Genomic DNA, 55,554 nt, shown 5'->3' with positions numbered 1-55,554 from the left:
ACGACACCCGGATCGCCCTCGACGTAGTGGTCGATCTGGTGAACACCGCCCCGGAGAGCGAGCCGGAAGGGGGCGCGGCCGGCGACGGGCTCGCCGACATCGGGGCGCTCCACGCCTTCGCCGCCCGCCATCGGGTGAGCGGGGTCGGCGCGCTCGACGAGAAGGACCTGCGGGCCGTGCACCGGGTGCGGGCCCGGTTCGCCGAGGTCTTCGCGGCCGGGGACGCGCGGACCGCCGCCGGACTGGTCAACGCCCTGGTGGCGGCGGCCGGCACCACGCCGCAGCTCACCGCCCACGACGGCTACGACTGGCATGTGCACTACTTCTCGCCGGACGCCTCGCTGGCCGACCACCTGGCGGCCGACTGCGGCATGGCCCTCGCCTTCATCATCGTGGCGGGCGAGACGGAGCGGCTGCGGCGGTGCGAGGCGCCGGACTGCCGGCACGCCTTCGTCGATCTGTCCCGCAACCGCTCCCGCCGCTACTGCTCCAGCCGCACCTGCGGTAATCGCCTGCATGTGGCCGCGTACCGGGCACGCCGCAGGGAAGCGGCCGGCTGACCGCTCACAGCATGAAGAGATCGTGCACCGCGGCCATCAGCAGCAGGGTGCCGATGACCGAGAGGAAGATCATCAGAGGGGGCTGGGAGAGCGCGTAGAGACAGCCGCGCGGCTCTTCGCCGGGGGGTGCGGGGGCGTCGCCCCGAGAGGTGTCCACCATTTCGGGACGATCATGACGCAGTCCGAGGTGTGCTGATGACCAACCTGCCTCTTCACGACGGGAGTTCACCCGTCACGGGGGCATTCTTAATCGCTCCGGTGTCCGATCGCCCAGTACGTTTTCGGACCGGCTCCCCCGCATCCCGCTCCCCCGCGCCCTGTTCCCGCGCCCTGTTCCCGCGCTCCTTTCCCCGCCCCCCTCGGCGGGCCGCCCGGCTCAGCGCAGTTCGCGCAGCTTCCGCAGCTGGGCCGCGCGGTGCACTCCGGTGCCGCCTTCGTGGCCGTTCCAGGGGTAGACCTCGATCTCCTTGGGCCCCGCCCAGTGGTTGTAGGCGGCGAAGACCGTGGACGGCGGGCAGATGGCGTCCATCAGGGCGACCGAGTAGAGCGCCGGCACGGTTCCCCGCGCGGCGAAGCTGACGCCGTCGAAGTACGCCAGGGTGCGGAACACCCGCTCCTGCGCGTCGTGCCGGGTGGCCAGGAATCTGACGATCTCCTGGTACGGGTCCTCGTCGGTGATCTCGACGGCCCGCCGGAAGTGCGTCAGGAACGGTACGTCGATGAACGCGGCCTTCACGTGCGGGCTGAGGGCCGCCACCGCCTGGGCGATGCCGCCGCCCTGGCTGGCCCCGTTCACCACGATGCGGTCGGGGTCGACGGACGGGTGGCTGCGGGCGACCTCGACGGCGCGCACCGCGTCGGTGAAGACCCGGCGGTAGTAGTACGTCTCCGGGTCCAGGATGCCGTTGGTCATGAACCCCGGCGCCTGCGGGTTGGCCGCGCCGTGCGGGTCCGGCGTCCCGCCCGCCGAGTGGTGGTTGACGGCGCCCTGGCCCCGGGTGTCCATGACCAGGGCGGCCCAGCCGGCGGCGGGCCACACCAGGTGGTCGAGCGGCAGCCCGCGCCCGCCGCCGTAGCCGAGGTAGTGCACGACGGTGGGCAGCGGGCCCTCGGCGCCCGCGGGCACCAGCAGCCAGGCGCGTATCCGGTGGCCGCCCCAGCCCGCGAACGACACGTCGTACGAGTCGACCGTGCTCAGCGCGGCGTCGTAGGGGTCGAACACGGCGTCCAGCGGGTGGGCGGCGGCCTCGTCGAGGGAGCGCTCCCAAAACGCGTCGAAGTCCGCCGGCTCGTCGAGCTCCGGGCGGTAGCCGCGCAGTTGGTCCAGGGGCAGGTCGAACAGGGCCATGGGTTCTCCGTTTCGGGCGGGCGGTTCCGGCCCCGTGACACGAGGGCCTGGGCGCGTGGCGCAGCGGGACGCTATGCGGCCGCGCGAGGCAGGGTCAAGGGCCCCCGACCGAACGATTCACCTGGTGAGACGGCATGAGCCCGCCGCGCGGACGCGGCGGGCTCGGGGCTCGGGGCTCTGGGCTCTGGGCTCTGGGCTCTGGGCTCTGGGCTCGGCGGAGCCTTCGGTCCCCGGTCTCAGATGCCGTGCTTCTTGAGAATGGCCTCGATGTCGCTGAAGTCGTCGCCGGCGCCGGCCGACTGCTTCTGCGGCTTGCTCTTCGTCCTGCCGCCCGCGGCCGGGGCACCGGCGCCCAGCGAGGGGGCCGAGGCCGCCGGGGCCACGGCTTCGGCGCGCGCGGCCCGTGCGGCCGCCCGGCGCTCCTTGCGGGTGCCGGCCCCCCGGCGCTCGACCGCGCGCGTGATCATGAACAGCAGCCAGGCGGCGCCCAGCAGGCCGAAGCCCAGCCAGACGCTCGGCTTGAAGGCGATGTCCCACACCCATTCCACGGCCCCGACCAGCACCAGCCCGATCGGCACCAGCGAGTAGGCGGCGATCCTCGTCGCCGCGAGGAACCGCTTGCGGTAGGCGGTGACGGCCGCGATGCCCAGGCCCGCCGCGGACACCGCGGAACAGATGGTCTCGGCAAGCATCGGTGCCTCCTGGCGCAGGGGATACGTCCCTTCCATCCTGCACCGGGCACCGGCCGGGCGGCCATGCCCGGGGCCCGTATCAGGGACATCTCAGGGGCCGGGCTCCTCCCCAGGTGCCGTACGGGCGGTGCCACCGGGAGGAGGCGGGGCAGAGGGAACGGGGGCCGTCCGTCCTGCGAGACTGGGCCCATGAGCGATTCCTCCCCCTCGGCACCGGTCGTCCTCGACTTCTGGTGCGAGCTCCAGTGCCCCGACTGCCACCACGCCCTCACCGATGTGGCCGCCCTGCGCGCCCGCTACGGAGACCGGATCGAGGTGCGGCTGCGCCACTTCCCGCTGGAGAAGCACAAGCACGCGTACGCCGCCGCGCAGGCCGCCGAGGAGGCGATGGCGCAGGGCGACTTCTGGCCCTACGTCGAGGCGGTCCTCGCGCGCACCGGCGACCTCGCGGCGCGCGGCGAGAAGCTGCTGGTCGAGGTGGCCGGTGAACTGGGGCTGGACGCCGAGGAGTTCGACACCGCGCTGATCGACGGCCGGCACATGCTGATCGTGGACGCGGACCAGGCCGAGGGCAAGGCGATCGGGGTGACCGGCACGCCGACGTATGTGATCGGCGGGGAGCGTCTGGACGGCGGCAAGAGCCAGGAGGGGCTGCGCGAGCGCATCGAGGAGATCGCCGACCGGCTCCTGGCCGGTTAGGCCCGAAGGGGCCGGGCCCCTAGAGCTCCTTGGAGAAGTTGTACTGGGTCGGCTCGTAGCCGAGGGACTCGTACAGCCTCAGCGCCGGGGTGTTGGAGGTGATGACGTGCAGCCCGATCCTCGTCTCGCCGGCCGCCAGCGCCATCCGCTCGGCCTGGAGCATCAGGGCCCGCCCGTAGCCCCTCCCCCGGTGCTCCGGCGCCACCTCCACGTTGAAGACGTAGCCGATCACCAGGCCGGGGTGCATCTCGAAGGTCGACTCCCAGATGTCACCGACCGATTCGCCGCCTTCCGCGCGGAACAGCAGGTCGAACCGTGCCCCCGCGGTGGCGAGGCCGTCCGGGAGATGGCGGGCGTGGGAGGCGCGGGCCGCGTCGTGGGCCACCTCGCGCGGGATGCCGCGGCTCACCAGGCTGCCCGCGTACATCCCGATCGCCTTCTCCGACCAGACGGTGAACTGCGCGGGAGTCATCGGGCGGGCTACGAGGCCGTCCGGCAGGGCCGGGGGTTCGGCGGGCAGCGTCTTGAGCATGTTGCGGCTGCGTTCGGTGTAGCCGAGGGCGGTGGCCATCCGCAGGCCCACGGTGTCGTCCGCGGGCACCTCCGCGCACACCAGGGCGCAGCCCCAGCCGCGCAGGATCTCCTCGGCGGCCAGCACCGCGATGGTGCCCCGGCCGCGTCTGCGGACGGCCTCGTCGACGCGCAGTTCCGTTATCAGGCCGGTCGAGCCGCCCGCTCCCGCTTCGACGGCGAGCGCGAGGAAGCCGACGGGGCGGCCGTTGTCGCAGATGTCGTACGCGCGTCGCTGTGCGCCGTCGGCGCCTGACTGGATCGGCCCGGTCGGCCGCAGTGTCGTCGTCATCAGTAGGTTTCTATCCCCCGTTCGGGGGTCCGTCACCCGTTTTTACGGCTTCATGGGGCAGAGGCCAGGGCCAGCAGTACGGACGCCTTCAGTTCGGTCTCCGCCCACTCCCGTTCCGGGTCGGAGCCCCAGGTGATGCCCGCCCCGGTGCCGAAGCGCAGAACCGGGGCGGGTCCGGTGCGGTCGGTCCAGAAGGTGCGGATGCCCACGGCGAGCGAGGCGGTGGAGCGGTCGGCGTCCACCCAGCCGATGCCGCCGCAGTACGGGCCGCGCGGGGCGGTCTCCAGTTCGCCGATGATCCGCAGCGCGCTCGACTTGGGGGCGCCGGTGACCGAGCCGGGCGGGAACGCGGCGGCCAGGATCTCCGGCCAGCCGGCGTCGTCGGCGAGCCGGCCGCGCACGGTGGAGACGAGGTGGACGAGGCCGGGGTGCTTCTCGACGGCGCACAGGTCGGGGACGGTGACCGATCCGGTGGCGCAGACCCGGCCCAGGTCGTTGCGGACCAGGTCCACGATCATCACGTTCTCGGCGTAGTCCTTCTCCAGCAGGTCGTCCTCGGTGCGCCCGGTGCCCTTGATCGGCCCGGACTCGACGGTACAGCCGTCCCGGCGCAGGAAGAGTTCCGGCGATGCGGTGGCGATCTCGACGCCGTGCGCGGGCAGCCGAATCGTTCCTGCGTACGGGGCGGGGTTGCCGCGCGCCAGCAGCGCGGTGAGGGCGTCCACGTCCGCGTGCTCCCGGCCGGGCAGCGGGGCGCTCAGCACCCGGCAGAGGTTCGCCTGGTACACCTCGCCGGCCGCGATGTACGTACGGATGCGGCGCACGCCCTCGGTGTACGCGTCCCGGTCGAGCGAGGAGGTCCAGTCACCGGCGGCGGGGCCGCGCCAGGCGCCCGGGACCGGGGCGGGCACGGCGGCGGGGCGCACGGTGTCGAAGCGGGCGCAGAGCAGGGAGCCCTCGAAACCCGCGCAGACGGCCCAGAAGCCGGACGAGTCGAGGGCGGCGGGATCGGTCGTCACGTCCCGCAGACCGGAGGCGACGAGGCCGCCGAAGCGGGCCATGGGAGCGAGGTCGTGCACGTCCGCGAGTGTAGGACGGCACGGGGTGACCCGCGCCGGGGGCGGGCGGCCTCAGCACGCTGCGCAAACGCGTTTTTGTACTGGCCCCGGAATCCGCTAGAGTTCAACACGTCACCGGGACGCGCAAGCGAACCGGGAATGACAAGCGGACGTAGCTCAGTTGGTAGAGCGCAACCTTGCCAAGGTTGAGGTCGCCAGTTCGAACCTGGTCGTCCGCTCGCAGAAGGTGGGGGATCTTCCCGGACTCCTCACCCCTGGTGGAGTGGCCGAGAGGCGAGGCAACGGCCTGCAAAGCCGTCTACACGGGTTCAAATCCCGTCTCCACCTCCAAGGACGATTAGCTCAGCGGGAGAGCGCTTCCCTGACACGGAAGAGGTCACTGGTTCAATCCCAGTATCGTCCACTGGTCCGCGAGGACCGTTGGTCCTGATGGATCGCCCGCGCGATTAGCTCAGCGGGAGAGCGCTTCCCTGACACGGAAGAGGTCACTGGTTCAATCCCAGTATCGCGCACGCAGTACACGCAGGTTCGCCTGCGCGATTAGCTCAGCGGGAGAGCGCTTCCCTGACACGGAAGAGGTCACTGGTTCAATCCCAGTATCGCGCACTGTCACGAAGCCCCGGTCGTCTCGGCGACCGGGGCTTCGTCGTGCTCGCGTACGCGTGCGGAACGCGGGGCGGGCCGCCGGCTCGGGAGCCGGGGCCCGCCGGTCGCACTCAGGAGGAGAAGAGCATGCGGCCGAAGCTCTTCTGCCGGTAGTGGCCGTGGTGGCCGCCGTGGTGCGGGGCGCCCCAGGCCGGGGCGGGGGCGGCGGGGTACGCCTGCGGCGGGGCGGGCGGCGGCGGGGCCTGCTGCGACCACTGCGCTTCGAGGCGGGTCAGCGTCTCCAGCTCGCCGTAGTCGAGGAATATCCCCCGGCAGCCGCTGCACTGCTCGATCTGGACGCCGTTGCGGTTGTACGTGTGCATCTGCGCGTGGCACTTGGGACACTGCATGTGCGGGCTCACTCTCCTCGCCGTCGGTTCGCCGCCGCCGGAATGCGTGCCCGGCGGTGGTCGGTTCACCCTACGACGTGTATTCGCCCGCCAACTCGGGCGGGAGCGCGGCAATTCGGGCACATGCGTCGATCATGATCTGTTCCACCTCATCCGGAGCCCGGCCCTCCGCCGCCGACTTCGCCCGGGCGAGCGCGGCGGTCTGTACGGTCAGCGCGCGGGCGGGCACGTCCAGGGCGGGCCAGGGGTCACCGTCCGGCGGTACGGCGGGGCCGCCGCCGCTCCGGTAGGCGTCCAGGAACCGCAGCCAGACCTCCGGGGGCAGCAGTCCGGCCGCGTACCAGGCGGCGGGCCGGGCGAGGTCCCACGCGGGGTCGCCGAAGCCGGTGTCGTCCACGTCGATGAGGAGCCAGGGGCCGTCCGGAGCGGGATGGCGGACGAGCTGGCCGAGGTGCAGGTCGCCGTGGCAGAGGAAGCCGCCCCGGTCCGCCGGAGGGGCCGCCTCGCCCCGCGCCCAGCCGGGCAGCCCGCGCCAGGCGGCGAGCACGGGCGCAACGGCCGGGTCGGCCGGGTCGCCGGGGTGGGCGGCGCGCATCCGGGCCACGGCGAGCGCCGCCTTGAGGGGGCCACGCATGGCGGGCAGCCGGGGCCTGTGCGCGCCGGGCTCGTGCGCCTCGGGCGGGGGTGCGTCTGCCGGGGGCGGTGCGGTGCGGTGCAGTCGGGCCAGGAGGGCGCCGGCCTCGTCCCAGGGCGCCGCGTCCGGGTCGGCCGGATCGACGGGCTCGCCGTGCGGCCACAGGGTGACGGGGCGGCCGTGCAGTTCGGTGAGAGGGACGCCGTGGGCCGCCGGGGCGGCGCCGGGCGGGGCGGGCAGCGGCAGGGGGGTCAGCAGGACACCCTCCAGTGCCGGGTCGGCGGCGAGGCGCAGGCGGGCGGCCAGGGCGGCGGTGTCGGTCCCGGCGGCGTGCGCCTTGGCGACGACGGGCCCGCTGCGGACGACGGTGCCGTCGGCCCGGTCGGCGAGCACGGCGGGCGCCGGGCAGGAGCAGCCGTCCCCGGTGTCGGGGTGGACGGCCCGGTGCGCGAGATCGCCGAGCGCGCGTACGAGTGCGGTGTTCACGGTCTCCCCCGATGAGACGGGCGTCCTCCGGGCGACGGAGACGTCCTTCCGGCGGGCGGCCCGAAGCGGCGGCCGCGCCCCGCGCAGAGCGTACGCGGCGGGCGGGGCGGGAAGGGAGCCGGCCCGCTCGCGGGTTCCGGGCAGCGCGATGTCCGGCCAGCTCCCCAGCTGACCGGACAAACGCTGCCGTCCGCCGCACCCCCGTCCCCACGGGGTTGTTGGCCGGATGTCCCGGTCCGGACCGCTCTTCCGGACCCGGGGCGCCGCTCAGCGCCCCAGCATCACGCCCACGGACGACGCCTGTGTGACCACCGCTTCCCAGCCGCCGAAGACGACTGCGAGCAGGGCCGCCAGGGGAAGGACCATGGCCGTCGCCACCAAGGGGTGACGTCGGCCGGACGACGGGCGGCTGCCGAACGCGGCGTACGCCCTGCGTCCCCGCGTGCGGACGATCGTCCGCGCTGCCGTGTCCGCCATGGTTCCTCTCCTGGTCCGATGTGGGGCGGCGGGCGTGTGACCTCGGGGGACGAGTGCAACGCCCGCCGCTTGGACTCAACATTAGGGATTCGGGGGGCGGGCGACGTCATGCCCGCGTACCGAATCCCGGGCCTCCCGGAGGATGAGCCGTGCACGCTTCACGTACTCCCCTGGGTGGAGACGGGACTACGCGGTGTTGGGGTCTTCCCGGAGGGGACGCTCGGAGACGTCCTCCCGGCTCGGGTACAATTTGCGCAGTACGTAGCGAGAACCAAGCGCGTACGCCGTGCTGATCGAGAACCAAGACAGCACATGCACGTTGAAGCTGTGTCACGCGAACCCGGGCTGGTCTCAACCCGGCTGGCGCTGATCGTGGAAGACCTGCCGGATTGCTGGTCCGCAGGCAGCGTGAGTCAGAAATCCCCCTGTTTCGGCCGGGGGAGGATGTCAATGACCCAATCCCCCTTCAGTGATAGGCCTTTGAGGTCTCGGACGGGTCAGGGCGCCTCTGTGGCGTCCTGACCACTTCTCAAGTTTCCCACCCGGCACTGACAATCGAATCTCCCGCGAGGGCGCGGCCTCTGAGCGCCCCGGGCGACGGGTACGTAAGCTGTGCCTCGGCAGGCGTACCAGGCAGCGGGGATGGGCAGACATGGCGATGATGCGGCTCCGGCGCGAGGACCCGCGTGTCGTCGGCTCGTTCAGGCTGCACCGGCGGCTGGGGGCCGGCGGTATGGGCGTCGTCTATCTGGGTTCGGACCGGCGCGGCCAGCGGGTCGCGCTCAAGGTGATCCGCCCGGACCTGGCGGAGGATCAGGAGTTCCGTTCGCGGTTCGCGCGCGAGGTGTCCGCCGCCCGGCGCATCCGGGGCGGGTGCACGGCCCGGCTGGTGGCGGCGGACCTGGAGGCGGACCGTCCCTGGTTCGCCACGCAGTACGTGCCGGGCCCGTCGCTGCACGACAAGGTGGCCGAGGAGGGCCCGCTGTCGGCGGCCGAGGTCGCCTCGATCGGGGCGGCGCTCTCCGAGGGCCTGGTCGCGGTGCACGAGGCGGGGGTGGTCCACCGGGACCTGAAGCCGTCGAACATCCTGCTCTCCCCCAAGGGCCCGCGGATCATCGACTTCGGCATCGCCTGGGCGACCGGCGCGTCCACGCTGACGCACGTGGGCACGGCGGTGGGCTCGCCCGGCTTCCTCGCGCCCGAGCAGGTGCGGGGCGCGGCGGTGACTCCGGCGACGGACGTGTTCTCGCTCGGCGCGACGCTGGCGTACGCGGCGATGGCGGACTCCCCGTTCGGGCACGGCAGTTCCGAGGTCATGCTCTACCGGGTGGTGCACGAGGAGCCGCAGCTGTTCGATGTGCACGACGCGCTGGCGCCGCTGGTGAGCGCCTGCCTGGCGAAGGACCCGGAGGAGCGCCCGAGCACGCTGCAGCTGTCGATGCGGCTCAAGGAGATCGCGGCGCGCGAGGCCAAGGGGCTGCACGAGAGCCGGCCGCCGCTCCAGCGTTCGCCCCACGAGGCGGACCGGCCGACCGGCCGGCTGGACGGTCCGTACACGGAGCAGCAGACGCGCCGCGCGGCCGGTCCCGCGCCGGGTGCCCGCCCGCAGAACCGTCCCTCCGGGGCCCGTCCCGCCCCCGTCCGTACGGGCGGCGGGCGCCCGGCGCAGCAGCCGCCGCGCGGGACCCGTCCGAACCGCCGTCCCCAGGGCACCAACGGGACGAACGGCAGGCCGGGCACCCGTCCCGGTACCAGGACCACGTCGACGGGCCGTCGTCCCGCCAATCCGAAGCTGCTGCGCCAGCGCCTCGTCGTCTTCGTGGTGGTCACGCTGCTGGTGGCGCTCGGCATCGCGGCGGCCCAGGGCTGCCAGGGACCGGCCCGGGGGCTGGGTGTGGACCTCGGCCACGCGCAGGGGCAGAGCAGCCAGGACCGGGCTCCGCGCTAGGCGGCTCCGGTCCGGCCCGTACGGTCGCGTCAGGCGGTTCGGGGGCGGGTGGCGTAGAAGGCCACCGCCGAGGCCGCTGCCACGTTGAGGGAGTCGACTCCCGCGTCCATCGGGATGCGGACGTGTTCGTCGGCCGCGGCGAGGGTGGCGGGGGCGAGGCCGTCGCCTTCCGTGCCGAAGACGAGGGCGAGCTTTTCGTCGTCGCGGGCGGCGAGTTCGTCGAGGGTGATGGCGCGGTCGCTGAGGCAGAGCGCGGCGAGCGTGAATCCGGCGGCGCGCAGGACTTCGATGTCCTGCGGCCAGTCGGTGAGCCGGGTCCACGGCACCTGGAAGACGGCGCCCATCGAGACCTTGACGGACCTGCGGTAGAAGGCGTCGGCGCAGCGCGGGGTGAGCAGGACCGCGTCCACGCCGAGTGCGGCGGCGTTCCTGAAGGCCGCGCCCAGGTTGGCGTGGTCCACGATGTCCTCGAACACGGCGACGCGCCGGATCGCGTCGTCGCGCGTGAGGAGGTCGGCGGGGGCCGGGAGGGGCTTGCGCCGCATGGAGGCGAGGGCGCCCCGGTGCACGTGGTAGCCGGTGACGCGTTGGGCGAGTTCCGGGCTGACCGCGTAGACGGGGGCTTCGGCGTCCTCGATGACGTCGCTCATGACGTCGAGCCACTTCGCGGAGAGCAGCATGGAGCGCATGGCGTACCCGGCCTGGAGGGCGCGGCGGATGACCTTCTCGCCCTCGGCGATGAAGAGGCCCTCGGCGGGTTCCTTCCTGCGCCGGAGTTCGACGTCGGTGAGGTCGGTGTAGTCGCTCAGCCGGGGGTCGTCGGGGTCCTCGACGGTGATGGGTTCTGCCACGGTTCGCTGCTGCCTTGTCGGTGGGTGGTGCCGGTGGTCCGGGGGTGCGGTGCCGTCGGCTACGCGGCGCCCGGTGCGGTGGGGCCGACCTCGACCACGTCGCCGATGACGATGACGGCGGGCGGGCGGACCTCTTCGGCGACCACGCGTTCGGCCACCGTCGCGAGGGTCGCGTCGACGCGGCGCTGGGCGGCGGTGGTGCCTTCCTGGACGAGGGCGACCGGGGTCTCGGGCGACCGGCCGTGTTCGACGAGCGTACGGGCGATGGCGCCGATCTTGTCGACGGCCATCAGGAGCACCAGGGTGCCGCGCAGCCGGGCCAGCGCGGCCCAGTCGACCAGCGAGCGCTCGTCGTCGGGGGCGACGTGGCCGCTGACCACGGTGAACTCGTGGGCGACGCCCCGGTGGGTGACGGGGATTCCGGCGGCGCCGGGGACCGAGATGGAGCTGGAGATGCCGGGCACGACGGTGCACGGGATGCCTTCGGCGGCGAGCGCCCGGGCCTCCTCCATGCCCCGGCCGAAGACGAACGGGTCGCCGCCCTTGAGCCGGACGACGGCCTTGCCGGCCTTGGCGTGCTCGATCAGCGCGTTGTTGATGGCCTCCTGGGCCATGTAGCGGCCGTACGGGATCTTCGCGGCGTCGATCACCTCGACGTGCGGCGGGAGTTCGTCGAGCAGGTCGCGCGGGCCGAGCCGGTCGGCGATGACGACGTCCGCCTCGGCGAGGAGGCGGCGGCCGCGGACGGTGATGAGGTCCGGGTCGCCGGGGCCGCCGCCGACGAGGGAGACGCCCGCGGTCCGGGTGCGGTGGTGCGGGGCGGCGATGCTGCCGGTGCGCAGGCCCTCGACGATCGCGTCGCGGACGGCGGCGGAGTGGCGCGGGTCGCGGCCCTGGGCGCCGGCCGTGAGCACGGCCACGGTGACGCCGGCGCTGCGGCCGGTGGCCGGGGTCCAGGCGGTGGCCGCCTCGGCGTCGTCGCTGCGGACGCACCATGTGCGGGTGCGTTCCGCTTCGGCGGACGCGGCGTCGTTGGCCGCCGGGTCGTCGGTCGCGATCAGCGCGTACCAGGTGTCGGCCAGGTCCCCGTCGGCGTACCGGCGGCGCTCCCAGCGGATCTCGCCGGTGTCCGCCATCGCCTCGACGGAGGCGGTGACGGAGGGCGATACGAGGGTGATGTCGGCGCCGGCCGCGATGAGGGCGGGGAGGCGGCGCTGCGCCACCTGGCCGCCGCCCACGACGACTACGCGGCGCCCGCTGAGGCGCAGTCCGACGGGGTAGGCGGGGCGATCGGCGTGGTCGGCCATGGTGGTGCGGGCTCCTCGTGCGGTGCGGGGTGCGCGGCCGCTGCGGCGGTGGAGCGGCTGGGGTGGGTGGGGTTCACGATACCGGGGTGGCCTTGCGGCCGCGGGGTTCGGTGGGCGGGGCGGGAGGGGGGCGGGGTGCGCCTGCGGCGGGCCTTGTCCCCTCCCCGCCCCTTCCCGAACCGGGGCTCCGCCCCGGACCCCGCGCCTCAAACGCCGGCGGGGCTGGCAGGGGTCTCCGGGGCGGGGCGACAGGTCCGGAGGCAACGCCTCCGGACCTTGGGCGGACTACTTCTCCGTCACGCCCGCCGAGTCGAAGGTGGCCACCTCGTGCATCGCGCGGGCGGCGCTCTGCACGATCGGGAGTGCCAGGAGTGCGCCCGTGCCCTCGCCGAGGCGGAGGTCGAGGTCGACCAGCGGGCGCAGGCCCAGCTTGTTGAGCGCGGCGACGTGGCCGGGCTCGGCGCTGCGGTGGCCGGCGATGCAGGCCGCCAGGGCCTCCGGGGCGATCGCGCGGGCCACCAGGGCGGCCGCCCCCGCGCTCACTCCGTCCAGGATCACCGGCGTACGGAGCGATGCCCCGCCCAGCAGGAAGCCGGCCATCGCCGCGTGTTCCAGGCCGCCCACGGCCGCCAGGACGCCGATCGGGTCGGCCGGGTCCGGCTGGTGGAGTTCGAGGGCCCGGCGTACCACGTCGATCTTGCGGGCGTGCATCTCGTCGTTGATGCCGGTGCCCCGGCCCGTCACCTCGGCCGGGTCCATCCCCGTGTACACGCAGATCAGGGCGGCCGACGCCGTGGTGTTGGCGATGCCCATCTCGCCCGTCAGCAGGCCCTTGTTGCCCGCCGCCACCAGGTCGCGAGCCGTCTCGATGCCCACCTCGATGGCCGCGTGGACCTCGTCGCGGGTGAGCGCGGGGCCGGTCGTGAAGTCCCCCGTGCCCGCCCGTACCTTCCGGGGCAACAGGCCCGGCGTCGCGGGCAGTTCCGCGACCGCGCCGACGTCGACCACGCACACCTCGGCGCCCACCTGCGAGGCGAACGCGTTGCAGACCGCGCCGCCGCTCAGCATGTTGGCGATCATCTGGCCCGTGACCTCCTGCGGCCACGCCGTGACGCCCTGCGCGTGCACCCCGTGGTCGCCGGCGAAGACCGCGACCGCCGCGGGCTCCGGGATCGGCGGCGGGCACATCCGGGACAGCCCGGACAGCTGCGCCGAGATGATCTCCAGCATGCCCAGCGCACCGGCGGGCTTCGTCATCCGCTTCTGGCGTTCCCACGCCTCGCCGAGCGCCTTGGCGTCCAGCGGGCGGATGTTGGAGATCGTCTCCTGGAGCAGGTCGTGCGGCGCCTCGCCGGGCAGGGCGCGGCGGCCGTACGTCTCCTCGTGGACGACCCAGGACAGCGGACGGCGCTTCGACCAGCCCGCCTGCATCAGCTCCGGGTCCTCCGGGAACTCGTCCACGTACCCGACGCACAGGTACGCCACGATCTCCAGGTGCTCCGGCAGCCCCAGCGCGCGTACCATCTCGCGCTCGTCGAAGAAGCTGACCCAGCCCACGCCGAGGCCCTCCGCGCGGGCCGCCAGCCACAGGTTCTCCACGGCCAGCGCCGAGGAGTAGGGGGCCATCTGCGGCTGCGTGTGCCGGCCGAGCGTGTGGCGGCCGCCGCGCGTCGGGTCGGCCGTCACCACGATGTTGACCGGCGTGTCGAGGATCGCCTCGATCTTCAGTTCCTTGAACTGCTTCGCCCGTGCCTTCGGCAGCGACTTGGCGTACGCCTCGCGCTGCTGCTGCGCCAGCTCGTGCATCGAGCGGCGCGTCTCGGCGGACCGGATGACCACGAAGTCCCACGGCTGCGAGTGCCCGACGCTGGGCGCCGTGTGCGCGGCCTCCAGGACGCGGAGCAGCACCTCGTGCGGGATGGGGTCGCTGCGGAAGCCGTTGCGGATGTCGCGGCGCTCCCGCATCACCCGCAGGACCGCCTCCCGCTCGGCGTCGTCGTAGCCGGGCGCGGGGGCCGTCTCGTCGCCCGGGTCCGGGGTCTCGATGACCTCGGGTCCGGCCTCGGGCTGTATCGACCGACCGGGGTCGGGAGCCGCCTCGGCGGCGGGGGCGCCGGGGGCGGCCTGCGCCGCCGGTACGGGCTCGGCCTGTCCGGGCTCGGCCTCGGCGGCCGGGGCCTCAACGGCCGGGGTGGCCTCGGCGGCCTCCTCCGCTGCGGCGGGCTCGGCGGCCTGGGCGGCGGGGTCGGGCTGCGCGGTCTCCGCCGCCGGGGCCGCCTCGGCGGCGGGGTCGGCGTCGGCCGGTACGGGCTCCGCCACGGCCGGCTCCGGTTCGGCGGCCGGGGGCACGTCTGTGGCCTCGGCGGCAGGAGCGGCGGAAGTCGCAGCGGCCTCCGGGGCCTGGGCGGGCTCCCCCGCCACGGCAGGCTCGGCCTCGGCGGCCTCGGCAGCTTCAGCGACCGGGGCGGGCTCCTCGGCCGCGGGGGGCTCGGTGGGCTCAGCGGCCGGGACAGCGGCTTCTGCGGCGGGGTCCGCGACCTGGGCCGCCTCCGGTGCCGGAGTCGCCTCTGTCACCGGGGTCGCCTCTGCCGCCTGGGCGGGGTCGGCAACCGGAGCAGGTTCCTCCGTCACGGCGGGCTGCGCCTCGACGGCCTGGGCGGGCTCGGCGACGGGCGCGGGGGCGGTGGCCTCGGCGGGGTCCGTCGCCTGAACGGGGTCCGTCACCTGGACGGGGTCCGTCGCCTGCGAGGCGTCGGCGGCCGGGGCGGCCTCCGGGGCCGGGGTGGTCTCGGCGGCCTCTGCGGCCGGCGCGGGCTCCTCCGCCGCGACGACCTCGACGGCCTCGACGGCTTCCGCGACCTCGACGGTCTCTACGGCCTCGGCAACCGGCGCGGCCTCAGCGGCCTGGGCGGGCTCGGCGGCCGGAACGGGCTCTGCGGGTGCGGCCGGGGCCGCCTCCGGTGCGGTGGCCGGGGTGACGGCCGGGGCCTGGGACGCCTCGGCGGCCGGCGTCGGCTCCGCCGCCACGGCAGCGTCCGCATCCGGTACGGGCTCGACCACGGCCGCCTGGGCGGCCTCCTCCGCCACCGCGGCGGTCTCGACGACCGGCGCGGGCTCCACGGCCGCGACCGCCTCGGGGGCGACCACGGCGGGGGCGGGCTCCACGGCGGCGGACGGCTCCGCCGGTGCCACGGGCTCCACGACAGCGGCGGCGACAGCCGCCACCGGCTCCACGGCCGGGGCCGGCTGCGCGACCGGCTCGGCCACCACGGCCGGCTCCGACGCCGCCTCGGGCGCGGCCGGGGTCACCGGCGCTGCCGGAGCGACCGTTTCTGCTGCCGGCGGCGGGGTCGGCGCCGGGGCCGTCCACGCGTGGGCGTTCTGGGGCGGGATCGCGCCGAGCTGCGGTCCCGGAAGCGGCTCGGGCTGCGGCTCGAAGTACTCCGGTTCCGCGGGCGGCGGGCCCGCGTGGCGGGCGGTCGTCTGGGTCCGGGCCGGGCCGCGGTCGGCCAGCGAGCGGACCACGCCGGCCCCCGACGTACCGCCGTAGGTCGGCTCGGGCGAGGCCGGGCCGCGGTGCAGCGGGCGGCGCGCGGTGGCCTGGGGCTGCGGGGCGGGCGAGGGGATGCGGACGGCCCCGACGTCCACGGCGCCGGAATCGCGGCCTCCGGACTCGTGGCTGCCGGGCAGCGGCTCGGCGTGCTGCGCCGCGTACGCCGGAGGCTGCTCCTGGAGCTGGACGGGACCCTGGGCGTGCGCCGGGTCCGCCGGCTGGTACGCGCCGTGCGCGCCGGTGCTGTCGGTGTAGTGGTGAGGGGCCTGGACCGGCTGGGGTTCGCCCCAGGCGCCCTGTGCGCTCGGCATCAGCAGGAGATCGTCGTCCTCGGGGGTGTAGGAGTCCGGCGCGGGGACACCCGGCTGCTCCACCGTGCCCCCGTTCTCCGGCAGTCCCTCGGCCGGGATCTGGCCGGTGTCACTCATGCGTTCCCCTCGCCCATCGTCAGTGCTCCTTCGGCCCGTCGCCCTGGCACGCCCGGACACGGCACGCGGTGCTCGTCCGGTGGAACGAGCGGGCGCGCCGCGCGGCACGAATCGGTCGCGGACATCCTGCATTCTCGCGGTCGTTCGCCGCCGCGGCAGGTCATTTCGCCACGGCTCGCTGTGGACTGCGCCACGTTGCGCTTTCCAGGGTGTTGCCGTACCACAGCCAGGGCCAAAACGGTCCCCTTTTCCGGACATTGACGAACGAAGCGACGAACGTCCGGGAGCGGTGCGACGATCGGCCAGCCTACCTCGCACCGCGTGCGGACGGGTCAGGGGGCAAGGTCCGAACGCAGTGCGGAAAGGAGAAAGACGACCGTGCGTTCGCGCTCCGACCAGGCGGTCGTGTCGAGTTCGACGGACTGGAGGAGCGAGCAGGCGACCGTGTAGCCGTTGCCGGCCAGGGCGGCGCCCAGCGCCTCCGCCTCGTCGCGGGTGGAGGCGTGGGTGACGATGCGTTCCGGGCGGCGGTCGGCGACGGCGGTGACGACGGGGACGCCGCCGCCCCCGATCCGTACGACGTCGGGTTCGGGCAGGCGTTCCAGTACGTGCGGGGCGCGGCCCTCGACGACCTGGAGCTGGACGCCGAAGGCGCGGGCGGCGGCCGCGGTGCGGGCGCAGGCGGCCGGGTCGCTGTCCACGGCGAGGACCGCCGCGCCGAAGCGGGCCGCCTCCGCGGCGAGCGCGCCGCCGCCGGAGCCGATGTCCCAGACGAGGTCGCCGGTGCGGGGGCCGAGGTGGGCGAGTTGGGCGGCGCGCAGCACGGGGCCCTCGCCCTCGCCGCTGTCGCCGGAGGGGCGGGCGCCGGGGTCGGGGTAGGCGCCGGCGGGCAGGGCCCAGCCGCGTACGCCCTGGGGCTGGGCGGGGTGGCGGCCCGCGATCCAGGCGGCCTCCTGCCGTTCGGGGCCGCCGCCGATGACGATGACGACGTTGGGGTCGCGCCAGACGTGGTCGGCCGCGGTGTCGGAGGTGACCACGGTGACCTGTTCGCGGTCGGTGCCCAGTTCCTCGCAGATAACGAAGGTGCGGTGGACGCCTTCGAGGAGCAGGGCGAGTTCGGCGGGGCCCGCGCCGGGCGAGGTGAGGACGGCGACCTTGTGGTGGGCGCGGCAGACGTTGACGGCGCGGCGCAGGGTGCGGGGGTGGGCGACGACGGTCTGGGCGTCCTCCCAGGGCATGCCGGCGCGGGCGAAGGCGGTGGCGACGGAGGAGACGGCCGGGACGACCTCGACCTCCAGGCCGTGTGCGGGGGCGCGCAGGGTGCGGACGACGCCGAAGAAGCCGGGGTCGCCGTCGGCGAGGACGACTGCGCTGCCGCGGTGGCCGGCGATGCGGCGGGCGGCGAGGTCCACGGAGCCGAGGCGGATGCGTTCGGCGCTCCCGGGCACTTCGGGCAGTGCCAGGTGGTGGGGGGCGCCGGCGACCAGGGTCGCGGCCGAGAGCGCGGCGGTGGCCGCTCTGGTCAGGGGTGAACCGTCCCAGCCGATCACTGTGACCCGGTCGGCCATCTTGGTGTCAGTCTCCTGGAGTCGTCGCAGGCGGGGGCGGTTGTCCCGGGGGCGGGCAGGGTGAGGTTACCCGGTCCTCCCGGCTGCGGGGCGCCGGGACCCGGGCCCGGTCAGTTCCAGTCGTTGTAGGTGCCGTATCCGCCGGCGTCGGCGAGCTGTTCGGCGACGCCTTCGAGGTCTTCGGGGAGCAGGCCCCAGACGATGAGGTCGGTGCGGATGTCGGTCCAGCCGCCGTCCGTGCCGTTCTCGGTCCTGGTACGCGCTATGCGGGCGTTGCGCAGGACGCCCTCGCTGATGCAGCCGAGCTTCTGGGCGACCTGCTGGGAGGCGGTGTTGTCGGCGGCGGTGCGCAGTTCGATGCGTTCGAAGCCCTGGTCGCGGAAGAGCCACTGGGCGACGGCGAGCACGGCCTCGGTGGCGTATCCCTCGCCGCGGGCCCAGGGGGCGGTGATGTAGGCGACCTCGGTGGACAGGGTGCGCCAGTCGGTGTTGCGCAGCCGTACCGAGCCGACCAGGCGCTGGGTGAGGAATTCGGTGACGGCGAGGGCGATCCCGTCGCCCTTGGTGCGGTGGCCGGGGGCGATGCGGCGGACCCAGCGTTCGGCGTCGACCTGGGTGTAGGGGTGGGGGGCGTGGGTCCAGGCGGTGACGAGTTCGTCGTTCATCATCTCGATGTACGCGGGGATGTCCGCCATGTCGAATGGGCGCAGCACCAGCCGGTCCGTGCTGATGGAGATGTCCGGGAAGGTGGAAGTCATGCGCCGCTCCATGCCGAAGACCGTGTAAATGCACAGCATGCAGCATCGCGGGGGCGGCGCGCATGGCCGGGTCCGCACGGCGGAGCCCCGCACCCCCCTGGGTGGGGTGTGCGGGGCTCGTGGGGCAAGTGCCTTGCGGGGGTCAGGACTTGGCGTTGCCGAAGGCCGGGATGACGGAGCCCTGGTAGGTGTCCTCGATGTACTTCTTGACCTCGTCGGAGTGCAGGAGCTTCACGAGCTTCTGGACGCGGGGGTCGTTCTCGTCGCCCTTCTTGACGGCGACGATGTTGGCGTACGGGTTGCCGTCCGCCTTCTCCAGGACGAGGGCGTCCTTGGCGGGGCTGAGCTTGGCCTCGATGGCGTAGTTGCCGTTGATGACGGCGGCGTCGACGTCGTTCAGGGCGCGCGGGACCGTGGCGGCCTCCAGCTCCTTGAACTCCAGGCCCTTCTTGTCGGTGATGTCGCTCAGCTTGGCGTCGGAGCCGACGCCGTCCTTGAGGGTGATGAGGTCGTTCTCGGCGAGCAGCTGGAGCGCGCGGCCCTCGTTGGTGGTGTCGTTGGGGACGGCGATGGTCTGGCCGGGCTTGATGCCGTCGAGGCCCTTGACCTTCTGGGAGTAGAGGCCGAGGGGCTCCAGGTGGACGGTGCCGACGGAGACCAGGTGGGTCTTCTTCTTGGCGTTGAAGTCGTCCAGGTAGGGCTGGTGCTGGAAGAAGTTGGCGTCGACCTGGCCGCTCTCGGTGGCGGTGTTCGGCAGGACGTAGTCCGTGAACTCCTTGACCTCCAGCTTGAGGCCGGCCTTGTCGGCGAGGTTCTTCTTGACGAAGCCGAGGATGTCGGCGTGCGGCGTCGGGGACGCGGCGACGACGAGCGCCTTGGAGGTGTCGGCGTCGCCGCCGCTCTTGGCCGCCGGGTCGGAGTCCGTGCCGCAGGCGGTGAGGCCCAGGGCGATGGCGGCGGTGGCGGCGGCAGCGGCGGTGTACTTGATGGTGGTACGCACGAAGAGTGCCTCTTTCAGGTGGTGGTGGTGCGCCCGGACAAGGAGTGCGGGCTCGGTGGGGAGGGAAGTCTCAGGTGGTGCGGCCGCGGCGGGCCAGCAGCCGGACAGCGAGGTCGCCGATCAGCTGGACGAGGGTCACAATGACGATCAGCAGCGCGACGGTGACGAGCATGAAGCGGTTGTCGAAGCGCTGGAATCCGTAGGTGACGGCCTTGGAGCCGAGCCCTTCGCCGCCGACCGCGCCGGCCATCGCGGAGTAGCCGATGAGCACGATGACGGTGGTGGTGATGCCGGAGACGAGGGACGGCAGGGCCTGCGGGAGGAGGACCTTGCGGACGATCGTCGGGATGGAACCGCCCATGGACTGGACGGCCTCGACGAGTCCGTGGTCGACCTCGCGGACGGCCGTCTCGACGAGCCGGGCGAAGAAGGGGATGGCGCCGACCGCGAGCGGCACGATCATGGCGGTGGGGCCGATGAAGGTGCCGACGACCCAGGTGGTGAAGGGGATCAGGGCGATCAGCAGGATGATGAACGGCAGCGAGCGGCCGATGTTCACGATCACGCCGACGATCTTGTTCACCGGGGTGTTCTGGAGCAGTCCGCCCTTGTCGGTGAGGACCAGCAGGACGCCCAGCGGCAGTCCGCCCAGGACGGTGACGACGGTGGACCACAGCACCATGTAGAGGGTGTCGACGGTGCCCTGGGACAGCAGTGGCTGCATTTCGGACCAGGTCACTTCGCCACCTCCTTGATGAGCGGTGCGGTTGCGGGGGCGGTCGTGGTGACGGGTTCGGCGTCCACGATCTCGGCCTGGAGGCCCTGTTCGCGCAGGAAGCCGATCGGGACGACGTTCTCCTCGAACCGGCCGGGCAGCTCGATGCGCATGCGGCCGATCTGCCGGCCGCCGACGGTGTCCATCGCCGCGCCCAGGATCGAGATGTCGATGTTGTAGGTGCGCGAGAGCTGGGAGATCACCGGGCGGGCGGTGGCCTCGCCGTGGAAGGTGATGTCCACGACGGTGCGGTCGGCCGCGGAGGGGGTGCCGCCGACGGGGAACAGTTCGTGGGCGAGCTCGGAGCCGGGTGTGGCGAGCAGTTCGCCGACGGTGCCGGACTCGACGACGCGGCCGCCCCGCATGAGCGCGGCGGAGTCGCAGATCGTCTTGACGACGTCCATCTCGTGCGTGATGAGCAGGACGGTGAGGCCGAGCTGCTGGTTGAGGTCGCGCAGGAGCTGGAGGATGGAGCGGGTGGTCTCGGGGTCCAGGGCCGAGGTGGCCTCGTCGGAGAGGAGCACCTTGGGGTCGCCGGCCAGGGCGCGGGCGATGCCGACGCGCTGCTTCTGGCCGCCGGAGAGCTGGGCCGGGTAGGCGGTGGCCTTGTCGGCGAGGCCGACCAGGTCGAGGAGTTCGAGGGCCTTGCGGGAGCGCTCGCGGCCGGTGACGCCGAGGATCTCCAGCGGGAGTTCGACGTTGCGCTGCACCGTGCGCGAGGCCAGCAGGTTGAAGTGCTGGAAGACCATGCCGATGCGACTGCGTGCCTCGCGCAGTTCGCGGCCGGCACGGTGGCCGCGGCCGGCGAGGGCGGTGAGGTCCCGGCCGTCCACGGTCACGGTGCCGGAGGTGGGGCGTTCCAGGAGGTTGACGCAGCGGATCAGGGAGGACTTGCCGGCGCCGCTGCGGCCGATGACGCCGTAGACCTCGCCCTCGCGGACGTGGAGGTCGACGCCGTCCAGGGCGGTGACCTCACGGTCGCGCGACCGGTAGACCTTCGTCAGGCCCGTCGTGGTGATCACAGGGGTTTCCGTCACTGTCGAGTGCGCGGCGCGGTGTCCGCCGGGCACGGGGCATGCGTCCAGGGGGTGATCCGGACGTTTTCGATCGGACGTTCCGAGCGGTTCCGGGGCGGCCGGGCGCGGCGTTCACCGCGGGCCGGGGCCCGTGCGGGCTCGTGCCGCTGGGTGCGGACGGCCGGGAGGAAGGGTGTTTCGCTTCGGGGCGCGAGGCTCGGTCGTGGGCCCTCAGAAGGCGCGCATTCGACACATACAACGAGCACCGGGCGTCGTGTTCGCCTCGGTCGCAAGGGTGCGGCTGCTCGTCGTGGTCATGGGCACAAGTAAAACAGACCCGGACGGACGGTCGAACCGTTTGTCCGAATAGCGGACATTCGCGGACAGGGATGCACCTCAACTCCGTACCCGGCGGCGAATTCCGACCATACCGCTCTGACCTGCGGCGATAGTGGCGGCGACTGGCTGGTTCCGGCTGTTCCGGGGTGGCGGGGGCGGGCGCCCGCTGTGGTCAAGGCCACGGCCGCCGGCCCGTACGCCCGCGGCCCCGGAGCCCGGCCCGCAGGGGCGCACGCGGCCGTCCCGGCGCCCCGTAATACCCTCGGCACATGCTCGACGCCCTGACGGTCGCGGTCGCCGCGGCCGCCCTCGCCCTCGCCGCCTGGTGCGGACACGCCGCCTACCGGGACCAGCCCACCAAGGACTGGCACTTCATCGGTATGGCCGTCGTCTCGCTGCTGGCGCTGGCGCAGCTGGTGACCGGGATCGTGCAGCTGGCCCGCGGCGAGCGGCCCGAGCAGGGCATGACCATCTTCATCGCGTATCTGGCCGGGGCGTTCCTCGCCGTTCCGGCGGCGGGGTTCCTGTCGCTGAGCGAGCGGACCCGCTGGGGTTCGGTGACGGTGGCGGCGGGCGCGGTCGTCCTGGCCGTCCTCGAAGTACGGCTCTACGACATCTGGGGAGGCTGACCGTGGCCGACACCGACACCACGCCGGCGACGGCCGCCGACGAGAAGCGGCCCTTCGACCTGAGCCGCGGCCCCGGCCGGGTCCTGGTCTGGTTCTACGGGGTGTTCACCGTGGCGGCGGCGTCCCGCTCGATCGTCCAGATGATCCTGGACTTCGACCGCGCGCCCCTGGCCTATGTGCTGTCGGCCGTGGCCGCGGCGGTCTACGGCTTCATCACGTACTCGCTGGTGCGCGGGGGCGAGCGGGCCCGCCGGACGGCGCTGGTGTGCTGCGCGGCCGAGCTGGCCGGGGTGCTGGTGGTGGGGGCGTGGACGCTGGTGGAGCCGTCCGCGTTCGCCGACGCCACGGTGTGGTCGTACTGCGGCCGGGACTACCTGTTCATCCCGGTGATCCTGCCGGTCACCGGGATGATGTGGCTGCGCCGCGCCCGTACCGCGTAACGGCCGGAACGCGGCGCCCGCCTCGTTCGTACGTAAACGCTAGGCGCTGGCGACGTACGCGCCGGGGGCCTGGGCGTCCTTCTCCAGCAGGATCATCATGACGCCGTCGCTGCCGGTGGCGTTGCCCACGGGGGCGTATCCCGCGCGCCGGTAGAGGCGTAGGTTGCCCTCGCTGCGGTGGCCGGTGTGCAGCCGGAAGCGGGTGGCGGAGCGCTCCTCGGCGAGGCCGGCCTCCGCCGCGCGCAGCAGCCGGGCGCCGAGGCCGTGGCCGCGCAGCCGGGGGTGGACACAGAGCCTGCCGATCCGGCCGGTGCCCTCCTCGTCGATCGTGCCCCGCACGGAGCCGACGACCTCGTCGCCGAGGCGGGCCACGTACACCAGGTGGTCCGCGATCTCGGTGCGGAGCGAGTCGAGGGTCTGGATGAGCGGGTCGATGCGGTAATTGCCGTACAGCTCCGCCTCGCTCTGGAAACAGAGGTACTGAAGCTTCAGAATCTCTTCGGCGTCCTGTGCGCCCGCCGCCGAGATGGTCACGCTCATGCCCATGTGCGCATGCCTCCCGCTCACCTGATCCGCCGGTTGTCTTCCGCTCCTTTCCCGAAGATCAGGAGCGACAACCTCCGCCGGGGAGCATTCTGCGCAGACATCCAAGGCGACGGGAACGGATGGGGCCCAAACTCCGCTGTGACATACCCAACTCCCCTGCGATGTGACGGGAACGGGTGTGCAGGGGAGCCGGGCCCACCGTCCTAGCGCCGTGCCGTGAAGTCCGCCGCGGCGAGCAGCGCGGTGTCCGGGTTGTCGGAGAAGACGCCGTCGATCCCGGTCGCGAAGTACGCGGCGAACGCGCCGAACGCGTCCCCGTACGCGTGGGGGTCGGTGCCGCGCCGGAAGTCGGCGGGCAGGAAGGCGTTCTCGTTGCGCATGGTGTACGGGTGCAGGACGAGGCCCCGGGCGTGGGCGTCGCGCACCAGTGTGGTGGGCTCGGTGAGCCGGCCGGAGGCGTCCTTGGGGATGATCAGGTCAAGCGTGGGGCCGATGCCCTGGGCGAAGGAGGCCAGCCACTTCAGGCCCTTCGGCGTGATCAGGTCGTCCGTGGTGCGCGGGTCGCCGGACACCTGGAAGTCCCACGGGCGGCTGCCGGCGCCGGAGAGGAGCACGATGCGCGGGGTGGCGACCAGCTTCGCCAGGCGCTGGACGCTGCCCGGCTCGAAGGACTGGAGGATCACCGGGGACTGGGCGCGGTGGCGTCCGTAGCGGCGCAGGAGCTTGGCGAGCGGCTCCTCCAGGCCGAGGCCCAGGCCGCGGAAGTAGGTGGGGTGCTTGGTCTCGACGTACAGCCAGACGGGCTTGGAGCGGCGGCGGCCCTCGCGGTCGGCCCAGCGCAGGACCTCCTCGAAGGTGGGGACCTCCCAGCGGTCGTCGTAGAGGGTGTTCTTCTGGCGGTTGGCCGGAATGCGCTCCTTGGCGCGCAGCGTCTTCAGTTCGGCGAGGGTGAAGTCCTCGGTGAACCAGCCGGTGAGGCGGACGCCGTCGACGGTCTTGGTGGTGCGGCGGTTCGCGAACTCGGGGTGCTCGGAGACGTCCGTGGTGGCGGTGATGTCGTTCTCGTGGCGGCAGACGAGGTGGCCGTCGCGGGTCGGCACGAGGTCCTGCTCGATGATGTGCGCGCCCAGGTCCAGGGCGAGCTGGTAGGAGCCCAGGGTGTGTTCGGGGCGGTAGCCGCTGGCGCCCCGGTGGCCGATGACCGTGGGGACCGGCAGGTCGAGGCGGTGGCCGCCGTGGCCGCCGTGCCGCCCGGCCGCCTGCGCCGTTGTGGTGACGCCCAGGGCGGCGGTTCCCAGGACCGCCGCTCCCGCCCCGATGAGGGTCCGTCGTCCCGGCGCGGCCTGCGCACGCTCTGTCATGAATACTCCTCGCATGTGATGTACGGCACCTGTCGGGCGAGGACCGAGCGTAGGCAGGGGCGGGGTCGCGGGGGCGGCACCTGGACGAACACGGCGCGAATGCGTGTCGACGCGGTGTATCCGGTGTGTGAACCCGATGTGCGCGGGGCCGGTACCCGCGAGTATCGTCCTCACCTGCATGGACCCCCACCACCGTCGCCCGGCCGCCCGGCCACTACACCGGAGGAAGCGTTGTCCCGACTCGCACTCATCAAGGCAGTGCTCGGACCGATCCTGCGTCTGATGTTCCGTCCGCAGGTGGACGGCATCGAGAACATTCCGGGGACCGGGCCGGTGATCCTCGCGGGCAACCACCTGACGTTCATCGACTCGATGATCATGCCGATCTGCTGCGAGCGGCCGGTGTACTTCATCGGCAAGGACGAGTACGTGACGGGCAAGGGCCTCAAGGGCCGGCTGATGGCCTGGTTCTTCACCGGCGTGGGCATGATCCCGGTGGACCGTGACGGCGGGCGCGGCGGTGTCGCGGCGCTGATGACGGGCCGGCGGGTGCTGGAGGAGGGCAAGGCCTTCGCGATCTACCCGGAGGGCACCCGCTCCCCCGACGGCCGGCTCTACCGGGGCCGTACCGGCATCGCCCGGCTGACGCTGATGACGGGCGCGCCGGTGGTGCCGTTCGCGATGATCGGCACGGACAAGCTCCAGCCGGGCGGCGCGGGGCTGCCCCGGCCGGGCAAGGTCAGGGTGCGTTTCGGCGCGCCGATGGAGTTCTCGCGCTACGAGGGCATGGACCGCGACCGCTATGTGCTGCGGGCGGTGACGGACTCCGTGATGGCCGAGGTGATGCGGCTGTCCGGCCAGGAGTACGTGGACATGTACGCGACCAAGGCGAAGGCGGCCTGATCCGCCGACGCCCCGTGTGAGGGCCCGCTCCCGGCCGGGGGCGGGCCCTCACACGTATGCCGGGCTACTCGTGCACGATGCCTTCCTCCAGTTCCTGGCCGCGCAGCAGGAACCAGGCGGCGACGGCGGTCGCCACGAGGACGACGGCACCGATGATTGAGGCGAGGTGCAGCCCGTCCACGAACGCGTCCTGGGCGGCGGAGACCAGTTCGGCGGCCTCGTGGGCCGGCAGCAGGTGCGAGGACTCCACGGCGCCGCCGAGTGATTCGTGCGCGGCGGACGAGACGGCGGTCGGGGTGCCCTCGGGGGCCGTGAAGCTCTGGTACGAGTGGGTGACGATGGAGCCGAGCAGCGCGATGCCGAGGGCGGCGCCGAGTTCGTACGCCGTCTCGGAGACCGCGGAGGCGGAGCCCGCGTGCTCCTTGGGGACGCTGGAGAGGATGACGTCGGAGGTCACCGTGAACGCGAAGCCCGCGCCGACGCCGACGACCAGGAGCAGCGCGCCGATCAGCGGGTAGGCCGTGTCGCGGTGGACGGCGGCGACCGTGGCCAGGGCCAGGCCGATCGCGGCGAGCCCGCCGGAGACCACCACCCGTACGGTGTACCGCCGGGCGACGACGCCGGCCAGCAGGCCCGCGGTGACCGCGCCCACGGCGGCGGGCAGTTCGGCCAGCCCGGCTTCCAGCGGTCCGCGTCCCTGGACCAGCTGGAGGAACTGGGAGAGGAAGAAGACCAGTCCGGACAGGCCCAGGATGGTCAGCAGATCGGCCAGCACGGCGCCGGAGAAGCCCCGGTGGTGGAAGAGGCGCATGTCGAGCAGGGGCGCGGGGAGCCGGAACTGACGGCGTACGAACCAGGTCAGCGCCAGCAGTCCGGCGACGCCCACCAGGGCCGGGGTCCAGCTCGCGCCGTGCGCGGCCAGCTCCTTGATGGCGTAGACGACGGCGATCATCCCGACCAGCGAGAGACCCACGCTCGGCAGGTCCCAGGGGCCGGGCGCCGGGTTCTTCGACTCGGGGATGAGCTTGATGCCGACCGCCACGAGCACGGCCATCACCGGCAGGTTGATCAGGAAGACCGAGCCCCACCAGAAGTGTTCGAGCAGGAATCCGCCGACGACCGGTCCCACGGCGGCCCCGGCCGAGGCCATGGCGCCCCAGATGCCGATGGCGAGGCTGCGCTCGCGGGGGTCGTGGAAGAGGTTGCGGATCAGGGCCAGGGTGGACGGCATCAGGGTGGCGCCGGCGACGCCGAGCAGGGCGCGCGCCACGATCATCATCTCGGGGGTGTGCGCGTAGGCGTTGAGCACCGAGACCGCGCCGAAGGCGGTGGCACCGCACAGCAGCAGCTTCTTGCGGCCGATGCGGTCGCCGAGGCTGCCCATGGAGACCAGGAGTCCGGCGATGACGAAGGAGTAGACGTCACCGATCCACAGCAGCTGGGTGCCGGTCGGCTCCAGGTCCTCGCTGAGGAACGGGGTGGCCAGGCCGAGCACGGTGGCGTCCACGGCGACCAGCAGCACCGCGAGGACGAGGACGGCCAGCGCGATCCACCGGCCGGGCCGGTGCGGCTCCACGGGGGGTTCCGGCTGTTCTGCGACGCTGCTCATTGCTCCACGCTCCGGCGTGCGCCGCCGAGCAGCAACTCGACGACCATGTGCGGGAAGTCCCGTGCGGCCACCCGGCCCGCCTGAACGGCCCACGCCGCGCTGCCGATGAGCCCGTACAGCGCCTCGGTCAGCCAGGCCGGGGTCAGGTCGATGCGGAACTCGCCGCGCTCCTGGCCGCGCAGGAAGAAGGCGGCGACGCGGGCGTCCAGCCGGTCCCAGCCGGGGTTCTGGTCCTCGCCCTCGAAGAGCTGGTTCTCCGTCACCAGGAAGGAGAGCAGTCCGGCGCTCGGCTCGACGGCGGCGACGAAGCGGCGCAGCGCCTCCTCGCTCGTGCCCTCGTCCATCGCGGCGGCGTCGAGGGCCGCCCCGAACTCCTGGATGCCCAGTTCCTCCAGCGCCCGTACGAGGGCGTCGCGGCCGGCGAAGTGCCGGTGGAGGGTGGCGCGGCCGATGCCGGCGGCCCTGGCGACCTCGTCCATGGTGGCGGTGGATTTGCGGGTCAGCAGGGCCGCAGCGGCGCGCAGCACCTGCTCTCGATCAACACTCATGAGACGACACTAACCCGGATGAGACAAATTTGTCTCATCCGGGTCAGTGGCGTCCCGCCGGTGCGCGGGTCGGGTCAGTGGTCCAGCAGGACCAGGTCCAGGCCGGGCAGCCGCGCCGGGTCGCTGATCGCGTACATCTCCACGATCCGCCCGTTCTCGACGGTGAACCGCATGACCGGCGAGCAGCGCCTCGAAGTCGCCGCCCCGGGCGGCGGTCAGGAACGCCTCGACCACCTCGCGCCGCCGGCCGGCGTCCGGGTCGGGTACGGGGTCGGCGCCCCGCACCCGGCGGCGGGCCCGGCTGGCGAGCCGGCGGGCGGCGGCCGGGGTGCGGTCGACGATCGGGGCGATCTCGTCGAACGGCACGGCGAACATGTCGTGCAGCACGAAGGCGAGGCGTTCGGCCGGGTCGAGCGTTTCGAGCACCACGAGCAGCGCCAGACCCACGGAGTCGGCGACGAGGGCCTGTTCCTCCGGATCGCCGGAGCGGGCGGGGCCGAGGCCGGGGCCGGGCAGGACGAGGGCGTCCGCGCCGGTCTCCAGGGGCTCCTCGCGCCGGGCGCGGCGGGAGCGCAGCATGTCCAGGCAGACCCGTCCCACGACGGTCGTCAGCCAGCCACCGAGGTTGCCGATGCCGGTGCCGCCGGTGCGGCCGCGATGTGACGGGCGGGCGGCCGGGCGGTGCCGTGCGCCGGGGTCAGTTCCAGGGCAGCGAGGCGCGGTGGCGCCAGTACGCCTCCGGCTCCTCGACCAGGGCGTCCAGCCGGGCCCGCCGCTCCTCGTCGAGGACTGGCACGGTCGCGTGGAGGTTGCCGAAGAGCTGGGCGGGGGTGGCCGCGCCGGAGAGCACGACCCCGGCCCAGGGCTGGTGGAGCACCAGGGCGAGGGCGACCGCGTCGCTGCCCAGGCCCTCCTCCCCCGCGATCTCCCGCACGACGGCGGGCGCCTGGTCGCCGGCGAGCCTGCCGTTGGCCATGGCCTCCTTGACGATGACGGTGAGCCCGGCGGCGTGCGCCTCGGCGAGTGCGGGCCCGGCCGAGGTCTCCAGCGCGTTGTAGGTGGCCTGGACGGTACGGAAGAGGGGGGCGCCGTCCACGGTGATCGCGAGGGCGGCCCGGATCGCCTCCGCCTGGCCGGGTCCGCTGGTGGACAGGCCGACGCTGACGCCCCCGTCCGCGAGGCGGGCGAGGCGGGTGTGGAGGTCCTTGTCGGTGAGCGCCGGGCTGTCCGGGGTGACGGAGTGGATCTGGTAGAGGTCGAGCCGGTCGCCGAGGAGGGCGGCGGTCTCGGCGCGCTGGCGCTCGTAGGCGGCGGGGCTGTGGTCCTTGACCTCGTGGGTCTCGGCGTCGGGGCGCCAGTCGGCGGTGTAGGTGTAGCCCCATTTGCTGCCGACGACGACGTCGTCCGCCTCGGGGTGCGCGGCGAGCCAGCCGGCCAGGAACTCCTCGGCGCGCCCGTAGGAGCGGGCGGTGTCGATGTAGCGGACGCCCTGCGCGTAGGCGGCGTCGAGGAGTTCGTGCGTACGGTCGCGCAGGGCGCCGGGCGAGCGGTCACCTGGCAGGTCGCGGTCGCGGTGCGGGGTGAGGTAGCCGGGCCTGCCGACGGCGGCCAGGCCGAGCCCGATGTGGGCGGTGGGGGTGGTCGCGGCGGAAAGTCGGGCGAACGGCATCGCGGGCTCCTCGTCGTCGGGCAGGACGCGCCTACCCCTCAACGTAGCCCGCGATGCCTTTCCGGCTACTTACGCGCGTCCGCCCAGGCGTGCTGGACGGCGAGGTCGGCCTTGACCTCGGCCAGTTGGGTGGCGACGGCGGAGGGGGCGGTGCCGCCCCGGCCGCTGCGGGAGGCGAGGGCGCCGGGCACGTCGAGGACGGTGCGGACGTCCGGGGTGAGGTGCTCGGAGATCTTCGCGAACTGCTCGTCACTCAGCTCGTCCAGCTCGATGCCGTGGTGCTCGCACTCCTTGACGCACTCGCCGGCGACCTCGTGGGCGACGCGGAAGGGGACGCCCCGCTTGACCAGCCACTCGGCGATGTCCGTGGCGAGCGAGAAGCCGGCCGGGGCCAGTTCCTCCATGCGCTCGCGGTTGACGGTGAGCGTCGCCATCATGCCGGTGAAGGCGGGGAGCAGGACCTCCAGCTGGTCGCAGGAGTCGAAGACGGGCTCCTTGTCCTCCTGGAGGTCGCGGTTGTACGCGAGCGGCAGGGCCTTGAGCGTGGCCATCAGGCCGGTGAGGTTGCCGATGAGCCGGCCCGACTTGCCGCGCGCCAGTTCCGCGATGTCCGGGTTCTTCTTCTGCGGCATGATCGAGGAGCCGGTGGAGAAGGCGTCGTGCAGGGTGACGAAGGAGAACTCCTTCGTGTTCCAGATGATGATCTCCTCGGCGATCCGGGAGAGGTTGACGCCGATCATCGCGGTGACGAACGCGAACTCGGCGACGAAGTCCCGTGCGGCGGTGCCGTCGATGGAGTTGCCCACGGAGCCGCGCTCGAAGCCGAGGTCGGCGGCGACGGCCTCCGGGTCCAGCCCCAGCGAGGACCCGGCCAGCGCGCCGGACCCGTACGGCGAGACGGCCGTCCGCTCGTCCCACTGGCGCAGCCGCTCCGCGTCGCGGGACAGGGCCTGGACGTGGGCCAGGACGTGGTGGGCGAAGAGCACCGGCTGGGCGTGCTGGAGGTGCGTACGGCCGGGCATGGCCACGTCCGGGTGGGCCTCGGCGAGACCGATGAGCGCGTCCTGGAGGTCGGCGATCAGGCCGCCGATGATCCGGGCGTGGTCGCGCAGGTACATCCGGAACAGGGTGGCGATCTGGTCGTTGCGGGACCGGCCGGCCCGGAGCTTGCCGCCGAGGTCGGGGCCGAGCCGCTCCAGCAGCCCGCGCTCCAGGGCGGTGTGGACGTCCTCGTCGGCGATGGTGCCGGTGAAGGAGCCGTCCGCCACATCGGCTTCGAGCTGGTCGAGCCCGGCGGTCATCCGGTTCAGCTCGTCCTCGGTGAGCAGCCCCGCCTTGTGCAGGACGCGGGCGTGGGCACGGGAGCCGGCGATGTCGTACGGCGCGAGCCGCCAGTCGAAGTGGACGGAGGCGGACAGCCTGGCCAGCGCCTCGGCCGGCCCGTCGGCGAAGCGGGCGCCCCAGAGACGTACGTCGCCGTTGCCGTTGCCGTTGCTCACTGCGTGCTCCTCGGAAGAACCAGGGGAATCGGATGCGCGGGGCCACCGGCGCCTTCACGGTGCGGCCGTCGCCACGATCACTGACAGGCATAACTATGCAATCGACTGCATGGTTTGTCAAAGAGGGTGTCGGCGCACCGTGACCCGCCGAACCCGTGTGCGGGGTGCGACGGCGGCCTAGAGTCCGTTCCATGCGAAGACTCGTCACCACCGCCGCCGTTCTGCTGGCCCTCGGCACCGTGGTCGGGGCCGGGCGGCCGCCGCTGGTCACCGCCCCGCTGCCGATGCGGCTCGCCGACACCGGGGGAGGCACCCAGCTGATCACCGCCATGGCGGACGGCACCTCGTCCACCTCGGGCACGCTCACCTGGTGGGACCTGAAGGACGGAAGGTGGGTGGCCGCCGGGAAGGCCACCGCGCGGTTCGGCTCGAAGGGCCTCACCGAGGGCAGCACCCGCAAGCAGAGCACGTACACGACGCCGACCGGGCTGTACGACCTGCCGTACGCGTTCGGGGTCGATGCGGCGCCGGCCGGCATCCGCTATCCGTACCGGCGGGCCACCACCAAGTCCTGGTGGTGCGAGGACAACGAGGCGCGCGACTACAACCGCTGGGTGGAGCCGCTGCCCTCGGACTGCCGGGCCTCGGAGTCGGAGCAGATCACCGCGTACCCCACGCAGTACGCGCACGCGCTCGTCATCGGCTTCAACTACGACGAGCCGGTGCGCGGCCGGGGCGCCGGGATCTTCCTGCACGTCAACGGGTCCGGCGCGACCGCCGGTTGCGTCTCCGTACCGGCGGACGCGATGGACCGCATCCTGGCCTGGGCCGACCCGGCCCGCAAGCCGCACATCGCGATCGGCACCTACGGCGGCGCCACCGCGATCACCAACTACTGACCGCGCGCCGCACGGTCGCCGCCGCACCGGCGCTCCGGCGGAGCTTCGTCGGCGCTCCGTCGGCGCTTCGTCAGCGCTCGTTCTGCGCGAGCCGCAGCAGATGGTCGGCGAGTGCCTGCCCGCCGGCCGGATCGCGGCTGATCAGCATGAGCGTGTCGTCGCCCGCGATGGTGCCGAGGATGTCGTGCAGTTCGGCCTGGTCGATGGCCGAGGCGAGGAACTGCGCGGCGCCCGGCGGCGTACGCAGTACCACCAGGTTGGCCGAGGCCTCCGCCGAGATGAGCAGCTCGGCGGAGAGCCTGCGCATGCGCTCCTCCTTGGCGGAGCCGCCCAACGGCGCCTGCGGGGTGCGGAATCCGCCCTCGCTCGGCACCGCGTAGATCAGCTCGCCGCCGGTGTTGCGGATCTTCACCGCGCCCAGCTCGTCCAGGTCGCGGGAGAGCGTCGCCTGGGTGACGCTCAGTCCGTCGTCCGCGAGGAGCCTGGCCAGCTGGCTCTGCGAGCGCACCGGCTGCCGGTTGAGGATGTCCACGATCCTGCGGTGGCGCGCCGTGCGGGTCTGCGGCACCGAAGGCCCGCCGAACTCGGATTCATGCGCCTCGGTCATCGTCGTCGCCTCATTCTCCGGAGGTCACTTTCCGGATCGTCCGTCCCCGTTTGCCGCGTCGAGGGCAACCGGCAGCGCCTGGAGGAACGTGTCCACCTCCGCGTCACCGATGGTCAGCGGCGGCATCAGCCGCACCACGTCGGGCGCGGGCGCGTTCACCAGAAGACCGGCCCCCTGAGCCGCCTGCTGCACCTGGGGCGCAAGGGGCTCGGTGAGCACGATACCCAGCAGCAGTCCCGAGCCCCGGACGTGGGAGACCAGCGGGTGGCCCAGCGCCTCCACGCCGTCCCGCAGCCGTTCCCCGACCCGCTTCACCTCGTCCAGCGCACCGTCGGCGGCGAGGGTGTCCAGGACCGCGAGGCCGGCGGCGCAGGCGACCGGGTTGCCGCCGAACGTCGTCCCGTGCTGGCCGGGCGCGAGCAGCTCCGCCGCCGGGCCGAAGGCGACCGTCGCGCCGATCGGGAGTCCGCCGCCGAGCGCCTTGGCGAGGGTGACGATGTCGGGCTCGACGCTCTGGTGGGCCTGGTGCTCGAACCAGGTGCCGCAGCGGCCGATGCCGGTCTGGACCTCGTCGAGGACGAGCAGGGTGCCGGTGGCGCGGGTGATCTCGCGGGCGGCCTCCAGGTAGCCGGCGGGCGGGACGACCACACCGTTCTCGCCCTGGATGGGCTCGATGATCACCAGCGCGGTCTCGGTGGTGACGGCGGCCCGCAGCGCCTCGGCGTCCCCGTACGGGACATGCGTGACGTCGCCGGGCAGCGGGACGAACGGCTCGCGCTTCTTGGGCTGGCCGGTGAGGGCGAGGGCGCCCATGGTCCGGCCGTGGAAGCCGCCGTCGGTGGCGACCATGTGGGTGCGCCCGGTCAGCCGGCCGATCTTGAACGCGGCCTCGTTGGCCTCGGCGCCCGAGTTGCAGAAGTAGACCTTGCCGGTGCGGCCGAAGAGCGAGAGGAGCCGCTCGGCGAGCGCGATGGGCGGTTCGGCGATGTAGAGGTTGGAGACGTGGGCGAGGGTGGCGATCTGGTCGGAGACCGCCCGGACGACGGCCGGGTGGGCGTGGCCGAGGTCGTTGACCGCGATACCGCCGACGAAGTCGAGGTACTCGGTGCCGTCCGCGTCCCACACCTTCGCGCCCTCGCCGCGCACCAGGGACAGCTTCGGAGTGCCGTAGTTGTCCATCAGCGCGTGCTGCCACCGCTGCGAGAGTTCGGCGTTGCTCATGATTCCCCCTGCGCGTCGGGCACGACCATCGTGCCGATTCCTTCGTCGGTGAAGATCTCCAGCAGGATCGAGTGCTGGACCCGGCCGTCGATGACGCGGGCCGTCTCGACCCCGTTGCGTACGGCGTGCAGACAGCCCTGCATCTTGGGCACCATGCCGCTGGACAGTTCCGGCAGCAGCTTCTCCAGCTCGGTCGCGGTGAGCCGGCTGATCACGTCGTCGCTGTTGGGCCAGTCCTCGTACAGGCCCTCGACGTCGGTGAGGACCATCAGCGTCGCGGCGTTCAGCGCGGCGGCGAGCGCGGCGGCCGCGGTGTCGGCGTTGACGTTGTAGACGTGGTTGTCGTCGGCGGAGCGGGCGATGGACGAGACGACCGGGATGCGGCCGTCGTCGAGCAGGGCCTGGATGGCGCCGATGTCGATGGCGGTGATCTCGCCGACCCGGCCGATGTCCACCGGCTCGCCGTCGATGACGGGGCGGTGCTGTATCGCGGTGATGGTGTGGGCGTCCTCGCCGGTCAGTCCGACGGCGAGCGGCCCGTGCTGGTTGAGCAGGCCGACCAGCTCGCGCTGGACCTGCCCGGCGAGCACCATGCGCACGACGTCCATCGCCTCGGGCGTGGTGACGCGCAGACCGGCCTTGAACTCGCTGACCAGGCCCTGCTTGTCGAGCTGGGCGCTGATCTGGGGGCCGCCGCCGTGCACGACGACGGGCTTGAGGCCGGCGTGCCGCAGGAAGACGACGTCCTGGGCGAAGGCCGCCTTCAGCTCGTCGTCGATCATGGCGTTGCCGCCGAACTTGATGACGACCGTCCTGCCGTTGTGCCGGGTCAGCCAGGGCAGCGCTTCGATGAGGATCTGCGCCTTCGGGAGTGCGGTGTGCTTCCGCGCCGCGGTCATGAGCTGTACGCGCTGTTCTCGTGGACGTAGTCCGCGGTGAGGTCGTTGGCCCAGATGACGGCGGACTCGGTGCCGGCGGCGAGGTCGGCGGTGATCCGTACCTCCCGGAAGCGCATGTCCACCAGGTCGCGGTCCTCGCCGACGGCGCCGTTGCGGCAGACCCAGACGCCGTTGATGGCGACGTTGAGGGCGTCCGGCTCGAAGGCGGCCTTCGTGGTGCCGATCGCGGAGAGCACCCGGCCCCAGTTGGGGTCCTCGCCGTGGATGGCGCACTTGAGGAGGTTGTTGCGGGCGATGGAGCGGCCCACCTCGACGGCGTCGTCCTCGGTCGCGGCGTTGACGACCTCGATGCGGATGTCCTTGGAGGCGCCCTCGGCGTCCCCGATCAGCTGCCGGGCGAGGTCGTCGCAGACGGTGCGGACGGCCTCGGCGAACTCCTTCTGCTCCGGGGTGACGCCGCTGGCGCCGGAGGCCAGCAGCAGCACGGTGTCGTTGGTGGACATGCAGCCGTCCGAGTCGACCCGGTCGAAGGTGGTGCGGGTGGCGTCGCGCAGGGCGGCGTCCAGCCCGGCGGCGTCCACGTCGGCGTCGGTGGTGAGCACGACGAGCATGGTGGCCAGGCCCGGTGCGAGCATGCCCGCGCCCTTGGCCATGCCGCCGACGGTCCAGCCCCCGCCGCCGGCGACGGCGGTCTTGTGCACGGTGTCGGTGGTCTTGATGGCGATGGCGGCCTTCTCGCCGCCGTGCTCGCTGAGGGCGGCCGCGGCCTTCTCGATGCCCGGCAGCAGCTTGTCCATGGGAAGCAGGATGCCGATGAGGCCGGTGGAGGCGACGGCGATCTCGCCGGCGCTGTGGCCCGCCAGCACCTCGGCCGCCTTCTCGGCGATGGAGTGGGTGTCCTGGAAGCCCTGCGGGCCCGTGCAGGCGTTGGCCCCGCCGGAGTTGAGGACGACGGCGGAGACCTCGCCGCCCTTGACGACCTGCTCGGACCACAGGACGGGGGCGGCCTTGACGCGGTTGGAGGTGAAGACGCCCGCGGCGGCGCGGCGCGGACCGTTGTTGACCACGAGGGCCAGGTCCGGGTTGCCGTTCTCCTTGATTCCGGCGGCGATGCCCGCCGCCGTGAATCCTTGTGCTGCCGTGACGCTCACGGTGCGACTCCGATCGTGGAAAGGCCGGTGTCCTCGGGCAGTCCGAGGGCGATGTTCATGGACTGCAGGGCGCCGCCCGCGGTGCCCTTGGCGAGGTTGTCGATGGCGCTGATCGCGATGATCCGGCCGGCCGCCTCGTCGTACGCGACCTGGATCTGCACGGCGTTGGAGCCGTACACGGCGGCGGTGGCGGGCCACTGCCCCTCGGGGAGCAGATCGACGAACGGCTCGTCCGCGTACGCCTTCTCGTAGGCGGCGCGTACGGTTTCGGCGCTCGTCCCGGCCTTCGCCTTCGCGGTGCAGGTGGCGAGGATGCCGCGGGGCATGGGCGCCAGGGTCGGCGTGAACGAGACGGTGACCGGCTCGCCGGCGGCGGCGCTGAGGTTCTGGATCATCTCGGGGGTGTGCCGGTGGACGCCGCCGACGCCGTACGGCGACATGTTGCCCATCACCTCGGAGCCGAGGAGATGGGGCTTGGCGGCCTTGCCGGCGCCCGAGGTCCCGGACGCGGCGACGATCACGGCCTCCGGCTCGGCGAGCTGCGCCGCGTACGCGGGGAAGAGCGCGAGGGACACGGCGGTGGGGTAGCACCCGGGCACCGCGATCCGCTTGCTGCCCGCGAGCGCGGCCCGGCCGCCGGGCAGCTCGGGCAGCCCGTAGGGCCAGGTGCCGGCGTGCGGCGAGCCGTAGAATTTCTCCCAGTCCCCCGCGTCGGCGAGCCGGAAGTCGGCCCCCATGTCCACCACGAGCACCTCGTCCCCGAGCTGCTCGGCCACGGCGGCGGACTGGCCGTGCGGCAGGGCCAGGAAGACCACGTCGTGCCCGGCGAGCACCTCGGCGGTGGTGGGTTCGAGGACGCGCCCGGCCAGCGGACGCAGGTGCGGTTGGAGGGCACCGAGGGGCCGGCCCGCGTTGGAGTTGGCGGTGAGTGCGCCGATCTCCACCTCGGGGTGGGCGAGCAGCAGTCGGAGCAGTTCCCCGCCCGCGTATCCGCTCGCCCCTGCCACTGCTGCGCGTACCGCCATCGAAAGCCTCCTCGTCGATGGCATGACTATACGCAGCGATGCACTTTTATGCAAAGATTTTCCGCTGGAGCGGCGTCCGATCCGCCCCCTAGGGTGGCCCCATGGCGACGATCAAGCATTTCCAGGTGACCTTCGACTGCGCGGACCCCGAGCGAGTGGGGCGCTTCTGGTGCACGGTGCTGGGGTACGTCCCGCCGGAGCCGCCGGAGGGGTTCGACTCCTGGGACGCGTACAACGCCACGCTGCCGGACGGGGAGCGGAACACCTGGTTCGCGGCCTCCGACCCGACCGGGGCCGGTCCGCGGCTGTACTTCCAGAAGGTCCCCGAGGGCAAGACAGCCAAGAACCGGGTGCACCTCGATGTCCGGGTGGGCACCGGGCTCAAGGGCGAGGAGCGGCTTGCCGTGCTGGAGGCCGAGTGCGCGCGGCTGCTCCCGCTCGGCGCGGTACGCGGGAAGCTGCTCCTCGCCGACGAGGAGAACGAGTCCTGCCTCAATATGCAGGACGTCGAGGGCAACGAATTCTGCCTCGACTGATGGCCGGGGCCCGTCCGCACCGGGTCGCCGTGCTCGTGCTCGAAGGGGCGAAGCCGCTCGACGTCGGGATTCCGGCGCAGGTGTTCACCACGCGGGCGAGCATGCCCTACGAGGTCCGGGTGTGCGGGGCCGCGCCGGGGCTGGTGACCGGCGGGGACGGGCTGGCGTACCACGTCACCCACGGGCTCTCCGCGCTGGCCTGGGCCGACATCGTCTTCGTACCCGGCTACCGGCGGCCCGACCGGGAGGACCCGCCGCGTGCCGTGATCGACGCCCTGGTCGCCGCGCACGCGCGCGGGGCGCGGCTCGCCGCCATCTCGACCGGGGCGTTCGCGCTCGCCGCGACCGGGCTGCTGGACGGCCGCCGGGCCACCACGCACTGGCACTACACACGGGCGCTCGCCGCGAAGTACCCGCTCGTCCGGGTGGACGAGAACGTGCTGTTCGTCGACGAGGGCAGCGTGCTCACCTCGGCCGGCGCCGCCTCCGGAATCGACCTGTGCCTGCACATCCTGCGCGGCGACCTCGGCGTCGCCGCGTCCAACTACGCGGCCCGGCGGCTCGTCGCCGCCCCGTACCGCAGCGGCGGGCAGGCGCAGTACGTGCCGCGCAGCGTGCCCGAGCCGCTGGGCGAGCGGTTCGCGGCCACCCGCGAATGGGCGCTGCACCGGCTCGGCGAGCCGCTCACCCTGGACGCGCTGGCCCGGCACGCGGCGGTCTCGCCCCGGACGTTCTCGCGCCGGTTCGTCGAGGACACCGGCTACACGCCGATGCAGTGGGTGATGCGCGCCCGTATCGATCTGGCCCGCGAACTCCTGGAGCGCTCGGAGCGGGCGGTGGAACAGATCGCCGCCGACGTCGGGCTCGGCACGGGCGCGAATCTGCGGCTGCACTTCCAGCGCATCCTGGGCACCACACCGAGCGAGTACCGGCGCACCTTCACCCGGGGCGAGTAGGGCGCTCCGGCGGCTCTCCGGCGGCTCTCCGGCTGGCGGGATACTTGCGGACCGTGGCGATCGCGCCGCTGTTCGGGGCGGGCGGCGCCCGCGATCGTGGAGAGGGAAGAGAGAAGGGACACCTCACATGACTCGCATCGCCATCAACGGATTCGGCCGCATCGGACGCAACGTGCTGCGCGCGCTGCTCGAACGCGACACCGATCTCGACCTGGTCGCCGTCAACGACCTCGCGGACCCGGCCACCCTCGCCCGGCTGCTGGCGTTCGACACCACGGCCGGCCGGCTGGGCCGTCCGGTCACCGTGGACGGGGACACCCTCGTGGTCGACGGGCGGCGCATCAAGGTGCTCGCCGAGCGGGAGCCCGCCCGGCTGCCCTGGGCCGAGCTGGGTGTGGACATCGCCGTGGAGGCGACCGGCCGCTTCACCTCGGCGAAGGCCGCCCGCGCCCACCTCGACGCCGGTGCGAAGCGCGTCCTGGTGGCCGCGCCCTCGGACGGCGCCGATGTGACCCTGGCCTACGGTGTGAACAGCGACGCGTACGACCCCGAGCTGCACACGGTCGTCTCGAACGCCTCCTGCACCACCAACGCGCTCGCGCCGCTGGCCGCCGTCCTCGACGACCTCGCGGGCATCGAGCACGGCTTCATGACGACCGTGCACGCCTACACGCAGGAGCAGAACCTCCAGGACGGGCCGCACCGCGACGCGCGCCGCGCCCGCGCCGCCGGGGTGAACATCGTGCCGACCACGACCGGCGCCGCCAAGGCGATCGGCCTGGTGCTCCCCCGGCTGGACGGCAAGCTGTCCGGCGACTCCATCCGGGTGCCGGTACCGGTCGGCTCGATCGTGGAGCTGAACACCACCGTGGCCCGCGATGTGACGCGCGATCAGGTGCTGGAGGCGTACCGGGCGGCGGCGGAGGGCCCGCTGGCGGGCGTGCTGGAGTACTCCGACGACCCGCTGGTGTCGGCCGACATCACCGGCAACCCGGCCTCCTCCATCTTCGACTCGGAGCTGACCCGCGTGGACGGCCGCCACATCAAGGTGTCCGCCTGGTACGACAACGAGTGGGGCTTCTCCAACCGGGTGATCGACACCCTGACCCTGCTGGCCGGCCGCTAGGACGAGCGCGGGGGCGGGCGCGGGGGCGGGCACCGGCGGGGGCGGGCGCCCACCCGCCCCCGCCGGTCCCCGACTCCCCTACCCACGCGCCGAGTTCACCTTCCGTTCGTGGTGCAACCTTCTCCCCGTCGCACGTGTCTCCCATGCGAGCCCTCACACCTCGTACGCCATGGCTCCACGTACGCGATCAAGGAGAATTTTGTGGGCATTCGCACCATGCTGGCCGTGGCCGTGTGTGCCGCCGCGGCGCTGTCCGGCGGCACGGCCGTCGCGGCGCCGGGCAACACAGCCGCGGACACGGCCGGGAGCACGGCGGGCACCACCACCGTGCGGGAGGACTTCAACGGGGACGGCTATCAGGACGTGGTCGTCGGCGCCACCGCGGCGGCGGTGAACGGTCAGCCGTACGCCGGTTACCTCACCATCGCGTACGGCTCCGCCGACGGTCTGGGCACGGCGCGCACGACGACCATCGACCAGACCACGCCGGGCGTGCCGGGCGACCCGGCCGAAGGCAGTCTCTTCGGCTTCCGTCTCGTCCCCGCCGACCTCGACCACGACGGTCTGACGGACCTCGCGGTGTACACGAACGAATCGCTCCCGGAGTTGAACAACTGGGGTTCCGTCGTCGTGCTGTGGGGCCGCACCGGCGGCATCACGGGCGAGGGCGCGGTACGCGTCCCCGGTCCGGAGTCCGGCGACATGGGGAACAACCTCATCGCCGGTGACTTCGACGGCGACGGCGACACCGACCTGATGATGGCGCACGGCTGGGGCGACGGCAGCCTCGAACAGCGCAGTGTGCTGTACGGGCCGTTCAACCGGGCCGGGGAACCGGCCCGCGAGCAGCGGGTGACGATGTTCTCGTCGGACAACTTCATGTCCGATCCGGCCGTGGGCGACTTCAACGGCGACGGCATCGACGACCTGTGCACCTTCTACTCCTGGGAGGAGCACTCCGAGGGCGGGCAGGTGTGGCTGGGCACTCCGGACGGCCTGTCCACGACCTCCACCTCCCTGGCCTCCGGCGCCTCCCCCGCGGTCGGTGACTTCGACCGGGACGGCAAGGACGACCTCGCCGTCCGGGTGGTGCCGAACGGCATCTACGAGGACTTCCCCACGGACCCCGGCACCGTGAAGATCTACTACGGCACCGCGTCCGGCCTGGGCACGAAGCGGACCGCGACGATCACCCAGGACACCGCGGGCGTCCCGGGTGTCAGCGAGAAGGGCGACCAGTTCGGGGCCCGGCTCTCCGCGGGTGACGTCACCGGCGACGGCTACGACGACCTGGCGGTGGGTGTGCCGTTCGAGGCGCTGGGGTCCAGGGCGGGCGCGGGAGCGGTGGTGCTGCTGAAGGGCGGCCCCGGCGGCGTCACCGGCACCGGCGCGAAGTCGTTCCACCAGGACACCGCGGGCGTACCGGGTGTGGCCGAGACCGGTGACCACTTCGGGGGTTCGGTGCGGCTGCTGGACATCGACGGGAACGGCAGGGCGGACCTGACGGCCGGCGCCCCCGACGAGAACCTGGAGGCGATCGCGGACGGCGGCGCGGTGTGGTCGCTGCGCGGCACCTCGTCCGGGCTGACCGCGACCGGCGCGTTCGCGTTCAACCCGGTGGACCTGGGCGCGCTCGTGAAGAAGGCCCGGTTCGGCCTGAACCTGGGCGGCGACAACGGGGCGGGGCTGTACAGCTGAGCCTTGGCGGGTGTGCGACAAAGCCCCAGGGCCCGTTCCGCCGTCGCGGAACGGGCCCCCTCACGCATGGTCGCGGGTGCTCAGGAGTGGGCGTCGCGCGCCTTGGCCTCGCGCTCGGCGTTGCGCTCCTTGATGCGGATGTTCTCCTTGCGGACGTCCGCCTGGGTGGCGCGCTCCTTGCGGAGCCACTCGGGGTTGTCCTCTTTGAGCGCGTCGATCTGCTCGGTGGTCAGGGGCTCGGTGATCCCGCCACGGGCCAGGCCGGAGATGGAGACGCCCAGCTTGGAGGCGACGACCGGGCGCGGGTGCGGGCCGTTGTTCCGCAGGTCGCGCAGCCACGGGGGCGGGTCGGCCTGGAGGGCGGCCAGCTCGGCGCGCGAGACGGCACCCTCCCGGAACTCCTCGGGGGTGGCGTCGAGGTACACGCCCAGCTTCTTCGCCGCGGTCGCGGGCTTCATCGTCTGGGCGCTCTGGTGGGACTTCATGGGGTCAAGGGTATCCAGCGCGTGCGGCGCCCTCGACCACGGCCGGTAATCTGGCGGGGTGACAGGCCCGGAAGCAACCCCTTCGTTCCGGCTGGCGTACGTCCCTGGAGTGACCCCCACCAAGTGGGTGCGGATCTGGAACGAGCGCCTGCCCGGCATTCCCCTGACCCTCGTCCAGGTAACGGCCGCCGAGGCCCAGGACCTGCTGCGCGCGGGCGAGGCCGACGCGGGGTTCCTCCGGCTGCCGGTCGCGGGCACGGATCTCAGCGCGATCCCGCTGTACGCGGAGACGACGGTCGTCGTGGTGCCCAAGGACCATGTGATCGCGGCGGTGGACGAGCTGTCCGTCGCCGAGCTGGCCGACGAGATCGTGCTGCACCCGCTGGACGACTCGCTGGTCTGGGAGCGGCTGCCCGGCCGTCCCGCGGTCGAGCGGCCGGCCACCACGGCGGATGCCGTCGAGCTGGTCGCGGCGGGCATCGGGGTGCTCGTCGTCCCGCAGTCGCTGGCCCGGCTGCACCACCGCAAGGACCTCACGTACCGGCCGCTGACGGACGCGCCCGAGTCGCGCGTGGCGCTGTCGTGGCCGCAGGAGAAGACCACCGACCAGGTGGAGGACTTCATCGGCATCGTCCGGGGCCGGACGGTGAACAGTTCGCGCGGCCGCGCGGGGGCGCCCCCGGCCCAGCCGAAGGCCAAGGCCAAGGACAAGCAGAAGCCCTCCTCCGGTACGGCGGCCGGCAAGGGTGGCCGCGGCGGCTCGGGCTCGGGCCGTTCCGGCGGGGCCAAGGGGACGCGCGGCGCCAAGGGCGGCGCGGCCCCGAAGCGCGGCAAGCCGCGACGCAGGCCCTGAGCGCGGGCGGCCGGAGCGCGGTTGTCAGAGGCTGCTGGCAGCATCGGTGACCATGACGCACACCGAACGCCCCATGCCGCCCCTCGACGCCGACGAACGCACCGGCCTGGAGAGCTGGCTCGACTTCTACCGGGCCACGGTGGCCCTGAAATGCGAGGGCCTCACCGACGAGCAGGCGCGCAGCGCCTCCGTACCGCCGTCGTCGCTGACGCTGACGGGGCTGGTGCAGCATCTCGCCGAGGTCGAGCGGAACTGGTTCCGCCGGGTCCTGACCGGCGAGGACGTCCCCCCGGTGCACGGCGGGCCCGACCGGCCCGAGGGGCACGACGGGGGTTTCGAACTCGCCCCGGGCGCCGGGCTGGCCGGGGCGCGGGCCGCCTGGCAGGAGGAGGTCGCGGTGTCCCGCGCGGTGTGCGCCGAGCGGTCGCTGGAGGACTCGGCGCCGTTCATGGGCGGTGAGGTGAACCTCCGCTGGATCTACCACCACATGATCGGCGAGTACGCCCGGCACAGCGGTCACGCCGATCTGCTCCGGGAGAGGATCGACGGCGTCACCGGCGTCTGAGCGGCCGGGGCGCCGGGTGCCGGAAGGGACCGGGCTGAGGAAGGGGTGGGCGTCGGGGAACATCCGTGCGGATGTCAGGATGGTTATATGACGAGCCAGGTTTACTTCGACATCACCATCAACGACGAGCCCGCCGGGCGGATCGTCTTCGATCTGTTCGACGACATCGTTCCCAAGACCGCCGAGAACTTCCGCCAGCTGGCGACCGGCCAGAACGGCTTCGGTTACAAGGGTTCCTCCTTCCACCGGGTCATCCCCGAGTTCATGCTCCAGGGCGGCGACTTCACCCGCGGTGACGGCACCGGCGGCAAGAGCATCTACGGCGAGAAGTTCGCCGACGAGAACTTCCAGCTGAAGCACACCAAGCCCGGCCAGCTCTCCATGGCCAACGCCGGCCGGAACACGAACGGGTCGCAGTTCTTCATCACGACCATCGTGACCTCGTGGCTGGACGGCAAGCACGTCGTCTTCGGCGAGGTCGCCGACGAGACGAGCATGGCCCTGGTCAAGCGGATCGAGTCCTTCGGCTCGCAGAGCGGCCGCACCTCGGCGAAGATCACCATCGCCGACTCCGGGGTCCTCTGATTCCGAGCCCCCGCCCGCCGGTTCCCTGCTGACCGGAAGCGCCGCCCGACACCTCGCGTCGGGCGGCGCTTTCGTCGTTCCCGGGGGCGCACGAGAGGTGCGGAACGGCGCGCGACCCACCGAGTGTCAACTTCCAGTTGACGCCTCACGACTGTCAACTTACGGTTGACGCATGACGAATCCCGTAGTTCCCACGACACCCGTGCGTCTCGACGACCTGATCGCGGCCATCAAGAAGGTGCACACCGACGCCCTGGACCAGCTCCAGGACGCCGTCATCGCCGCCGACCACCTCGGCGACGTCGCCGACCACCTGATCGGCCACTTCGTGGACCAGGCGCGCCGCTCCGGCGCCTCCTGGACCGACATCGGCAGGAGCATGGGCGTGACCCGCCAGGCGGCCCAGAAGCGCTTCGTCGCCAAGGACCCCGGCGACGGCACCGCGCTCGACCCCAGCCAGGGCTTCGGGCGCTTCACCCAGCGCGCCAAGAACGTGGTGATGGCGGCGCAGAACGAGGCGCGGGCGGCCGGCAACGCCGAGATCGGCACCGAGCACCTGGTCCTGGGCCTGCTCAGCGAGCCCGAGGCGCTGGCGGCGGCCTTCATCAAGGCGCAGGGCGTGGTCCTGGACGACGTCCGGCAGGCGGCGACGCAGGCGCTGCCCCCGGCATCGGACGGCGAGATCCCCGAGCTGATCCCGTACAACGCCGACGCGCGCAAGGCGCTGGAGCTGACCTTCCGCGAGGCCCTGCGCATGGGGCACAACTACATCGGCACCGAGCACATCCTGCTGGCCCTCATGGAGCACGAGGACGGCTCGGGCGTGCTCAGCGGCCTCGGCCTCGACAAGGCGGCCGCCGAGCAGGCCATCGCCGAGGCACTGTCCATCCTCACGGCGGGCGGGGAGAACCCCGAGAACAAGGGCTGACCGGCTCCCGCCGCGCCGCTCAGCGCGTCCCGGTCTCCAGGCGCAGGCTCCAGCGGCGCGGCAGCCCGGTCAGGGTGACGGTGGACAGCGGGCCGACGTCCACGTTCCAGTACGAGGACGGCGGAGCCTTCAGCGCGTAGACGAGGGCGGCCCGGACGACGGCCGGTTCCGCGACGGCGACGATGGAGCCGTCGCAGGCCGGCCGGGTGTCCAGCCAGCCACCGATCCGGGCGATGAAGGCGAGCAGCGGTTCACCGCCGTGCGGGGCCGCGCGCGGGTCGGCCAGCCAGGCGTCCACGGCGGCCGGTTCGCGGGCGGTGACATCGGCGAGGGTGCGGCCGCGCCAGCGGCCCATGTCGCAGTCGCGGAGGGCCGGCTGGACCAGCGGATGGAAGCCGAGCGCCTCGCCGGTGGCGCGGCTGCGCGGGGTCGGCGAGCAGTAGCGCAGCTCCGCTGCGCCCAGGGACATCAGGGCCGGGTCCGCGAACCGGAGGGCGTAGCGGCCCGCCTCGTCGAGCGGCCGGTCGTCGTCGAAGCGCTCGGCGAGCAGGGACGAGCTGCGGGCCGCGGCGACGAGCGAGACGCGAACACTCATGGGCGCGATGGTGCGACCGATCGCCGCCCCGGTCAAGAGTGCTGCCGCACACCCGTACGGCGTACTTCCTGCTGGGCGAGCGGGTCGCGGTGGCGGCCCCGGTGGCGGCGGTCGCGGTACTGGTCTGCATCGCGCTCACCCAGCGCGCCGCCCGTACCCGGTCATAGACTGGTTCCACGGCACGGCACCGCACGCCACCCGGAGGAGGTTACTTCCGATGGAGGCACACACGGGCGACCGGCTGCTGACACACGGCAGGACCGTGGGTCAGCACGACCGGGTCGCGGAGATCGTCGAAGTGCTCGGGGAACGGGGCGCTCCCCCGTACCGCGTCCGGTTCGGCGACGGACACGAACATCTGCTCGCACCGGGTCCGGACACCATCGTCCAGCACACGGGCTGCGCGTCCGGCAAGGACCCGGACATCACCTGACGCCGCCCGGCGGCCTGGCGCGCGACCGGTAGTGGTCGGCGACCAGCCGGTCCATGGCGCCGATCCGGTCCGCGGCCACGCTCTTCGCGGAGAAGTAGACGTGGCCGCGGACCTGGTCGTACCGGGCCGCGAAGTCGAGGTGCCGGGAGAGTTCGGCCGGGTCCTGCCAGGCTTCCGGCTGGGCCGGGTCGCCGCATTTGTACAGGGCCTCGCCGATGAACAGGTCGACGCCCGTGCCGCGCACGGTCTCGGACCACCAGGGCACGAGCGCGGCGTAGTCGGCGGCCGGGTTGCCGATGTGCCAGTACAGCTGCGGGACGACGTAGTCGATCCAGCCGTTCCTGATCCAGCCCCGGGTGTCGGCGTACAGGTCGTCGTACGTCTGCACCCCGGCCCTGGTCGGTGAGCCCGCCGGGTCCGTGGCGGCGTTGCGCCAGACGCCGAAGGGGCTGATGCCGAACCGGACGCCGGGTTTCAGCGCGGTGAGCCGGTCGGCCGTCTCGCGCACCAGCCGGTCCGTGTTGTCGCGGCGCCAGGCCGCCCGGTCGGAGAAGTCCGCGCCGTACTCCGCGTAGGCGGCGTCGTCCGCGAAGTCCTGCCCGGCCACCGGGTACGGATAGAAGTAGTCGTCCCAGTGCACGGCGTCGACGTCGTAGCGGCGGACCGCGTCGAGCATCGCGTCCTGGACGAAGGAGCGGACCTCGGGCAGCCCGGGGTTGTAGTAGAGCCGCCCGCCGTAGGGCACCACCCAGCCGGGGTTCCGGCGGGCCGGGTGGGAGGCGGCCAGCCGGGCGGGGTCGGTGTGGTTGGCGACCCGGTACGGGTTGAACCAGGCGTGCAGTTCGAGGCCCCGGTCGTGCGCCTCGCGGACGGCCGTGCCCAGCGGGTCCCAGCCGGGGTCCTTGCCCTGGGTGCCGGTCAGGCACGCGGCCCACGGCTCGTACGGCGAGGGCCACAGCGCGTCGGCGGACGGGCGGACCTGGAGGAACACCGCGTTCAGCCGCCGGTTCACGGCCTCGTCCAGCCGGGCGGCCAGCTCGTCGCGCTGAGCGGCGGCGGACAGGCCGGCCCGCGAGGGCCAGTCCGTGTTGGCGACGGTCGCCAGCCACATGCCGCGCAGCTCGCGGCGCACCACGTCCCGCTCACCGGCCGGGCCGGGCAGGGCCGCCCGCGCCCGGCCGGGCCGCGCGGCGGCGTCACCGGCCACCGAGGCCGCTCCCACCACCCCGGCGACCGTCCCGGCCGCCCCGGTCACGAACCCTCTTCGGGCCACTCCTCGCATCGCGTCGCACCCGCTCTCTCTCGCGCACGTCCCCCCGCCCCGTATCTTCGTAGTACTGCCGGGCACGGAGGATGTCCTGTGCCGAGCATGCACGCCCCGGCCTGCCGTTCCCGGTAGGGCGCGGAGTAACGTCGGGGAGTCGTGGTGGAGCCCGGAACCAGACGGAAGCCGCCGAACGGGAACAGCGAAAGGCACGAGGTGACGGACTCTATGGCCGACATTGCACGCGTCGGAGTGGTGGGCTGCGGCCAGATGGGCGCGGGCATCGCGGAGGTGTGCGCCCGCAGCGGCCTCGACGTCAAGGTGGCCGAGACGACCGGCGAGGCGCTGGAGATCGGCCGCACCCGGCTCCACAACTCCCTGTCCAAGGCCGCCCAGCGGGGCAAGATCACCGCCGAGGAGCGGGACGAGACCCTGGGCCGGCTGAGCTTCACGACGGACCTCGGCGAGTTCGCCGACCGCGACCTCGTCATCGAGGCCGTCGTGGAGAACGAGCAGGTCAAGACCGAGATCTTCCAGGTGCTCGACCAGGTGGTGACCCGCCCGGACGCGATCCTGGCGTCCAACACCTCCTCGATCCCGCTGGTGAAGCTGGCCGTCGCGACCTCCCGCCCGGACCATGTCATCGGCATCCACTTCTTCAACCCGGCGCCGGTGCAGAAGCTCGTCGAGCTGATCCCCGCGCTGACCACGTCGGACGAGACGGTCAAGCGCTCGGAGGCCGTGGTCCAGGACATACTGGGCAAGCACCCGATCCGCGCCCAGGACCGCTCGGGCTTCGTCGTCAACGCCCTGCTGATCCCGTACCTGCTCTCCGCGATCCGGATGTTCGAGTCGGGCATCGCCAGCCGCGAGGACATCGACAACGGCATGGAGATGGGCTGCGCCCACCCGATGGGCCCGCTCAAGCTGGCGGACCTCATCGGCCTGGACACCGTCGCCTCGGTCGCCGACTCGATGTACGCCGAGTACAAGGAGCCGCTGTACGCCGCTCCCCCGCTGCTCCAGCGCATGGTGGACGCGGGCCGGCTCGGCCGCAAGACGGGCTCGGGGTTCTACCCGTACGCCTGACGGCCCGTCGGCGGGTCCGGCGCTCATGCGGCCGGGCCCGTCGTGGGCACGTTCTCCCAGGTCAGGGCCTGCGCGCGGCCCGGAAGAACCTCGGCTGCCACTGCCGATCCGCCGTCGTACCGACCCGCTATCGAGCGGCGGTGCGAATGCGCGGGCCCGAAGCACTGGGCCTTTCAGCGCTGTCGCGGGCTTCCGTGCTCGTACTGCGAAAACTCCCTCGGAAGTCCCTCCGACAGAGCTGAAAGTCCCTGAAACGTCCCTGCGACCCGTACCTGGGACCTACGCATTGCGAGCCCGCTAGGGATCATGCCGGGCTGTGCCGCGTGATCGTGTCAGATCCCGTTTTCCCAGATCAGAGCACGTGTGGCGGTCCCGCTGCTCGCGTCCCATGCTGCACCGTCCAAAGGCGTCCGCGCTCCCCTTGCGCTCCCCTGGTCGCCTCCCGTACCACTACAGTCCCGGACAGCGACCCTCAGCGGCTGCCCACAGCTCTCTTGTCGGCATCGAACAATGCGAGCCGGGGGTCTCGGGGCCTCCGCTTCAGTGTCTCCAAGGGAGGCACCCGCCGCCACACGGTGGGACCGCGACAACAACCTCGCCGCGCAGCTGCGCACCGGCGGAGCCCTCCGCACGATGGCCACCCGGCGCAACCTCACCATCGGAGCCCCTCCGGGCAGCACGTGAAGCCCATCGTTGCCGGTCCTCGCACTGCGCCGGTACGACCACTGACCCCACTCGTGTCAGTCCGCACCTCTATGGTGGTAAGTGATGGTTCTGTAACCGGGGGAGGCTGGGGCGTAATGGCCACGAAGGGCTGGAGTGGCCTTTCGGATGTGGTCCGGCGCGGGAAACTGCGGCGTCGGGTTTCCGGCGTGGGCGTCCGCAAGTTCGGGGCCACCCGCTTCGACGTGGAATTGCTTGAGGCCGTCGACGCCGCCAGCGCACGGGAAGTGCCGCTGGCCTTGGTCATTCCCCTCCCAGCCGCCGATACCCCGATCGCGCTCGGCGCCGCCAGCCTGGTAGCGCAGATCGTTCGAACCAGCAGTCTCGATGTGACCGCGACGGTCGTCTCCAAGCGGCTATCGCAGCGTGCCGCGTACGACCAGCTGTACATCGATAGTCATCGGCTGTCCGATTTCATCCCCCGGGCGCGGCTTACGGCCGACGGCGAGGTCGAGGTCGTCGGTGGTCCCGTCCGTGACCGGGCCGGCCGGCTGATCCTCACATCGGATATGGACCGGGTGAGCGGCCATGGAGCGCTGGTAGTCGACGGGACGGCGGCTGATGTGGGCGATCTGGAGCCGCGCCTGCGCCGGTGTCGTGACCTGGTCTACATCACCGACACGCCGTTCGACTCGAATCTGGATGCGATCCGCGAAGCGGGTGGTGTCGTGTGGGCGTTCGACCCGCCATCGTTCAGGGATCTGGCGGCGCCCTTCAATCCGAGTGAGGCGACAGGCGAGTTCGCGGCTTCCTCGGAGTTGCTGCATGCCACTGCTATGGCCGCGCGTGTCGTGCGAGCGCCGGAGGCCGCGGCCTCGCTTGATCAGGCATTGAGTGGCACGTGGAAGGCTCTAGGACGGCTCGCCGCCGTGACCAGCGGGTCGGAGAACCTCGCGATGACGCACGCGGTTCGCTGGGCGTGGGGAGTCCTTTCCACGTTCAGCCTGTCAGTCACCACTCCTGCCTCCTACGACGCCTGTGTCCGACGAGGACCGTTCTCTGTCTTGCTGGGGGATGCCACCAGCCACGCGCGGGCGGTATCGCGCCAGAGTGCGGGGGCGACCCGGGATGCCTGGGCGATGGTCGCCGACGGGTTCGCCGACATCTACGAGGCCGCCCGGGAGCGCCCGAAGTTCGCTCTCGTACAGGACTGGGTCCGTGAGGAGGCCAGGCAGCGTGGGACCGGGGTGGTCGTCACGCGCAACCAGGCCGCAGTGGCGGCGCTGACGGCCGACTTGGACGAGTCGCCGCTGGTCCCGCACGGTTGGGCGGAGCGGATCCGGGTGGTTTCCGTCCGTGACCTCGCCTGCGGGCGGGTCTCCGGTCTGCCAGTGTCGTCGATGCTGATCACAGGCCCGCTGCCGCGTGCCCATGCCAGTTTGCTGGCCGCTCCAGCGGCGACGAGGCTGCTGGTCACAGCCGCTGGGGAATGGGAGGCCGGGCGGGCGGCGCGGCAGGCGAGAACCACATTCCTGGCACTGGCCGAGTTGCGCGCGAAAACCGCGACGGAGAGCGCCGTGCGGCTCGGGACCCACCCGATCGTGGTCCGTCCGATCGATCCGGACGTCGTCGTCCGGTTGGACACCACCGTAGTCAAGGCCGCCGACGTGGCGCGGGACGTGAACGACTCGCCGTGGGAGCCGTTTGGTCTCGACGTTCTGAAGGTCCTGGCCAGGACTGGGGCGGTCGCTTCCGACGCGGCGGAGACCCCGCCGCCGGCGCGCGGCGGTGACGGTGACTCCACGGCCCGAGTAGACGCGATCACCGTGGAGTTCGCCGACGGCCGCGCGATGCTGATGGACCCCAACGACGTGGTCTATCGCAAGCGGCAGAAGAACACGCGCCAGGTCGCGGCCAAATCCCTTCAGGTCGGTGATGTCGTCGCGCTCGTCGACGCCGCCGCGCGTAGGAACCTGTTCGACTCGATCATCGATGTCCTGTCGGAACTGCCCACGTACGCGCCGCTCGCCGCGCTGATCGCGTTCTGGCACGAGCGGGTCGCACGCGTCTCCTCCAGCGGTTGGACCTACCGGGAGATACTCGCGGCGATGCGAGGCAACGCCGATCCGACGACAATCACGAGCGAGCAGACCATCGGGACATGGGTCCGCGGGAACTCCGAAGGCCCGGAGGACGCGGATGACGTCAGACGCTTCGCGGAGGCGGTCCGCGACACCGAGTTGCTCCGCCGTGCGGGCCCGGTAGGTAAGGCGCTCTGCACTAACCGCACCATCCACCGGACGGTTGGGCGCTGGCTGTCCGGGCAGATCACCGGCGCGCGCATGGACGACCACGACGCGCTGATCGACCCGGCCCTCGGGATCCACGTCGCCGACCTCCTAGAGGCCGTGACCTTGCACCGGGTCACGGCTGTCCAGGCGAAGCCAGTGCGCGTGCCAGCCAGCGCGATCGGCGTCCTCATGGAGCAATCCGCTATCCCGGCGCTGACGACCCCTCAGCTAGCGAGGGGAGAGCGCTCGCTCATTTGAGCAGATAGGGCTCGGCGTATGTGGCCTGACCCACCCCACGCCTCTAGGCGGGCGACGAAGTCCCCTCCCGAGGCACCTTCCATGTCCTTCGTATCACTGGGACGGAGCGAGAGACGATGGCCACCAAACCGGCGGCACCCTCAAACGGCACGACTGCTTTGAACTTCGAGGCGAAGATCCGCGACGCGCTGCTCGCCTCGCTCGAACGGCATATCCTCACCGAGGCAGCTGGCGGGCAACTGCCCGCCCGAGTTCGCCTCACCGACGCGCAGAGGCGCGCGATCTGGCTCGGACAGCTGTCCAGCGAACCGCAGTTGACCGTCGATCGCGCCAAGGGCCTCAGCGGCGATCGCCTGGTCCCGGCGGCCCAGGGCTTCTCATTCCGGCTCGCCGGGTCGGCTCCCGCCGAGATCGACGTCGAGGTCAGCTTCGCGGTGTATATCGCGCTGCACGCCTCCCATGCCGAGCAGCACGCGTTCACAAACGCAGTCATAGACAACATCGACACCTCTGCGGCCGCCAAGGCCGCCGCCCAGGTCGGAGGGAAGACACCCGGACGCCGACTGGCCGCGGTGTGGATGAAGGTGCCCGTCGGACCGGTCAATGTGCGCGTGGAGATCCACGACGGGGCACGCGGGTCGAAGCGCTTCGGCGCCCAGGCCATCGCGGACGCGATTCGAGCCGCTGTGCGTACGGCCGCAGGTAGCAAGCCCTTCCGCCCCCGGCGCACGGCGTCACCAGCCGGATCCCTGCCGCGCGACCCCGATATGGCCGACGACGCGGCATGGGCGTCGTACTGCGCCAATAACCTGATTGCTGCGGCCGACGCGGCCCTCCCCCAGTTCGCCGCCGCGCTCGACGTCGATGTCTTGGCGACCGAGGCAGGACGCGACGTCCTGATCACCCTCGTGAACACCACTCCGCCCGAGGATGCCCAGTTCGCCGACCAGTCGCGCACTGTCCCCTTTGGCCGGCAACATCTGGACACCCGGCTGTACGAAGCCCGAGTCGCGGCGCGCACCAACGCGGCCCTGGCCCCATACACCCTGGAACAGGTGGCGAACTCCCACCGCTACGACCGCACCGTGCCCGCCTTCGGCCAGGCCTCCCCGGTGGTCGCGGCAACCGACCCCGCCACTGGCATGACGACGTTCGAGACTGGTTATGGGGCGACGGCCCTGACCCAGCGCCCACACCCCCGGACAACCTCTGGCAAGGGCGAGACCATCGACGCCAGATTCGACGCTGTGATCGCCGACCCGGTCGGGGCGGTCACCGCGATCGTCGACGCCCATGCCGCGTGGGTGGCCGAGCACTGGTCCGACGCCGCCCTGACGGCGCGCGCGACAGCTCGAGGCTGGAGCGACGAAGCCATCGCGGAGGCCAAGAGGGATGCTGACACCGCCCGGGACGAGGTCGAGTGGATCCGCAGCGGCGTCCGCGCCATCGAGCGCGACAAGGTGCTGTGTGAAGCTTTCGTCCTCGCCAACCGGGCCATGAAGATGGTAGGCGCGAGCAAGGGCTACGACTCGTGGCGCCTGTTCCAGATCGCGTGGATGGTCGGCTGCCTGCCGGCCGTCGCGGACCCAGAAGCCGACCCCAACGTGCAGATCGAGACCGTGCAGACCGGCGGCGGCAAGTCCGAGGCCTACCTCGGTGTCATGCTCATTCACCTGTTCCACGCCCGCCTCACGGGGGGAACGGCCGGTGTGAACGTCTGGGCGCGTTTCCCTTTGCGGCTGCTGTCCACCCAGCAGACGGCTCGCTTCGCCGAAGCCGTGTTCGCAGCCGAGGTCCTACGCCGAGACGATCCGCGGATCAGTGCCGGAGATCCGTTCGGCGTCGGCTTCTTCGTCGGTAGCACCAACACGCCCAACCGCATCTACGCGGCCAACAGTCGGTTCTCGAACGGCGTCGACCCGCACTCACCGAAACTCGCCGAACGCTGCCGCGTCCTCGAGCACTGCCCAGCTTGCGACCCGTCCGGCAGCGGCCGCAAGGTCCTCGTCCAGTTCGACGAGGCCAGTTGGACCATGCGGCACACGTGCCAGAACCCCGCGTGTCCGCTCTCCGGAGTACTGCCAATCTGGGTCGTCGACGACGACATCTACCGAAACGCCCCCTCCGTACTCGTCGGCACTGTCGACCGGCTCGCTCAGATCGCCCAGAACAAGGCGTTCCAGATCATCTTCGGCCAGGCGCAGTCCCGATGTCCTCACCACGGATATACACCGGACCCGACCTACTGTGCCGTTTTCGGCTGCAAGGCCCCACGCGCGCCTATCCCTCCCGGGTTCGGATCCCTTCGCTGCGAGATCGCCGACGAGCTACACCTCCTGGAGGAGAGTCTGGGCGCCCTCGACGGCATGTACGAGACGCTCCTGCAGCGGATCGGTACCAGGCTCGGCAACCGGCCCCTCCACATCGTGGCCGCGACCGCCACCCTCGAGGGCTACGAGAACCAGGTGCTCCATCTCTACCAACGCTCGGCCCGCCGTTTCCCCGCCCCTGGTCCTGACGCCGGCGAGACGTTCTTCTCCTACACCGACTCTGAGGATCCCTTGCGCCGCTACGTCGGAGTACGGCCGCGCGGCATCACCATGGTCACCGCCGCCGCAGAGGTGACCCGTATGTACGCCGCATGGCTAGAGCGATCCATCGCGAACCCCGCCTCAGCGGCCGCCGACGCCGGACTCAACCACGCCGAGCCGTACGTCCTCACGGTGGTGGAGAAGGCGCTTCTCGACGACTACGCGGTCCTACTTGGGTACTGCCTACGCAACGAGGACCTCTCCTCGTACACGCGCGACGATCGCGTCAGGTCCCTCCTCGAGACCAACGACAACCTCGCGATCATCTCCGGCAGCGCCGAGCCCGCCGCTGTCCGCGAAGCGGTCCGCCGACTCGGTGCTCCACCGAAGGACCCCAGCCGCCGCATCCGGCTCATCGCCGCCACGAGAGCGATCGGCCACGGCTTCGACTCGCCGCGTCTAGGCATCATGGTCCTCATGGGCACGCCCACCCAGGCGGCGGAAGTCATCCAGGCCACGGCCCGGGTCGGACGCACGCACCCCGGCTTGATCGTGCACGTGTTCAATCCGTCACGGGACCGCGATGCGTCCGTCTTCCGCTACTACACGGCGTGGATCACCTATCTCGACCGGCTCGTGCACAAGGTACCGGTCAACCGCGAGTCGCTGCCCGTACTCCGCCGGGTGCTCTCTGGAGCTCTCATGGCCTGGACACTCCAGGTCTACGAGGTCGCATGGACCAAGTCGGGCAAAGGTCGGTACGCCCTCAGCAAGTCCGACCAGTTCCGCAAGGCTCTCGACGCGGCATTCCTCGATCGGGCTCGCCTGATCGAGGATCTGTCGGCTGGCCTCGGCCTCAACCCGGCTAACCATTACCACGACATGCACCGCGCGGAGATCGTGCGGTACGTCGACGAGATGATGTCCGTCCTGACCGTGTCCGGGGAGTCCAACACGAGGACGGCTGACCTCCTGGATCCGTCGGTCCCGCGCTCGCTGCGCGACATCGAGGCACCGATCACCATCCATGGAAACGTGTGAGGAGCGCTCCATGACCTATGACACGTTGACCCGCACCGCCACTCAGGCGCTCTGGAATCACATGCCAGGCCAGCCGTACAACTGGGGCAATCAGGTGTCCGTCATCGGCGAGCCGCCCCGACACGCCTCACCCCTCGATGTCCCGGAAGCATGGCTCGCCCCGCAGTTGAAGCGACTGATCCGGCCTTTCGCCCAGCAGCATTCCGGAATCCCAAACTCTGGCCCGGAACTCGACATCATCGAGCGTGGTCAATACAGCCTCGTCGAGGCCCACGACCTGCAAGCGTCACGCTTCCCAAACACATTCATCTGCCGCGAGTGCGGACACCTAAGCACCGTCAATCCCACCAGCCCGGCGCCAACTTGCCCCTCCGGACACGGCCTCAAGCCCCAGTTCCAGTTCGCCGAGGCGCATAACTGCGGCCTTCTCCGCGAGATCCGGGCTCCCCGATGCGCCAACAACTGCTCCGGGCCCATGCTCCTGCGGAACTGGCGCGTGCTGGACACGCGCCAGTGGGTGTGGCAATGCGGCAAGTGTGGCACGCGTGCAGAGCGACGGGCGGTCTACTGCCCCGACTGCAAGATCGGTCCCACATCCGTGCTGCGCGTGCCACAAACCTCCCTCCACTATCCGCAGTCGCTGACCGTGATCAATCCGCCCACACGATCCGAGTACACCGGCCTGAAGGGCGACGCGATCGGCGTCGCCGCCGTCGGACAACTGATCGGAGCGGTTGCCCCGGGCCTCGACGCGCTCCGCGCTGCGACCAGCGGAGGCGGGGGTGACGACAAACTGGCACAGGCCAAGGCGACCTGCGAGGCACTCGGGATCCACCCCGACGACCCTTTGTACGAGTCGATGATGGACAAGGCCCGTCAGGCCGCCGTGTCCGTAGGCGGATGGCAGAAGGAGGTCGAGTCTCTGGCGCTCCCCCCAGAGACACTGGAGGTCATCGGCGACGAGGCGTTCTCCCTCACCCGCGCCGCAGCGGCGCCGTCACTCAACGTCGATGCCCTACTGCGGAAACCCCCGTCGGCCGATCTGATCACCACCTACGGCGAGTACCGCGCGCTGTTCGACCGATACAAGCTGGCCGACGTTACCCTGCTGCGCGAACTTCCGATCGCGAACGTCGTCGCCGGCTACACGCGAATCTCGGCCCACGCCGTCCAGCAGACACGCGCCGGCGACAAGGGCACGTGGTTCAAGTACTTCCCAGCGTCCAACAGCAAGTACCCGATGTACGGCAAGCGGACCGAGACGGAGGGTTTGCTC

50 protein-coding genes, 5 tRNA genes and 3 pseudogenes (2 of these 58 only partly in view) are annotated in these 55,554 nt (G+C 72.2%); 26 read left to right on the top strand and 32 right to left on the bottom strand.

Annotation, left to right across the window (positions count from 1 at the left end):
- A protein-coding gene (locus tag DNK56_RS13500; RefSeq protein WP_111333886.1) for a CGNR zinc finger domain-containing protein crosses the window boundary here: on the top strand, nt 1-560 show its 3' portion. Its footprint begins 13 nt before the window's first position; 560 of the gene's 573 nt are visible here — the last part of the coding sequence; its start codon lies beyond the left edge, outside the window; it ends in the stop codon at nt 558-560.
- A 4-nt stretch (nt 561-564) separates the two neighbouring features.
- On the opposite strand, the gene DNK56_RS35345 is transcribed toward DNK56_RS13500, so the two are convergent.
- From DNK56_RS35345 to DNK56_RS13490, 3 genes are all read right to left on the bottom strand, one after another.
- Nucleotides 565-720: a hypothetical protein gene (locus DNK56_RS35345; protein WP_199563763.1), complete on the bottom strand. Its 156-nt coding sequence runs from the start codon at nt 718-720 to the stop codon at nt 565-567.
- Nucleotides 721-936: 216 nt separating this feature from the next.
- Nucleotides 937-1,908 carry an acetylxylan esterase gene (locus DNK56_RS13495; RefSeq protein WP_111333885.1) on the bottom strand — a complete coding sequence of 324 codons (972 nt, stop codon included), beginning with the start codon at nt 1,906-1,908 and terminating at the stop codon, nt 937-939.
- A gap of 236 nt (nt 1,909-2,144) precedes the next feature.
- Nucleotides 2,145-2,600 (bottom strand): hypothetical protein, encoded by a 456-nt coding sequence (locus tag DNK56_RS13490; RefSeq protein WP_199563764.1) that lies wholly within the window; start codon nt 2,598-2,600, stop codon nt 2,145-2,147.
- A gap of 189 nt (nt 2,601-2,789) precedes the next feature.
- Here DNK56_RS13490 and DNK56_RS13485 point away from each other — a divergent pair, with 189 nt between their 5' ends.
- A complete protein-coding gene (locus DNK56_RS13485; protein ID WP_111333884.1) occupies nt 2,790-3,299 on the top strand; it encodes a DsbA family protein in 510 nt (169 codons plus the stop codon).
- Between the two features lie 19 nt (nt 3,300-3,318).
- Here the strand turns inward: DNK56_RS13485 and DNK56_RS13480 are convergent, their stop codons facing one another.
- Both DNK56_RS13480 and DNK56_RS13475 read right to left on the bottom strand, forming a co-directional pair.
- The gene (locus DNK56_RS13480) at nt 3,319-4,161 is read right to left on the bottom strand and encodes a GNAT family N-acetyltransferase (RefSeq protein ID WP_111333883.1); all 843 of its coding nucleotides are present in this window, start codon (nt 4,159-4,161) and stop codon (nt 3,319-3,321) included.
- Between the two features lie 50 nt (nt 4,162-4,211).
- Nucleotides 4,212-5,222: a chorismate-binding protein gene (locus tag DNK56_RS13475; RefSeq protein WP_111333882.1), complete on the bottom strand. Its 1,011-nt coding sequence runs from the start codon at nt 5,220-5,222 to the stop codon at nt 4,212-4,214.
- Between the two features lie 163 nt (nt 5,223-5,385).
- Between DNK56_RS13475 and DNK56_RS13470 the strand changes: the two genes are divergently transcribed.
- The 5 genes from DNK56_RS13470 (at nt 5,386) to DNK56_RS13450 (ending at nt 5,846) form a co-directional block, all read left to right on the top strand.
- A tRNA-Gly gene (locus DNK56_RS13470) sits at nt 5,386-5,458 on the top strand.
- Between the two features lie 38 nt (nt 5,459-5,496).
- Nucleotides 5,497-5,570: transfer RNA gene (locus tag DNK56_RS13465), tRNA-Cys, on the top strand.
- Between the two features lies 1 nt (nt 5,571).
- Nucleotides 5,572-5,643 (top strand) — tRNA-Val (locus DNK56_RS13460).
- A 37-nt stretch (nt 5,644-5,680) separates the two neighbouring features.
- Nucleotides 5,681-5,752 (top strand) — tRNA-Val (locus DNK56_RS13455).
- Between the two features lie 22 nt (nt 5,753-5,774).
- A tRNA-Val gene (locus DNK56_RS13450) sits at nt 5,775-5,846 on the top strand.
- A 110-nt stretch (nt 5,847-5,956) separates the two neighbouring features.
- On the opposite strand, the gene DNK56_RS13445 is transcribed toward DNK56_RS13450, so the two are convergent.
- From DNK56_RS13445 to DNK56_RS13435, 3 genes are all read right to left on the bottom strand, one after another.
- Nucleotides 5,957-6,235 (bottom strand): TFIIB-type zinc ribbon-containing protein, encoded by a 279-nt coding sequence (locus DNK56_RS13445; RefSeq protein ID WP_111333881.1) that lies wholly within the window; start codon nt 6,233-6,235, stop codon nt 5,957-5,959.
- 70 nt (nt 6,236-6,305) lie between these two features.
- A complete protein-coding gene (locus DNK56_RS13440; RefSeq protein ID WP_111335763.1) occupies nt 6,306-7,355 on the bottom strand; it encodes a phosphotransferase in 1,050 nt (349 codons plus the stop codon).
- A 267-nt stretch (nt 7,356-7,622) separates the two neighbouring features.
- Complete coding sequence (locus tag DNK56_RS13435) at nt 7,623-7,832, bottom strand: hypothetical protein (protein ID WP_111333880.1); 210 nt, start codon at nt 7,830-7,832, stop codon at nt 7,623-7,625.
- Nucleotides 7,833-8,484: 652 nt separating this feature from the next.
- Between DNK56_RS13435 and DNK56_RS13430 the strand changes: the two genes are divergently transcribed.
- Nucleotides 8,485-9,780: a serine/threonine-protein kinase gene (locus tag DNK56_RS13430; protein WP_111333879.1), complete on the top strand. Its 1,296-nt coding sequence runs from the start codon at nt 8,485-8,487 to the stop codon at nt 9,778-9,780.
- Nucleotides 9,781-9,809: 29 nt separating this feature from the next.
- Here the strand turns inward: DNK56_RS13430 and DNK56_RS13425 are convergent, their stop codons facing one another.
- From DNK56_RS13425 to DNK56_RS13390, 8 genes are all read right to left on the bottom strand, one after another.
- Nucleotides 9,810-10,631, bottom strand: coding sequence for a TrmH family RNA methyltransferase (locus tag DNK56_RS13425; RefSeq protein WP_111333878.1), 822 nt, complete (start codon nt 10,629-10,631; stop codon nt 9,810-9,812).
- Nucleotides 10,632-10,690: 59 nt separating this feature from the next.
- A complete protein-coding gene (gene cobA / locus DNK56_RS13420; protein WP_111333877.1) occupies nt 10,691-11,938 on the bottom strand; it encodes a uroporphyrinogen-III C-methyltransferase in 1,248 nt (415 codons plus the stop codon).
- A gap of 285 nt (nt 11,939-12,223) precedes the next feature.
- A complete protein-coding gene (cobT, locus tag DNK56_RS13415) occupies nt 12,224-15,919 on the bottom strand; it encodes a nicotinate-nucleotide--dimethylbenzimidazole phosphoribosyltransferase (RefSeq protein ID WP_111333876.1) in 3,696 nt (1,231 codons plus the stop codon).
- A gap of 332 nt (nt 15,920-16,251) precedes the next feature.
- Nucleotides 16,252-17,487, bottom strand: a complete 1,236-nt coding sequence (cbiE, locus tag DNK56_RS13410; RefSeq protein ID WP_111333874.1) for a precorrin-6y C5,15-methyltransferase (decarboxylating) subunit CbiE — start codon at nt 17,485-17,487, stop codon at nt 16,252-16,254.
- Nucleotides 17,488-17,597: 110 nt separating this feature from the next.
- A complete protein-coding gene (locus DNK56_RS13405) occupies nt 17,598-18,284 on the bottom strand; it encodes a GNAT family N-acetyltransferase (protein WP_111333872.1) in 687 nt (228 codons plus the stop codon).
- A gap of 103 nt (nt 18,285-18,387) precedes the next feature.
- Complete coding sequence (locus tag DNK56_RS13400; protein ID WP_111333870.1) at nt 18,388-19,245, bottom strand: MetQ/NlpA family ABC transporter substrate-binding protein; 858 nt, start codon at nt 19,243-19,245, stop codon at nt 18,388-18,390.
- Nucleotides 19,246-19,315: 70 nt separating this feature from the next.
- Nucleotides 19,316-19,984: a methionine ABC transporter permease gene (locus DNK56_RS13395; RefSeq protein WP_111333868.1), complete on the bottom strand. Its 669-nt coding sequence runs from the start codon at nt 19,982-19,984 to the stop codon at nt 19,316-19,318.
- Nucleotides 19,981-21,042: a methionine ABC transporter ATP-binding protein gene (locus DNK56_RS13390; RefSeq protein ID WP_199563765.1), complete on the bottom strand. Its 1,062-nt coding sequence runs from the start codon at nt 21,040-21,042 to the stop codon at nt 19,981-19,983. The genes DNK56_RS13395 and DNK56_RS13390 overlap by 4 nt, the downstream gene beginning before the upstream one ends.
- 602 nt (nt 21,043-21,644) lie before the next feature.
- Between DNK56_RS13390 and DNK56_RS13385 the strand changes: the two genes are divergently transcribed.
- On the top strand, nt 21,645-22,004 hold the full coding sequence (locus DNK56_RS13385; RefSeq protein ID WP_111333864.1) for a hypothetical protein: 360 nt from the start codon (nt 21,645-21,647) through the stop codon (nt 22,002-22,004).
- 2 nt (nt 22,005-22,006) lie between these two features.
- Nucleotides 22,007-22,444 (top strand): hypothetical protein, encoded by a 438-nt coding sequence (locus DNK56_RS13380; protein WP_111333862.1) that lies wholly within the window; start codon nt 22,007-22,009, stop codon nt 22,442-22,444.
- 39 nt (nt 22,445-22,483) lie between these two features.
- On the opposite strand, the gene DNK56_RS13375 is transcribed toward DNK56_RS13380, so the two are convergent.
- From DNK56_RS13375 to DNK56_RS13370, 3 genes and pseudogenes are all read right to left on the bottom strand, one after another.
- The gene (locus tag DNK56_RS13375) at nt 22,484-22,990 is read right to left on the bottom strand and encodes a GNAT family N-acetyltransferase (protein ID WP_111333860.1); all 507 of its coding nucleotides are present in this window, start codon (nt 22,988-22,990) and stop codon (nt 22,484-22,486) included.
- Between the two features lie 21 nt (nt 22,991-23,011).
- Nucleotides 23,012-23,159: pseudogene (locus tag DNK56_RS36570) on the bottom strand (sigma-70 family RNA polymerase sigma factor); the annotation flags it as partial.
- A 34-nt stretch (nt 23,160-23,193) separates the two neighbouring features.
- The gene (locus DNK56_RS13370; protein WP_111333858.1) at nt 23,194-24,351 is read right to left on the bottom strand and encodes a glycerophosphodiester phosphodiesterase; all 1,158 of its coding nucleotides are present in this window, start codon (nt 24,349-24,351) and stop codon (nt 23,194-23,196) included.
- Between the two features lie 231 nt (nt 24,352-24,582).
- Between DNK56_RS13370 and DNK56_RS13365 the strand changes: the two genes are divergently transcribed.
- A complete protein-coding gene (locus DNK56_RS13365; protein WP_111333856.1) occupies nt 24,583-25,254 on the top strand; it encodes a lysophospholipid acyltransferase family protein in 672 nt (223 codons plus the stop codon).
- A 64-nt stretch (nt 25,255-25,318) separates the two neighbouring features.
- On the opposite strand, the gene DNK56_RS13360 is transcribed toward DNK56_RS13365, so the two are convergent.
- From DNK56_RS13360 to argH, 5 genes and pseudogenes are all read right to left on the bottom strand, one after another.
- A complete protein-coding gene (locus tag DNK56_RS13360) occupies nt 25,319-26,863 on the bottom strand; it encodes an MFS transporter (RefSeq protein ID WP_111333854.1) in 1,545 nt (514 codons plus the stop codon).
- Complete coding sequence (locus tag DNK56_RS13355) at nt 26,860-27,411, bottom strand: TetR/AcrR family transcriptional regulator (protein ID WP_111333852.1); 552 nt, start codon at nt 27,409-27,411, stop codon at nt 26,860-26,862. Before DNK56_RS13355 ends, DNK56_RS13360 begins: the two co-directional genes overlap by 4 nt.
- A 177-nt stretch (nt 27,412-27,588) precedes the next feature.
- A pseudogene (locus DNK56_RS13350) lies at nt 27,589-28,044 on the bottom strand (sigma factor-like helix-turn-helix DNA-binding protein); the annotation flags it as partial.
- A gap of 64 nt (nt 28,045-28,108) precedes the next feature.
- Complete coding sequence (locus DNK56_RS13345; protein WP_111333850.1) at nt 28,109-29,080, bottom strand: aldo/keto reductase; 972 nt, start codon at nt 29,078-29,080, stop codon at nt 28,109-28,111.
- Between the two features lie 65 nt (nt 29,081-29,145).
- Nucleotides 29,146-30,579, bottom strand: a complete 1,434-nt coding sequence (argH, locus tag DNK56_RS13340) for an argininosuccinate lyase (RefSeq protein ID WP_111333848.1) — start codon at nt 30,577-30,579, stop codon at nt 29,146-29,148.
- Between the two features lie 191 nt (nt 30,580-30,770).
- Between argH and DNK56_RS13335 the strand changes: the two genes are divergently transcribed.
- Entirely contained in the window at nt 30,771-31,478 is a 708-nt protein-coding gene (locus tag DNK56_RS13335; protein WP_111333846.1) for a L,D-transpeptidase family protein, read from the top strand.
- 70 nt (nt 31,479-31,548) lie between these two features.
- Here DNK56_RS13335 and DNK56_RS13330 read toward each other — a convergent pair whose 3' ends face one another.
- From DNK56_RS13330 to argC, 5 genes are read right to left on the bottom strand one after another with little or no spacing between them, the layout of a single operon-like run.
- Entirely contained in the window at nt 31,549-32,085 is a 537-nt protein-coding gene (locus DNK56_RS13330; RefSeq protein ID WP_111333844.1) for an arginine repressor, read from the bottom strand.
- 24 nt (nt 32,086-32,109) lie between these two features.
- Entirely contained in the window at nt 32,110-33,306 is a 1,197-nt protein-coding gene (locus DNK56_RS13325; protein WP_111333842.1) for an acetylornithine transaminase, read from the bottom strand.
- Nucleotides 33,303-34,205 carry an acetylglutamate kinase gene (gene argB, locus DNK56_RS13320; RefSeq protein ID WP_111333840.1) on the bottom strand — a complete coding sequence of 301 codons (903 nt, stop codon included), beginning with the start codon at nt 34,203-34,205 and terminating at the stop codon, nt 33,303-33,305. Before argB ends, DNK56_RS13325 begins: the two co-directional genes overlap by 4 nt.
- Nucleotides 34,202-35,356 carry a bifunctional glutamate N-acetyltransferase/amino-acid acetyltransferase ArgJ gene (argJ, locus tag DNK56_RS13315; protein WP_111333838.1) on the bottom strand — a complete coding sequence of 385 codons (1,155 nt, stop codon included), beginning with the start codon at nt 35,354-35,356 and terminating at the stop codon, nt 34,202-34,204. The genes argB and argJ overlap by 4 nt, the downstream gene beginning before the upstream one ends.
- The gene (argC, locus tag DNK56_RS13310) at nt 35,353-36,381 is read right to left on the bottom strand and encodes an N-acetyl-gamma-glutamyl-phosphate reductase (protein ID WP_111333836.1); all 1,029 of its coding nucleotides are present in this window, start codon (nt 36,379-36,381) and stop codon (nt 35,353-35,355) included. Before argC ends, argJ begins: the two co-directional genes overlap by 4 nt.
- Before the next feature lie 101 nt (nt 36,382-36,482).
- Between argC and DNK56_RS13305 the strand changes: the two genes are divergently transcribed.
- The 4 genes from DNK56_RS13305 to DNK56_RS13290 all read left to right on the top strand — a co-directional run bounded on the left by DNK56_RS13305 (nt 36,483) and on the right by DNK56_RS13290 (nt 40,697).
- The gene (locus DNK56_RS13305) at nt 36,483-36,917 is read left to right on the top strand and encodes a VOC family protein (RefSeq protein WP_111333834.1); all 435 of its coding nucleotides are present in this window, start codon (nt 36,483-36,485) and stop codon (nt 36,915-36,917) included.
- Nucleotides 36,917-37,873: a GlxA family transcriptional regulator gene (locus tag DNK56_RS13300; protein WP_111333832.1), complete on the top strand. Its 957-nt coding sequence runs from the start codon at nt 36,917-36,919 to the stop codon at nt 37,871-37,873. The genes DNK56_RS13305 and DNK56_RS13300 overlap by 1 nt, the downstream gene beginning before the upstream one ends.
- 127 nt (nt 37,874-38,000) lie before the next feature.
- On the top strand, nt 38,001-38,999 hold the full coding sequence (gene gap, locus DNK56_RS13295; RefSeq protein ID WP_111333830.1) for a type I glyceraldehyde-3-phosphate dehydrogenase: 999 nt from the start codon (nt 38,001-38,003) through the stop codon (nt 38,997-38,999).
- Between the two features lie 216 nt (nt 39,000-39,215).
- The gene (locus DNK56_RS13290; RefSeq protein ID WP_111335759.1) at nt 39,216-40,697 is read left to right on the top strand and encodes an FG-GAP-like repeat-containing protein; all 1,482 of its coding nucleotides are present in this window, start codon (nt 39,216-39,218) and stop codon (nt 40,695-40,697) included.
- A gap of 80 nt (nt 40,698-40,777) precedes the next feature.
- Here the strand turns inward: DNK56_RS13290 and DNK56_RS13285 are convergent, their stop codons facing one another.
- Nucleotides 40,778-41,182: a DUF5997 family protein gene (locus tag DNK56_RS13285; protein ID WP_111333828.1), complete on the bottom strand. Its 405-nt coding sequence runs from the start codon at nt 41,180-41,182 to the stop codon at nt 40,778-40,780.
- 58 nt (nt 41,183-41,240) lie between these two features.
- On the opposite strand from DNK56_RS13285, the gene DNK56_RS13280 reads away from it, so the two are divergent.
- From DNK56_RS13280 to DNK56_RS13265, 4 genes are all read left to right on the top strand, one after another.
- Nucleotides 41,241-42,035: a LysR family substrate-binding domain-containing protein gene (locus DNK56_RS13280; RefSeq protein WP_199563766.1), complete on the top strand. Its 795-nt coding sequence runs from the start codon at nt 41,241-41,243 to the stop codon at nt 42,033-42,035.
- A 52-nt stretch (nt 42,036-42,087) separates the two neighbouring features.
- Nucleotides 42,088-42,600: a DinB family protein gene (locus DNK56_RS13275; protein WP_111335757.1), complete on the top strand. Its 513-nt coding sequence runs from the start codon at nt 42,088-42,090 to the stop codon at nt 42,598-42,600.
- An 87-nt stretch (nt 42,601-42,687) separates the two neighbouring features.
- A complete protein-coding gene (locus DNK56_RS13270) occupies nt 42,688-43,185 on the top strand; it encodes a peptidylprolyl isomerase (protein WP_111333824.1) in 498 nt (165 codons plus the stop codon).
- Between the two features lie 172 nt (nt 43,186-43,357).
- Nucleotides 43,358-44,113, top strand: a complete 756-nt coding sequence (locus tag DNK56_RS13265) for a Clp protease N-terminal domain-containing protein (protein WP_111333822.1) — start codon at nt 43,358-43,360, stop codon at nt 44,111-44,113.
- Between the two features lie 19 nt (nt 44,114-44,132).
- On the opposite strand, the gene DNK56_RS13260 is transcribed toward DNK56_RS13265, so the two are convergent.
- Nucleotides 44,133-44,708, bottom strand: a complete 576-nt coding sequence (locus DNK56_RS13260; protein WP_111335755.1) for a histidine phosphatase family protein — start codon at nt 44,706-44,708, stop codon at nt 44,133-44,135.
- 59 nt (nt 44,709-44,767) lie between these two features.
- Here DNK56_RS13260 and DNK56_RS13255 point away from each other — a divergent pair.
- Both DNK56_RS13255 and DNK56_RS13250 read left to right on the top strand, forming a co-directional pair.
- Nucleotides 44,768-44,875: pseudogene (locus DNK56_RS13255) on the top strand (EamA family transporter); the annotation flags it as partial.
- Nucleotides 44,876-44,925: 50 nt separating this feature from the next.
- Nucleotides 44,926-45,141, top strand: coding sequence for a DUF1918 domain-containing protein (locus DNK56_RS13250; protein WP_111333820.1), 216 nt, complete (start codon nt 44,926-44,928; stop codon nt 45,139-45,141).
- On the opposite strand, the gene DNK56_RS13245 is transcribed toward DNK56_RS13250, so the two are convergent.
- Nucleotides 45,134-46,423, bottom strand: a complete 1,290-nt coding sequence (locus tag DNK56_RS13245) for a family 10 glycosylhydrolase (protein ID WP_199563767.1) — start codon at nt 46,421-46,423, stop codon at nt 45,134-45,136. The two genes, DNK56_RS13250 and DNK56_RS13245, sit on opposite strands and share 8 nt — an antisense overlap.
- A gap of 210 nt (nt 46,424-46,633) precedes the next feature.
- Between DNK56_RS13245 and DNK56_RS13240 the strand changes: the two genes are divergently transcribed.
- From DNK56_RS13240 to DNK56_RS13225, 4 genes are all read left to right on the top strand, one after another.
- Nucleotides 46,634-47,494, top strand: a complete 861-nt coding sequence (locus DNK56_RS13240) for a 3-hydroxybutyryl-CoA dehydrogenase (RefSeq protein ID WP_111333816.1) — start codon at nt 46,634-46,636, stop codon at nt 47,492-47,494.
- Nucleotides 47,495-48,294: 800 nt separating this feature from the next.
- Nucleotides 48,295-50,706, top strand: coding sequence for a DISARM anti-phage system protein DrmE domain-containing protein (locus DNK56_RS13235; protein ID WP_146610488.1), 2,412 nt, complete (start codon nt 48,295-48,297; stop codon nt 50,704-50,706).
- 116 nt (nt 50,707-50,822) lie between these two features.
- Nucleotides 50,823-54,278 carry a hypothetical protein gene (locus DNK56_RS13230; RefSeq protein WP_146610489.1) on the top strand — a complete coding sequence of 1,152 codons (3,456 nt, stop codon included), beginning with the start codon at nt 50,823-50,825 and terminating at the stop codon, nt 54,276-54,278.
- Between the two features lie 10 nt (nt 54,279-54,288).
- Nucleotides 54,289-55,554: the 5' portion of a hypothetical protein gene (locus tag DNK56_RS13225; protein ID WP_146610490.1), read on the top strand. The gene runs 579 nt beyond the window's last position; 1,266 of the gene's 1,845 nt are visible here — the first part of the coding sequence; its start codon is at nt 54,289-54,291; the stop codon falls past the right edge of the window.

Origin of the sequence: Streptomyces sp. AC1-42W, from assembly GCF_003248355.1 — a bacterium.
Taxonomy (GTDB): Bacteria; Actinomycetota; Actinomycetes; order Streptomycetales; family Streptomycetaceae; genus Streptomyces.
This window is presented reverse-complemented; position numbering and strand designations above follow the sequence as displayed.

Coding starts and splice junctions, on each gene's coding strand:
- argC (WP_111333836.1), bottom strand. CDS start 36,381: ATGGCGGTACGCGCAGCAGTGGCAGGGGCGAGCGGATACGCGGGCGGG.
- DNK56_RS13250 (WP_111333820.1), top strand. CDS start 44,926: ATGGAGGCACACACGGGCGACCGGCTGCTGACACACGGCAGGACCGTG.
- DNK56_RS13435 (WP_111333880.1), bottom strand. CDS start 7,832: ATGGCGGACACGGCAGCGCGGACGATCGTCCGCACGCGGGGACGCAGG.
- argB (WP_111333840.1), bottom strand. CDS start 34,205: ATGACCGCGGCGCGGAAGCACACCGCACTCCCGAAGGCGCAGATCCTC.
- DNK56_RS13445 (WP_111333881.1), bottom strand. CDS start 6,235: ATGCAGTGTCCCAAGTGCCACGCGCAGATGCACACGTACAACCGCAAC.
- DNK56_RS13330 (WP_111333844.1), bottom strand. CDS start 32,085: ATGACCGAGGCGCATGAATCCGAGTTCGGCGGGCCTTCGGTGCCGCAG.
- DNK56_RS13370 (WP_111333858.1), bottom strand. CDS start 24,351: ATGACAGAGCGTGCGCAGGCCGCGCCGGGACGACGGACCCTCATCGGG.
- DNK56_RS35345 (WP_199563763.1), bottom strand. CDS start 720: ATGGTGGACACCTCTCGGGGCGACGCCCCCGCACCCCCCGGCGAAGAG.
- DNK56_RS13495 (WP_111333885.1), bottom strand. CDS start 1,908: ATGGCCCTGTTCGACCTGCCCCTGGACCAACTGCGCGGCTACCGCCCG.
- DNK56_RS13345 (WP_111333850.1), bottom strand. CDS start 29,080: ATGCCGTTCGCCCGACTTTCCGCCGCGACCACCCCCACCGCCCACATC.
- DNK56_RS13485 (WP_111333884.1), top strand. CDS start 2,790: ATGAGCGATTCCTCCCCCTCGGCACCGGTCGTCCTCGACTTCTGGTGC.
- DNK56_RS13335 (WP_111333846.1), top strand. CDS start 30,771: ATGCGAAGACTCGTCACCACCGCCGCCGTTCTGCTGGCCCTCGGCACC.
- DNK56_RS13490 (WP_199563764.1), bottom strand. CDS start 2,600: ATGCTTGCCGAGACCATCTGTTCCGCGGTGTCCGCGGCGGGCCTGGGC.
- DNK56_RS13245 (WP_199563767.1), bottom strand. CDS start 46,423: ATGCGAGGAGTGGCCCGAAGAGGGTTCGTGACCGGGGCGGCCGGGACG.
- DNK56_RS13270 (WP_111333824.1), top strand. CDS start 42,688: ATGACGAGCCAGGTTTACTTCGACATCACCATCAACGACGAGCCCGCC.
- DNK56_RS13260 (WP_111335755.1), bottom strand. CDS start 44,708: ATGAGTGTTCGCGTCTCGCTCGTCGCCGCGGCCCGCAGCTCGTCCCTG.
- DNK56_RS13360 (WP_111333854.1), bottom strand. CDS start 26,863: ATGAGCAGCGTCGCAGAACAGCCGGAACCCCCCGTGGAGCCGCACCGG.
- DNK56_RS13355 (WP_111333852.1), bottom strand. CDS start 27,411: ATGAGTGTTGATCGAGAGCAGGTGCTGCGCGCCGCTGCGGCCCTGCTG.
- DNK56_RS13325 (WP_111333842.1), bottom strand. CDS start 33,306: ATGAGCAACGCCGAACTCTCGCAGCGGTGGCAGCACGCGCTGATGGAC.
- DNK56_RS13375 (WP_111333860.1), bottom strand. CDS start 22,990: ATGGGCATGAGCGTGACCATCTCGGCGGCGGGCGCACAGGACGCCGAA.
- DNK56_RS13275 (WP_111335757.1), top strand. CDS start 42,088: ATGACGCACACCGAACGCCCCATGCCGCCCCTCGACGCCGACGAACGC.
- DNK56_RS13475 (WP_111333882.1), bottom strand. CDS start 5,222: ATGGCCCGCTTCGGCGGCCTCGTCGCCTCCGGTCTGCGGGACGTGACG.
- DNK56_RS13235 (WP_146610488.1), top strand. CDS start 48,295: ATGGCCACGAAGGGCTGGAGTGGCCTTTCGGATGTGGTCCGGCGCGGG.
- cobT (WP_111333876.1), bottom strand. CDS start 15,919: ATGAGTGACACCGGCCAGATCCCGGCCGAGGGACTGCCGGAGAACGGG.
- DNK56_RS13385 (WP_111333864.1), top strand. CDS start 21,645: ATGCTCGACGCCCTGACGGTCGCGGTCGCCGCGGCCGCCCTCGCCCTC.
- DNK56_RS13430 (WP_111333879.1), top strand. CDS start 8,485: ATGGCGATGATGCGGCTCCGGCGCGAGGACCCGCGTGTCGTCGGCTCG.
- DNK56_RS13480 (WP_111333883.1), bottom strand. CDS start 4,161: ATGACGACGACACTGCGGCCGACCGGGCCGATCCAGTCAGGCGCCGAC.
- DNK56_RS13305 (WP_111333834.1), top strand. CDS start 36,483: ATGGCGACGATCAAGCATTTCCAGGTGACCTTCGACTGCGCGGACCCC.
- DNK56_RS13300 (WP_111333832.1), top strand. CDS start 36,917: ATGGCCGGGGCCCGTCCGCACCGGGTCGCCGTGCTCGTGCTCGAAGGG.
- gap (WP_111333830.1), top strand. CDS start 38,001: ATGACTCGCATCGCCATCAACGGATTCGGCCGCATCGGACGCAACGTG.
- DNK56_RS13265 (WP_111333822.1), top strand. CDS start 43,358: ATGACGAATCCCGTAGTTCCCACGACACCCGTGCGTCTCGACGACCTG.
- cbiE (WP_111333874.1), bottom strand. CDS start 17,487: ATGGCCGACCGGGTCACAGTGATCGGCTGGGACGGTTCACCCCTGACC.
- DNK56_RS13290 (WP_111335759.1), top strand. CDS start 39,216: ATGCTGGCCGTGGCCGTGTGTGCCGCCGCGGCGCTGTCCGGCGGCACG.
- DNK56_RS13285 (WP_111333828.1), bottom strand. CDS start 41,182: ATGAAGTCCCACCAGAGCGCCCAGACGATGAAGCCCGCGACCGCGGCG.
- DNK56_RS13240 (WP_111333816.1), top strand. CDS start 46,634: ATGGCCGACATTGCACGCGTCGGAGTGGTGGGCTGCGGCCAGATGGGC.
- DNK56_RS13405 (WP_111333872.1), bottom strand. CDS start 18,284: ATGCTGTGCATTTACACGGTCTTCGGCATGGAGCGGCGCATGACTTCC.
- cobA (WP_111333877.1), bottom strand. CDS start 11,938: ATGGCCGACCACGCCGATCGCCCCGCCTACCCCGTCGGACTGCGCCTC.
- DNK56_RS13230 (WP_146610489.1), top strand. CDS start 50,823: ATGGCCACCAAACCGGCGGCACCCTCAAACGGCACGACTGCTTTGAAC.